The organism is Pseudomonas retamae (assembly GCF_043496865.1).
Lineage (GTDB): Bacteria > Pseudomonadota > Gammaproteobacteria > Pseudomonadales > Pseudomonadaceae > Aquipseudomonas > Aquipseudomonas retamae.
The window spans coordinates 230687-286161 of the sequence record NZ_JBIEIL010000010.1 but is presented as its reverse complement, the minus strand read 5'-3'; the positions used below and the strand labels follow the sequence as shown (position 1 = coordinate 286161).

General features: G+C 59.2%; 57 protein-coding genes and 5 tRNA genes (2 of these 62 running past the window's edge). 14 read left to right on the top strand and 48 right to left on the bottom strand.

Annotated features, from left to right (window positions below):
- Together ACGSLL_RS20560 and ACGSLL_RS20555 are read right to left on the bottom strand one after the other, a co-directional pair.
- Positions 1-393, bottom strand: partial view of an ATP-binding protein gene (locus ACGSLL_RS20560; RefSeq protein ID WP_394507730.1) — the beginning only. 1059 nt of this gene lie to the left of the window's left edge; only the first 393 of its 1452 coding nucleotides appear in the window; it begins with the start codon at positions 391-393; its stop codon lies beyond the left edge, outside the window.
- Positions 394-483: 90 nt separating this feature from the next.
- Positions 484-1434: a GlxA family transcriptional regulator gene (locus ACGSLL_RS20555; protein WP_394507729.1), complete on the bottom strand. Its 951-nt coding sequence runs from the start codon at positions 1432-1434 to the stop codon at positions 484-486.
- Positions 1435-1648: 214 nt separating this feature from the next.
- Here ACGSLL_RS20555 and ACGSLL_RS20550 point away from each other — a divergent pair, with 214 nt between their 5' ends.
- Positions 1649-2371, top strand: a complete 723-nt coding sequence (locus tag ACGSLL_RS20550) for a pirin family protein (RefSeq protein WP_394507728.1) — start codon at positions 1649-1651, stop codon at positions 2369-2371.
- Positions 2372-2419: 48 nt separating this feature from the next.
- Here the strand turns inward: ACGSLL_RS20550 and ACGSLL_RS20545 are convergent, their stop codons facing one another.
- Positions 2420-2890 (bottom strand): hypothetical protein, encoded by a 471-nt coding sequence (locus ACGSLL_RS20545; RefSeq protein WP_090282692.1) that lies wholly within the window; start codon positions 2888-2890, stop codon positions 2420-2422.
- Between the two features lie 250 nt (positions 2891-3140).
- On the bottom strand, positions 3141-4016 hold the full coding sequence (locus ACGSLL_RS20540) for a LysR family transcriptional regulator (protein WP_394507727.1): 876 nt from the start codon (positions 4014-4016) through the stop codon (positions 3141-3143).
- 110 nt (positions 4017-4126) lie between these two features.
- On the opposite strand from ACGSLL_RS20540, the gene ACGSLL_RS20535 reads away from it, so the two are divergent.
- The 3 genes from ACGSLL_RS20535 (at position 4127) to ACGSLL_RS20525 (ending at position 7440) form a co-directional block, all read left to right on the top strand.
- Positions 4127-5326, top strand: coding sequence for a YbfB/YjiJ family MFS transporter (locus ACGSLL_RS20535; protein ID WP_394507726.1), 1200 nt, complete (start codon positions 4127-4129; stop codon positions 5324-5326).
- A 60-nt stretch (positions 5327-5386) separates the two neighbouring features.
- The gene (locus tag ACGSLL_RS20530) at positions 5387-6385 is read left to right on the top strand and encodes an NAD(P)H-quinone oxidoreductase (RefSeq protein WP_394507725.1); all 999 of its coding nucleotides are present in this window, start codon (positions 5387-5389) and stop codon (positions 6383-6385) included.
- A gap of 110 nt (positions 6386-6495) precedes the next feature.
- On the top strand, positions 6496-7440 hold the full coding sequence (locus tag ACGSLL_RS20525) for an alpha/beta hydrolase (RefSeq protein ID WP_394507724.1): 945 nt from the start codon (positions 6496-6498) through the stop codon (positions 7438-7440).
- 29 nt (positions 7441-7469) lie between these two features.
- On the opposite strand, the gene ACGSLL_RS20520 is transcribed toward ACGSLL_RS20525, so the two are convergent.
- Positions 7470-7799 carry a hypothetical protein gene (locus tag ACGSLL_RS20520; protein WP_394507723.1) on the bottom strand — a complete coding sequence of 110 codons (330 nt, stop codon included), beginning with the start codon at positions 7797-7799 and terminating at the stop codon, positions 7470-7472.
- 196 nt (positions 7800-7995) lie between these two features.
- Here ACGSLL_RS20520 and ACGSLL_RS20515 point away from each other — a divergent pair, with 196 nt between their 5' ends.
- On the top strand, positions 7996-8271 hold the full coding sequence (locus ACGSLL_RS20515; RefSeq protein ID WP_394507722.1) for a hypothetical protein: 276 nt from the start codon (positions 7996-7998) through the stop codon (positions 8269-8271).
- Between the two features lie 113 nt (positions 8272-8384).
- Here the strand turns inward: ACGSLL_RS20515 and ACGSLL_RS20510 are convergent, their stop codons facing one another.
- From ACGSLL_RS20510 to thrS, 11 genes are all read right to left on the bottom strand, one after another.
- Positions 8385-8672 carry a hypothetical protein gene (locus ACGSLL_RS20510; protein ID WP_090282685.1) on the bottom strand — a complete coding sequence of 96 codons (288 nt, stop codon included), beginning with the start codon at positions 8670-8672 and terminating at the stop codon, positions 8385-8387.
- Between the two features lie 922 nt (positions 8673-9594).
- A complete protein-coding gene (locus ACGSLL_RS20505; RefSeq protein WP_394507721.1) occupies positions 9595-9771 on the bottom strand; it encodes a hypothetical protein in 177 nt (58 codons plus the stop codon).
- Positions 9772-9996: 225 nt separating this feature from the next.
- Positions 9997-10073, bottom strand: a tRNA-Pro gene (locus ACGSLL_RS20500).
- An 89-nt stretch (positions 10074-10162) separates the two neighbouring features.
- On the bottom strand, positions 10163-10519 hold the full coding sequence (locus tag ACGSLL_RS20495; protein WP_003179985.1) for a MerR family transcriptional regulator: 357 nt from the start codon (positions 10517-10519) through the stop codon (positions 10163-10165).
- Positions 10500-10802, bottom strand: a complete 303-nt coding sequence (gene ihfA, locus ACGSLL_RS20490; protein WP_002553164.1) for an integration host factor subunit alpha — start codon at positions 10800-10802, stop codon at positions 10500-10502. Before ihfA ends, ACGSLL_RS20495 begins: the two co-directional genes overlap by 20 nt.
- 3 nt (positions 10803-10805) lie before the next feature.
- On the bottom strand, positions 10806-13184 hold the full coding sequence (pheT, locus tag ACGSLL_RS20485; protein WP_394507720.1) for a phenylalanine--tRNA ligase subunit beta: 2379 nt from the start codon (positions 13182-13184) through the stop codon (positions 10806-10808).
- A gap of 26 nt (positions 13185-13210) precedes the next feature.
- Positions 13211-14227: a phenylalanine--tRNA ligase subunit alpha gene (pheS, locus tag ACGSLL_RS20480; protein WP_090282682.1), complete on the bottom strand. Its 1017-nt coding sequence runs from the start codon at positions 14225-14227 to the stop codon at positions 13211-13213.
- Positions 14228-14336: 109 nt separating this feature from the next.
- Positions 14337-14693, bottom strand: coding sequence for a 50S ribosomal protein L20 (gene rplT, locus ACGSLL_RS20475; protein ID WP_002553161.1), 357 nt, complete (start codon positions 14691-14693; stop codon positions 14337-14339).
- Positions 14694-14720: 27 nt separating this feature from the next.
- Positions 14721-14915: a 50S ribosomal protein L35 gene (gene rpmI, locus ACGSLL_RS20470; protein WP_002553160.1), complete on the bottom strand. Its 195-nt coding sequence runs from the start codon at positions 14913-14915 to the stop codon at positions 14721-14723.
- Between the two features lie 60 nt (positions 14916-14975).
- Complete coding sequence (infC, locus tag ACGSLL_RS20465; RefSeq protein ID WP_169432615.1) at positions 14976-15527, bottom strand: translation initiation factor IF-3; 552 nt, start codon at positions 15525-15527, stop codon at positions 14976-14978.
- Complete coding sequence (thrS, locus tag ACGSLL_RS20460; protein ID WP_090282681.1) at positions 15527-17449, bottom strand: threonine--tRNA ligase; 1923 nt, start codon at positions 17447-17449, stop codon at positions 15527-15529. The genes infC and thrS overlap by 1 nt, the downstream gene beginning before the upstream one ends.
- 369 nt (positions 17450-17818) lie before the next feature.
- Between thrS and ACGSLL_RS20455 the strand changes: the two genes are divergently transcribed.
- Both ACGSLL_RS20455 and ACGSLL_RS20450 read left to right on the top strand, forming a co-directional pair.
- The gene (locus ACGSLL_RS20455) at positions 17819-18121 is read left to right on the top strand and encodes a hypothetical protein (RefSeq protein WP_394507719.1); all 303 of its coding nucleotides are present in this window, start codon (positions 17819-17821) and stop codon (positions 18119-18121) included.
- Positions 18122-18411: 290 nt separating this feature from the next.
- Positions 18412-18624 carry a cold-shock protein gene (locus ACGSLL_RS20450; RefSeq protein ID WP_003179963.1) on the top strand — a complete coding sequence of 71 codons (213 nt, stop codon included), beginning with the start codon at positions 18412-18414 and terminating at the stop codon, positions 18622-18624.
- A gap of 71 nt (positions 18625-18695) precedes the next feature.
- On the opposite strand, the gene ACGSLL_RS20445 is transcribed toward ACGSLL_RS20450, so the two are convergent.
- Both ACGSLL_RS20445 and ACGSLL_RS20440 read right to left on the bottom strand, forming a co-directional pair.
- The gene (locus ACGSLL_RS20445; RefSeq protein ID WP_394507718.1) at positions 18696-19013 is read right to left on the bottom strand and encodes an I78 family peptidase inhibitor; all 318 of its coding nucleotides are present in this window, start codon (positions 19011-19013) and stop codon (positions 18696-18698) included.
- Between the two features lie 167 nt (positions 19014-19180).
- Positions 19181-19483 carry a hypothetical protein gene (locus tag ACGSLL_RS20440; RefSeq protein WP_394507717.1) on the bottom strand — a complete coding sequence of 101 codons (303 nt, stop codon included), beginning with the start codon at positions 19481-19483 and terminating at the stop codon, positions 19181-19183.
- 129 nt (positions 19484-19612) lie between these two features.
- Between ACGSLL_RS20440 and ACGSLL_RS20435 the strand changes: the two genes are divergently transcribed.
- Positions 19613-19825, top strand: coding sequence for a hypothetical protein (locus tag ACGSLL_RS20435; RefSeq protein WP_394507716.1), 213 nt, complete (start codon positions 19613-19615; stop codon positions 19823-19825).
- Between the two features lie 35 nt (positions 19826-19860).
- On the opposite strand, the gene ACGSLL_RS20430 is transcribed toward ACGSLL_RS20435, so the two are convergent.
- From ACGSLL_RS20430 to ACGSLL_RS20395, 8 genes are all read right to left on the bottom strand, one after another.
- Entirely contained in the window at positions 19861-20889 is a 1029-nt protein-coding gene (locus tag ACGSLL_RS20430) for a nucleoside hydrolase (RefSeq protein ID WP_394507715.1), read from the bottom strand.
- A gap of 32 nt (positions 20890-20921) precedes the next feature.
- Complete coding sequence (gene rbsD, locus ACGSLL_RS20425) at positions 20922-21326, bottom strand: D-ribose pyranase (protein WP_394507714.1); 405 nt, start codon at positions 21324-21326, stop codon at positions 20922-20924.
- Positions 21323-22240, bottom strand: a complete 918-nt coding sequence (gene rbsK / locus ACGSLL_RS20420) for a ribokinase (protein WP_394507713.1) — start codon at positions 22238-22240, stop codon at positions 21323-21325. The genes rbsD and rbsK overlap by 4 nt, the downstream gene beginning before the upstream one ends.
- Positions 22241-22264: 24 nt before the next feature.
- Positions 22265-23284: a LacI family DNA-binding transcriptional regulator gene (locus tag ACGSLL_RS20415; protein WP_394507712.1), complete on the bottom strand. Its 1020-nt coding sequence runs from the start codon at positions 23282-23284 to the stop codon at positions 22265-22267.
- A gap of 3 nt (positions 23285-23287) precedes the next feature.
- Complete coding sequence (locus tag ACGSLL_RS20410; protein WP_394507711.1) at positions 23288-24265, bottom strand: ABC transporter permease; 978 nt, start codon at positions 24263-24265, stop codon at positions 23288-23290.
- Positions 24262-25815, bottom strand: a complete 1554-nt coding sequence (locus ACGSLL_RS20405) for a sugar ABC transporter ATP-binding protein (RefSeq protein ID WP_394507710.1) — start codon at positions 25813-25815, stop codon at positions 24262-24264. Before ACGSLL_RS20405 ends, ACGSLL_RS20410 begins: the two co-directional genes overlap by 4 nt.
- 56 nt (positions 25816-25871) lie before the next feature.
- The gene (locus tag ACGSLL_RS20400; protein ID WP_394507709.1) at positions 25872-26828 is read right to left on the bottom strand and encodes a sugar ABC transporter substrate-binding protein; all 957 of its coding nucleotides are present in this window, start codon (positions 26826-26828) and stop codon (positions 25872-25874) included.
- 200 nt (positions 26829-27028) lie between these two features.
- Complete coding sequence (locus tag ACGSLL_RS20395) at positions 27029-27475, bottom strand: hypothetical protein (RefSeq protein ID WP_090282669.1); 447 nt, start codon at positions 27473-27475, stop codon at positions 27029-27031.
- 348 nt (positions 27476-27823) lie between these two features.
- Here ACGSLL_RS20395 and ACGSLL_RS20390 point away from each other — a divergent pair, with 348 nt between their 5' ends.
- The 3 genes from ACGSLL_RS20390 (at position 27824) to ACGSLL_RS20380 (ending at position 30075) form a co-directional block, all read left to right on the top strand.
- Complete coding sequence (locus ACGSLL_RS20390; RefSeq protein ID WP_093102799.1) at positions 27824-28912, top strand: asparaginase; 1089 nt, start codon at positions 27824-27826, stop codon at positions 28910-28912.
- 199 nt (positions 28913-29111) lie between these two features.
- Positions 29112-29381, top strand: a complete 270-nt coding sequence (locus ACGSLL_RS20385; RefSeq protein ID WP_394507737.1) for a DUF1654 domain-containing protein — start codon at positions 29112-29114, stop codon at positions 29379-29381.
- Positions 29382-29385: 4 nt separating this feature from the next.
- The gene (locus tag ACGSLL_RS20380) at positions 29386-30075 is read left to right on the top strand and encodes an endonuclease (protein ID WP_394507708.1); all 690 of its coding nucleotides are present in this window, start codon (positions 29386-29388) and stop codon (positions 30073-30075) included.
- Positions 30076-30127: 52 nt separating this feature from the next.
- On the opposite strand, the gene ACGSLL_RS20375 is transcribed toward ACGSLL_RS20380, so the two are convergent.
- On the bottom strand, positions 30128-31039 hold the full coding sequence (locus ACGSLL_RS20375; RefSeq protein WP_394507707.1) for a siderophore-interacting protein: 912 nt from the start codon (positions 31037-31039) through the stop codon (positions 30128-30130).
- A gap of 86 nt (positions 31040-31125) precedes the next feature.
- A complete protein-coding gene (locus ACGSLL_RS20370; protein WP_394507706.1) occupies positions 31126-31491 on the bottom strand; it encodes an SPOR domain-containing protein in 366 nt (121 codons plus the stop codon).
- A gap of 249 nt (positions 31492-31740) precedes the next feature.
- Here ACGSLL_RS20370 and csrA point away from each other — a divergent pair, with 249 nt between their 5' ends.
- Complete coding sequence (gene csrA / locus ACGSLL_RS20365; protein WP_003179932.1) at positions 31741-31935, top strand: carbon storage regulator CsrA; 195 nt, start codon at positions 31741-31743, stop codon at positions 31933-31935.
- A gap of 711 nt (positions 31936-32646) precedes the next feature.
- Positions 32647-33177 (top strand): GAF domain-containing protein, encoded by a 531-nt coding sequence (locus ACGSLL_RS20360; protein WP_394507705.1) that lies wholly within the window; start codon positions 32647-32649, stop codon positions 33175-33177.
- A 125-nt stretch (positions 33178-33302) separates the two neighbouring features.
- Here ACGSLL_RS20360 and ACGSLL_RS20355 read toward each other — a convergent pair.
- A tRNA-Val gene (locus ACGSLL_RS20355) sits at positions 33303-33379 on the bottom strand.
- 184 nt (positions 33380-33563) lie between these two features.
- Here ACGSLL_RS20355 and ACGSLL_RS20350 point away from each other — a divergent pair.
- Complete coding sequence (locus tag ACGSLL_RS20350; protein ID WP_394507704.1) at positions 33564-34847, top strand: NAD(P)/FAD-dependent oxidoreductase; 1284 nt, start codon at positions 33564-33566, stop codon at positions 34845-34847.
- 43 nt (positions 34848-34890) lie between these two features.
- On the opposite strand, the gene ACGSLL_RS20345 is transcribed toward ACGSLL_RS20350, so the two are convergent.
- The 19 genes from ACGSLL_RS20345 to asd form a co-directional block, all read right to left on the bottom strand.
- Positions 34891-35862, bottom strand: coding sequence for an XdhC family protein (locus ACGSLL_RS20345; protein WP_394507703.1), 972 nt, complete (start codon positions 35860-35862; stop codon positions 34891-34893).
- A gap of 1 nt (position 35863) precedes the next feature.
- On the bottom strand, positions 35864-37099 hold the full coding sequence (locus ACGSLL_RS20340) for a c-type cytochrome (protein ID WP_394507702.1): 1236 nt from the start codon (positions 37097-37099) through the stop codon (positions 35864-35866).
- Between the two features lie 2 nt (positions 37100-37101).
- The gene (locus ACGSLL_RS20335; protein WP_258449783.1) at positions 37102-37641 is read right to left on the bottom strand and encodes a (2Fe-2S)-binding protein; all 540 of its coding nucleotides are present in this window, start codon (positions 37639-37641) and stop codon (positions 37102-37104) included.
- On the bottom strand, positions 37634-40465 hold the full coding sequence (locus tag ACGSLL_RS20330; protein WP_394507701.1) for a xanthine dehydrogenase family protein molybdopterin-binding subunit: 2832 nt from the start codon (positions 40463-40465) through the stop codon (positions 37634-37636). Before ACGSLL_RS20330 ends, ACGSLL_RS20335 begins: the two co-directional genes overlap by 8 nt.
- Positions 40466-40861: 396 nt before the next feature.
- A tRNA-Asp gene (locus ACGSLL_RS20325) sits at positions 40862-40938 on the bottom strand.
- Between the two features lie 93 nt (positions 40939-41031).
- Positions 41032-41108, bottom strand: a tRNA-Asp gene (locus ACGSLL_RS20320).
- A gap of 55 nt (positions 41109-41163) precedes the next feature.
- Positions 41164-41239: transfer RNA gene (locus tag ACGSLL_RS20315), tRNA-Val, on the bottom strand.
- 183 nt (positions 41240-41422) lie between these two features.
- Entirely contained in the window at positions 41423-42196 is a 774-nt protein-coding gene (locus ACGSLL_RS20310) for an SDR family oxidoreductase (protein ID WP_394507700.1), read from the bottom strand.
- Entirely contained in the window at positions 42193-43404 is a 1212-nt protein-coding gene (locus ACGSLL_RS20305) for an O-succinylhomoserine sulfhydrylase (RefSeq protein WP_394507699.1), read from the bottom strand. The genes ACGSLL_RS20310 and ACGSLL_RS20305 overlap by 4 nt, the downstream gene beginning before the upstream one ends.
- A 73-nt stretch (positions 43405-43477) precedes the next feature.
- Entirely contained in the window at positions 43478-44983 is a 1506-nt protein-coding gene (gene purF, locus ACGSLL_RS20300; RefSeq protein WP_090282656.1) for an amidophosphoribosyltransferase, read from the bottom strand.
- Between the two features lie 41 nt (positions 44984-45024).
- Positions 45025-45585, bottom strand: a complete 561-nt coding sequence (locus tag ACGSLL_RS20295; RefSeq protein WP_090282655.1) for a CvpA family protein — start codon at positions 45583-45585, stop codon at positions 45025-45027.
- 98 nt (positions 45586-45683) lie between these two features.
- The gene (locus tag ACGSLL_RS20290; RefSeq protein WP_394507698.1) at positions 45684-46349 is read right to left on the bottom strand and encodes an SPOR domain-containing protein; all 666 of its coding nucleotides are present in this window, start codon (positions 46347-46349) and stop codon (positions 45684-45686) included.
- Complete coding sequence (gene folC, locus ACGSLL_RS20285) at positions 46333-47640, bottom strand: bifunctional tetrahydrofolate synthase/dihydrofolate synthase (RefSeq protein WP_394507697.1); 1308 nt, start codon at positions 47638-47640, stop codon at positions 46333-46335. The genes ACGSLL_RS20290 and folC overlap by 17 nt, the downstream gene beginning before the upstream one ends.
- Positions 47637-48557 (bottom strand): acetyl-CoA carboxylase, carboxyltransferase subunit beta, encoded by a 921-nt coding sequence (gene accD, locus ACGSLL_RS20280; RefSeq protein WP_090282652.1) that lies wholly within the window; start codon positions 48555-48557, stop codon positions 47637-47639. Before accD ends, folC begins: the two co-directional genes overlap by 4 nt.
- Positions 48558-48763: 206 nt before the next feature.
- Positions 48764-49387 carry a phosphoribosylanthranilate isomerase gene (locus ACGSLL_RS20275; RefSeq protein ID WP_394507696.1) on the bottom strand — a complete coding sequence of 208 codons (624 nt, stop codon included), beginning with the start codon at positions 49385-49387 and terminating at the stop codon, positions 48764-48766.
- 63 nt (positions 49388-49450) lie between these two features.
- Positions 49451-50275: a tRNA pseudouridine(38-40) synthase TruA gene (gene truA, locus ACGSLL_RS20270; RefSeq protein ID WP_047600206.1), complete on the bottom strand. Its 825-nt coding sequence runs from the start codon at positions 50273-50275 to the stop codon at positions 49451-49453.
- Positions 50276-50538: 263 nt separating this feature from the next.
- The gene (locus tag ACGSLL_RS20265; protein WP_394507695.1) at positions 50539-53196 is read right to left on the bottom strand and encodes a FimV/HubP family polar landmark protein; all 2658 of its coding nucleotides are present in this window, start codon (positions 53194-53196) and stop codon (positions 50539-50541) included.
- 209 nt (positions 53197-53405) lie between these two features.
- Entirely contained in the window at positions 53406-54416 is a 1011-nt protein-coding gene (locus ACGSLL_RS20260; RefSeq protein ID WP_208938058.1) for an aspartate-semialdehyde dehydrogenase, read from the bottom strand.
- A 747-nt stretch (positions 54417-55163) separates the two neighbouring features.
- Positions 55164-55475: the 3' portion of an aspartate-semialdehyde dehydrogenase gene (gene asd / locus ACGSLL_RS20255; RefSeq protein ID WP_039762046.1), read on the bottom strand. Its footprint extends 801 nt past the window's final position; only the last 312 of its 1113 coding nucleotides appear in the window; its start codon lies beyond the right edge, outside the window; its stop codon occupies positions 55164-55166.

The following is a 55475-nucleotide window of genomic DNA, read 5'->3' as shown; positions in this document are numbered from 1 at the left end:
CCGCGCGGGCAGGTTGTGCGGTGGCGGATCGGCAGGCGTCTTCGGCGCAGCACTGTCGCGATGCACCGGGGCGATGAAACTGTAGCCACATTGCGGCACATTAACGATATAACGCTGACCGTTGCCACCGTCCCCCAGTGCGCGCCGCAATGCCGCAATGTGCACCCGCAGGTTGATTTCCTCGACCACCGATGTCGGCCACACCTGTGCGATCAATTGCTCTTTGGTGACCACCCGACCGGCGCGTTCAACCAGCACCTGCAAAATGTCCAGCGCACGACTGCCCACGCGCACTGGCCGATCCCCATTGAGGATCAGTCTTTGTCGCACATGAAAGGTATAAGGGCCGAAACGCAGCACTGACACCGGGTTGAAATCATCGAGGCTGTTCATGCCAACCATCTTGGCAGCGTTCGATGACGCGACAATGGCGACACGGGGCGCAACACGGACATACCGAGGCGCCAGACGGACAGAAACGCTCTAGCTGAACTGTTCGCGGTACTGCGCCGGGGTCAGGCCGAGCTTTTCAGCGAACAGCGAGCGCATGTGTCGGACACTGCCGAAACCGCTCTTGTAGGCCACGGTCTTGAGCGGTAACTCACTGGTTTCCAGAAGATTTCGTGCACAGTCGACGCGGGCGCTTTGCAGAAACTCCATCGGCGTCATGTTGATTTCCCGGGCGAACACCCGCGCGAAGTGCCGCGCACTCATATTGGCGATGGCGGCCATGCGCTCGACCGTAAACGCTTCGTCGAGATGCTCCAGTACGTAGCTCTGCGCGCGGGTAATCGGGGTTTCCTGCGGCGCCACGGCCGCCATCAATGGGCTGAACTGTGCCTGCCCGCCCTGCCGCTTCATCACCACCAGCAGGACTTTGGCGACATCCTGGGCAAGTTTCTTGCCGTGATCGCGCGCCACCACGGCCAACGCCATATCGATGCCTGCGGTGACACCGCCAGACGTAATCAGGTTGCGATCTTCGATATAGATCTGATCGGTGGCGACATCGGCCTTGGGAAACGCCCTGATCAGTCGCTCGGTGTAATTCCAGTGGGTGGTCACCTTATAGCCGTCAAGCAGACCGGCATGTCCCAATACAAAAGCGCCAGTGCAGATCGAACCGTAATACTCGGCACGCTGCACGGCGCCTTTGAGCCAGGCGAACAAAGCAGGGAACTGCTGGTTATAGGCACCGGGGCCGCCGGGCACGAGCAACAGGTCATAGCGCTCGGTGGCTTCTTCGATTGTCCGGTCGGCCTGCACCATTACGCCGTTGGATGCCCGCAGCGTGCCGGACTCAGTACCCAGAGTGACCAATTGATAGTGCGCGTCGGGCTTGAGGTAGCGGTTGGCAACCGCAAACACCTCCAGCGGCCCGGCCATGTCGAGCAGGAGAAAGTCGGGGAACAGCACCATTGCCACGGTTTTCATGGGAGCACGTCACTTCAATCGGAGAACATGAGACAGGCCGGACATTATGACCAAGCGAGGCATTCCAGGCGCGAAAAATTGTGTGAGCAGCCTCGCACAACTGTCAACCTGATCAGGACAGTCTTTCAGTTTCCACCTACTTATTGGTTTTCACGGTTAACAGTAACCTTCTCCTCACTCGGACGAATTCACGTCCCGCCAGGAGATTTTAATCATGCTGACTCTTCGCAAAGCCTCCGACCGTGGCCTCGCCAATCATGGCTGGTTGAAGTCGTTTCACACCTTTTCCTTCGCCAGCTATCGCAACCCTCGCGAACAGGGTTTCTCCGACCTGCTGGTGATCAATGATGACCGCGTTGCCGCCGGCAAAGGTTTCGGCCAGCACCCGCACCGCGACATGGAGATCTTTTCCTACGTGCTGGAAGGTGCGCTGGAACACAAGGACACGCTGGGCACCGGCTCGGTCATCCGCCCCGGGGACGTGCAACTGATGAGCGCCGGCAGCGGCGTGGCGCACAGCGAGTTCAACCATTCGGCCACCAAGCCTGTGCATTTCCTGCAGATCTGGATCGTGCCGGAAGTCAGCGGTGCCAAACCTCGCTATCAGCAGGAGCATTTCACCGCGCAGAAAAAACGCGGTCGCCTGCAATTGATCATCTCGCCTGACGGCAAGGACGGCTCGCTGAAAGTACGCCAGGACGCACGTGTGTTCGCCGGGCTGTTCGACGGCGAAGAAAGCGCCACGCTGAAACTGCCGGCCGACCGTTACGCGTATGTGCATGTGGCACGCGGTAGTGTTGAACTCAATGGCCAGCCATTGCAGGAAGGCGATGGTGTGCGGGTTCGCGAAGAACAGTTGCTGACCTTGAGCAACGGCGTCGATGCCGAGGTGCTGGTATTTGACTTGCGGCCGCAGGAGTTGCCGCAGATGCCATGACGCAGTGTTCCTACACTCATGAGAACGGCCTTCCGATGAAGGCCGTTTTTATTCGGGTGATTTGCTCCACGGCAGCATCGGCGGTATGGGCACGGTGAACTCCTTGCCCGCCTGAATCGCCGCCAACGTCGTCTGGACCGCTGCGTAGGTGTTGGCCTGATTGGCATAACAGGCACCGACGACGATGGCGACCAGCCCCACCAACTGCACGGCGGCCGCTGCCCAGACATTGGCTTTCGTCGTGCTTGCCTGCCTGATGGCTTCTTTCGATTCCTGTGCAATGTTCTGGATTGCCGAAGACATTAATTCGAAGCGTTTATCTCGTTCTGACTGGGCTCTGTCTCGCTCCGACTGCGCCCTGTCCATCTCTGACCGAATCCGGGAGTCTGCCTTGTCCCGCTCGGCCTGAGCCGCCAGGAATGCATCAATACGCATCGATACGCCTTCCATCCGCGCATCCATCCTTGCTTCTATGGTCTCGATCCTGGCATCGAATTCTTCGCGGCTTATGCTGCTCATGGTGTGCGTGTTCCGGCTGTCGTTGAATGGATCACTGTCTGAATGTTGCCTCAATTCCCTGGCTTTCAATTCGTCACCTTTGGCGGTTACCGAGACCTTCCGTGGTCGATCGTTTCAATGCGAGCCCTGTGACTCTCACCGGACTGTGGAAACGATAGAGCTGTTAGCCGATGCTCACAAGCCGGCCGATTCGGCCTGGTTTGTAGGCGTTTTCGTCAGCCAACGTAGCCTCCTCAAAGCAGCCTTGAGGTCATTGATTTTCCGGCGCAAACGCTTCGACTATCTGCTCGATTACCGCCCTCACCCGCGCCGTGTGGCGCAAATCCGCATGAGTCACCAGCCACACGTCGTACGGCAGCGGTCGCGTGCGTTGTGGCCACAACCTGATCAGGCCATCGCGTTCGCCCATGTATACCGGGATTTCTCCTACACCCAGACCCGCCGCAATCGAGCGGCGCACCAGCAGACTGGAGCTGAGACTGGCGACGATTCGCCCGCGACCCAACGGTTCGGAGACCAGCGTCAGGTCTTTCTTGCTTTGCAGATAGGGTTGATAGACCACCAGATCATGGCCTTCAAACGCCGTGTCTGTTTGCGGTGAGCCATTGGCGTCGATGTAAGCCTGCGAAGCGAACAGGCCCACCGGCCAGCGGGCAATGCGTCGGGCGATCAGGTCGGGATTGTCCGGCCGGGTGTTGCGCACGGCGATATCGGCTTCGCGTTTGGCCAGGCTGAGAATCTGCGTGGACGCATCCAGTTGCACGCGCACGTCCGGGTGCCGGGCATGCAAGCGCGCCATGGCCGGGATCAGGAAATCAATGGCCAGCGAATCGGTGGTGCTGACTCGCACGGTGCCGGTCAGGCGATCGTCCAGGCCCTCGATCTGCCGCTGCAGATCGAGCGCCGACTGCTCCATTTTCTCCACGCTCTTGAGCGCCGCTTCGCCGACCGCAGTCAATGCGTAACCGTCGGAAGTACGCAGGAACAGCGTTGCACTGAGGGTCTTTTCCAGCGCCGTGATACGCCGTCCGACAGTCGCCTGATCCACACCCAGCACCCGCGCCGCGCCCCGCAGCGTCGACTCACGGCAAACCGCCAGAAACACTCGTGCGTCATCCCAATTCATGTTTTCCCCTGAAATGCAAAAATGCATCAGCGAGCTGCTTAATCACTGCACTAATGCAGCGACGATAGCGGATATGCTCGATGGCATAAACCTTTCTTGAGATCGCTGTCATGCGTACTTCAACCTCCTCCGGCATCTGGATGCCGATCTTCGCCGGGCTCTGTGCCAGCCTGGTCAGCATTGGCCTGGCGCGCTTCGCTTACACCCCGTTGATCCCTTCGCTGATTGAGGCCCGCTGGTTCAGCGCCAATGATGTGGTCTACCTCGGCGCGGCCAATCTGGTCGGCTACCTGATCGGCGCGCTACTCGGTCGGCCGACGGCGCGCCAGCTCGGTAATAAAAATGCCTTGCGGCTGATGATGCTGTTGGTCACGGCAGCGTTTTTCGCCTGTGCATTCCCGTTGTCGGTGAGCTGGTTCTTCGGTTGGCGGCTGCTGTCGGGCATTGCCGGTGGCGCCATCATGGTGCTGGTGGCTGCAACCGTTCTGCCGCATGTGCCGACAGCGCGCAAAGGATTGGCCAGTGGTGCGATCTTCCTCGGCATCGGCCTTGGCATCGCTGGCTCCGGGACGTTGGTGCCGCCGCTGTTGAGCTTGGGCTTGCAGGCAACGTGGCTGGGCCTTGGGGCTTTGGCGCTGATGCTGACCGCACTGAGCTGGTTCGGCTGGCCGGACGACTTTGCCCATCCGTCGGTGACACATGAAGTGACGGGCGCAGAGCCAACACCGCGCGCGGTGTATCTGTTGTTCGCCCAGTACGCGTTCATGGCCGCAGGGCTGGTGCCGGCGATGGTGTTTCTGGTGGACTACGTCGCACGTGGTCTTGGCGCTGGCGCGCATACCGGTGCACTGATCTGGGTGATGTACGGTCTGGGCGCGATTGTCGGGCCGGTGAGTTATGGTTTTCTTGCCGATCACCTGGGCGCTCGCTCCGGCATTCGTTTGGTGCTGGCGGTGCAAGCGGTTGCCCTCGGCCTGCTGGCGGTCTCTCACGCGTTTCTGGCACTGGCGTTGCTGGCGGTGATTCTCGGTTCCTTCCCGCCGGGGATCGTGCCGCTGGCCCTGGCGCGGGTGCATGAGCTGGTGCCGGAGCATCATCGTCAGCAGATTGCCTGGAGCCGCGCGACCGTGTCGTTCGCCACGTTTCAAGCCTTGGCCGGGTTTGCCTATTCGGCACTGTTCAATGCCAGTGGAGGTCATCACACACTGTTGTTCGTGATCGCCGCAGGCGCAATCGTCTTTGCGCTATTGCTGGAATATGCCGTGAAGTGGCTGCCCGTCGCGGCTGGACCACGCCGTTGCACAAATTGAGGGGAATCATTGCCCACCCGGCAAGCTCCCATTACAGAACGTACGCCTACAGGAGTCGACATGTCCCTGCCCAATGAAATGACCCGCATCGAAATCACCGAGCCCGGTGGGCCCGAAGTTTTGCAGCCCAAGCGCGTGCCGCTGCCGGTCGCCGCCGCCGGCGAAGTGCTGATTCGCGTGCATGCCGCCGGTATCAATCGCCCGGACGCCCTGCAGCGTGCCGGTAAATACCCAATGAAACCCGGTATGAACCCGATTCCAGGGCTGGAAGTCTCCGGTGAAGTCGTCGCGCTTGGCGAGGGTGTCAAGCAGTTCGCCATCGGTGACCGCGTCTGCGCGCTGACCAATGGTGGCGGCTATGCCGAATACTGTGCGGTTCCAGCCGGCCAGACGCTGCCGATCCCTGACGGCCTCGACTGGGTGCATGCTGCGGCCATTCCGGAAACCTTCTTCACTGTCTGGGCCAACCTGTTCGGTCTTGGCGGCGCGAGCCGCGGCCAGCGTGTGCTGATTCACGGCGGCACGAGCGGCATCGGCACTACCGCGCTGATGCTGTGCCGCGAGTTCGGTATTGAAGCATTTGCCACCGCCGGCAGCGCCGATAAATGCGCAGCGATCCGTGAGCTTGGTGGCGAGGCGATCAACTATCGCGATGAGGACTTCGCCGCGGTGATCGCTGAGAAGACCAGCAATCAGGGGGTCAACGTCATTCTCGACATTATGGGCGGCTCGTACTTCAACAGTAATGTCAGCGCACTGGCAATGGACGGCCGACTGGTCATGCTCGGCTTCCTTGGCGGCGCCCGGGCCAACGACATCGACCTGCTGGCCATTCTCGGCAAACGCGCGGTGGTCACCGGTTCGCTGCTGCGCGCTCGCACCGCTGCAGAAAAAGCCGAGATCGCTGCGCAACTGCGCGAACATGTCTGGCCAGCGCTGGCTGCCGGGCACTGTCTGCCGATGATCCATAAGGTCTACCCGCTCTCCGATGCGGCAAAGGCCCACGCTCATATGGAGTCGGGTGACCATATCGGCAAAATCGTACTGCAGGTGAGTTGAGCCGCAGCATCTTGTAATCAATGCAGCCGGACAGCGGTCGAAAAAATCACGCGCAGACCTGAGCATCTGGTAAAAGGCGTTCTTTGTCTGCGCTTGGGTGAAACGTTTAAATGTTCCGGTCCTTCATGACGCGTCTGCGCCGTCGCCGTCTGGCGTTCGCCTGCATGGCCGCGTTGATCATCGGCGTGCCGATCAGTTGTGCTGTGCTCGAACACACAGAGCGCACCCTGCTGTTTCGCATCGAACCGGGCAATGCCGGCTGGTATCGCGGTTTGCCCGGCAGCGTGCAGGAACTCGACCTGCAACCGAAAAGCTTCAAGGCCGGAGAAAACATTCATGCCTGGTGGTGGCCGGCGGAGAAAGCCGATGCGCCGGCGATTCTTTATCTGCACGGGGTCCGCTGGAACCTCACCGGGCAGCTGTTCCGCATCGAACAACTGCGTGCGGCGGGCTATTCGGTGCTGGCCATCGACTACCGTGGCTTTGGTCAGAGCAAGGGTGATCTACCCTCGGAAAGCAGTGTTTATGAAGACGCTCGCGTTGCGTGGGAGCGCTTCCAACAGCTGCAACCGAACCCGAACAAACGCCTGATCTATGGTCACTCTCTGGGCGGCGCGGTAGCGATTGATCTGGCCGCTGAACTCGGACAGCAGGCTGCTCGCAGCCACTCGCCCTTACCCGTGCGCGGTCTCGTCATTGAGTCGACCTTCACGTCGCTGGCCGACGTGGCTGCCGCCGTCGCCAATACCTCGCTACCCGTGCGCTGGCTGTTGTCACAGAAATTCGATTCCATCGACAAGATAGCCGACATTCACATGCCACTGCTGGTGGTGCATGGCCAGGCGGACGCCTTCGTACCGCCGCGCTTCAGTGAACAATTGTTCAATGCCGCTGAGCAGCCCAAACGCCTGCTGCTGGTGCCCGGAGCGACACACAACAACAGCATGGCGCTAGGCGGCCGGGACTATCGCAAGGCACTGGATGCGTTGATGCAGACCCAACCATCGCCGCGGGTTGCCGGGCCGGCAGTGGCCAAGGGCTCCGGCGACTCCTGAGCTGTCCGGTCAACCTACGCACATCGGCATCAGCGCCGTGCCAGCTCGTGGCGTACGCACTGTTCGTAATAGGTCTGCTTGACCGCCGCGGGCTTTAGCTTGGAACTGCTGTTATAGGTTTGCTCGGTAATGCCCATCGCGGTCATGCGCATCCAGGGCTGCTGGAACCGCCGAACCTGCAATTGTTTTCGCGCGCCATACAACGAGACTCCAGAGAGTTTTGACCGCTGCGCGCCGGCAGCAATGTCCGAGCCCCAAGTGCAGGCAAAGCGATGGCTCTTGCTTAGCTCTTTTGCCTGCACGCCCGAGACGATCAAAGTCAGCGTAATCATCGCAACAGTGATAACAATCGTCCGCATATAGCCGACCTAACCTTCTGAAAAAAGGCGATTTTGCCGGGACAGATCAAGTCCGGGGGCCAGCAATTTGCCTTCCTGCGAGGACTCCCCTTTGAAACGAATGCATTCCGAGTCCTGCCGCTCGTCCAGTCCCTAGCACCTTTGGCGGGCTGGCTTATCCATAACAGTACATTCCGCCCTGCAGAAGGTTCATGCAATGAACAGGAAAATCGCCGCCTTATCGTTCGCCAGTCTGTTTCTGATCGGCCCGCTTCACGCATCGGCAGCCGAAACGACAGCGGGCTCCGCGACCCCGGCCACCGCCCTGCCGGGTGTCAATCATGCACAAAGCTCCCGCGACCATGATGAGAAGGCTAACAAGAAAGGCGAAGAGTCATCGGGTGCCAACGCGGGGTCACAGCCTCATGAGACGGAGAAGGATGCCGCCACGTCCAGTGACTCTAAAGATCTCGAGAAAAAGCCCACCCAGTGATATCCAATGGACAACTCGAAGACCATCCGGTCTGTAGCTCGGGCATCCAGAAATGCAAAGGCCAATGTCATCGACATTGGCCTTTGCATTTCAGTCTCGAAGAAACCGGTTCGTCATTGCTTGGTGCACTGAGCACCCAGTCCCATTCCCATCGACCCCAGCGCAACCATCGGGCCGCTCGGCAGTTCGCACTTGTATTCACCGCCATCGGTTTGAGCGGTGTAGTAGGTGGTATTGAAGTCGTTGCGGATGTTGGAAACCTTGATAACGGGTTTGCCAATGGTGGTCTGCGCTCGATCCTTCAGATCACTTTCTCCCGGTTTGACGGTCTGGCATCCAGAGACCGCGAGCGCGAATGTTGCGAGTAAAACCAGAACCGGGACAGTCCTTGATGAGTTCATTGCAGATCGACCTTTTTGATTTTTTATGCCGGAAAATTTTGACAGCAAGCTGTCAGGCGATAGGACTTTAAAGTCGAGCCGGGACAGGGGCAATTAGGTCGGATGTGCTAGTGGCTGAAAGCTACCGTCGCTCCCGACGAGGTTTTGCAACTGCTTTCGGGTGACGCACGGATATTTGCGCGACCTCAATTACCAAATTAGAAAAAATGAATTAGCCACTTGATCCTTCGGTCAAGAATTATGAATGCAGTAAATCTGACGAGGTGACAGCAATGACTATCCAGGCAGAGACACTCGCAAAATTGACTGAAGCGCTTAAAGAGCGAGGCATGAACAGGGTTTCAGACATCCATTTCACCCGCGCGCCTTACCGATACAACCATCGCTGGATTTGTATTGTAGAGTGAATGTGCTGACTGCCTGCGGCTGGATCGAAGTGTCTAGCGTGGGCGCCTCGGCCCAGCTCTTTTTGCGCCACGATAGCGAGGTCGTCGACTGTTGAGAATTTATCCATAATTCGACGGCAACAAAAAACCCGGCACGGTGGCCGGGTCTTGTGACTGGTCCAGGATCATGGCGCCTTTTTCGCACCGCCGTTATCCCGGCCTGTCTGAGCATCCTGGTCAGAACCGGGATTCCCGGGTGGCGGGTTCCAGTCCTCTGGTCGCTCCTCGGCCCCCTGTTTTGGTTCAGAGACAGCCTGTTCCAGGCCAGAATCATGGCCCTTGCCAGAGTCCGGCGTTTGCTCGCCAGGTCCCGGATAAGGAGCATCAGGACCGTTGTTGTCGTCAATCATCATTCTCTCCCGTCAGTGAGCGCAGGACTGCGCTTACTACTGAGAGACGATCCGACGCCAGGGAGTGCAATTCGCTCGACGAGTGGAAATTAAAAAGCCCGTATAACAAGGAGGCCCGCGAGGCCATCACTTATTACGCTGCAGCCAACCTGTCAGCATGAACACCAGACCAGGTATCAACAGGCCCGGCGCGACATAGGCTAAGGTTCCGCTGGCGAGAAGACCAGTGAGACCGAAAACGAAGCCGCAAATCGTCAGCGGCAGTCCCACGATAAACATTGGCTGCTTGAACGCCTTATCCATTACGAGATTCCATTCTGAGATTTTTCTCAAACGACGGGAGCCCGCAAATGATGGCGGGCGAGAAATTCCATCAACCGTGCGCAAGATTCCGATTCATGGCTGAAGTAGTGCCCGCGGTCGTCCAGAAGCAGCGTAGACGAGAAGATCCCATTCGAGAAGCCCCCGCAAATCTACCGCCCATGAAAAAGCCCAACTGGTGAAGTTGGGCTAAGTCATTGAAAAATATGGTCGGGACGGAGTGATTCGAACACTCGACCCCTAGCACCCCATGCTAGTGCGCTACCGGACTGCGCTACGCCCCGACTGATGTTGCATCTCGTTCTTCACCTCGAAGAACGCTCAAGAATATAGCGCAAGCATTTGAAAACTGGAAGTATTCAAACGCTGCTTTTTATTTCTTGAGTACTACCAGCACGTCTTCGAGTTCGGCAATCATCTGCCGAATCATCTGCTTGTACTGGGTGGTGTCGTCTTTGGCCTCATCGCCGGACAGGCGCAGGCGTGCGCCACCGATGGTGAAACCCTGATCGTAAAGGAGCGCGCGGATCTGCCGGATCATCAGCACGTCCTGGCGCTGATAATACCGGCGGTTTCCGCGGCGTTTGACGGGGTTGAGCTGAGGAAACTCCTGCTCCCAGTAGCGCAGCACGTGTGGTTTTACGGCACACAGCTCGCTCACTTCACCAATGGTGAAGTAGCGTTTGCCCGGGATGACGGGTAGTTCGTCGTTATGACTTGGTTCCAGCATAAGCCTCAACTCGGGCCTTCAACTTCTGCCCTGGACGAAAGGTGACCACACGGCGAGCCGTGATCGGGATTTCTTCCCCCGTTTTCGGGTTGCGGCCAGGCCGCTGGCGTTTGTCCCGAAGGTCGAAATTGCCGAAACCGGACAATTTGACCTGCTCGTTGTCTTCGAGAGCGTGCCTGATTTCCTCGAAAAACAGTTCTACCAATTCCTTGGCTTCCCGCTTGTTCAGGCCCAGCTCTTCATACAGACGTTCCGCCATCTCAGCTTTCGTCAAAGCCCCCATACGTCACTTCCTTAACGTGGCGTTCAACCTTTGTTCGAGCGAGGTGAGGATATTTTGCGTCGTCGAATTCACCTCATCGTCATTAAGAGTGCGCGATGGATGCTGCCAGGTCAAGCCAACGGCGAGGCTTTTTCTATCAGGATCAATGCCTTTACCCTGATACACGTCAAACAGCCTGAGATCTGTGAGCCATTCGCCTGCATTTTCACGGATTACGTCCAGTACAGCCGAGGCTGCGACGTCTTTATGCGCGATCAGTGCAAGGTCACGACGCACTTCAGGAAAGCGCGACAACTCGTGGAATTTCGGCATTTTACCGAGTGCCACTTCTGCCAGAACCAGCTCGAAAACGAAGACCGGACGATCCAGGCCCAACGCTTTCGACAATTCCGGGTGAATGGCGCCGATGAAACCGACCTCACGGCCTTCGCGTTCAATGCGCGCGGTTTGGCCCGGGTGCAGCGCCGGGTGTTTGCCCGGTGCAAAGGTGAACGAATCCAGCGCGCCAGCGAAGCCCAGCACCGCTTCCACATCAGCCTTGACGTCGAAGAAGTCCACCGTATCGCGACCCTGCGCCCAGCCTTCCGGCAGACGGCTGCCGCAAACCACACCCGACAACATCGGTTCTTGCTTCAGGCCGTCGAGCTGACCGACAAAACGCAGGCCGCTTTCGAAAAGACGCACGCGATCCTGTTGACGATTGAGGTTGTGCTGCAGCGCTTTGACCAGGCCCGGCCACAGCGACGAACGCATGGCAGCCATGTCATTGGAAATCGGGTTGGCCAGCAACAGAGGTTCAACGCCCGGATTGAACAGTTCGAACTGACGCGGATCGATGAAGCTGTAAGTGATCGCTTCCTGATAGCCGCGAGCGACCAGCAGACGACGCAGCTCCAGCAGATCGCTACGCGCTTCTGCCTTGGCTTGTGGTGCCAGACGTGCTTGCGGGTAACGAACCGGCAGACGGTTGTAGCCGTAGAGACGGGCCAGCTCTTCGATCAGATCGACTTCCAGGCTGATATCGAAGCGATGGCTTGGCACTTCAACGCGCCATTGCCCTGCCCCATCGGCGGTAATCTTCAGACCCAGCCCGCCGAGCAGGCTTTCGACCTGAGCCGAATCCATTTCCATGCCCAGCATTTGCGTGATGCGCTGGGAACGCAGGGTGATCGGCGCGATCGACGGCAGGTGCTGCTCGCTGACCGTCTCGATGATCGGGCCGGCTTCGCCACCGGTGATGTCCAGCAGCAGGCCAGTGGCGCGCTCCATGGCTTCACGGGCCAGTTGCCAGTCAACGCCACGCTCGTAGCGGTGCGAGGCGTCAGTGTGCAGGCCGTAGGAACGGGCTTTGCCAGCTACAGCGATCTGGTCGAAGAACGCACTTTCCAGGAACACGTCGCGCGTGGTTGCGGAGACACCGCTGTGCTCACCGCCCATCACACCGGCAATTGCCAGCGCACGGGTGTGGTCAGCGATCACCAGCGTATCGCTACGCAGGCTGACTTCCTGACCATCGAGCAGTACCAGCTTCTCGCCCTCTTCGGCCATGCGCACACGGATACCGCCATTGATTTCGGCGAGATCGAACGCGTGCAGCGGCTGACCCAGTTCGAGCATCACGTAGTTGGTGATGTCGACGGCAGCGTCGATGCTGCGCACGTCGGCGCGACGCAGACGCTCAACCATCCACAAAGGTGTCGGCTTGGACAAATCAACGTTACGGATCACGCGGCCCAGATAACGCGGGCATGCGGCGGGCGCCAGTACTTCGACCGAGCGTACCTCGTCGTGCGCAGCGGCAACAGCGGCCACGACAGGACGCGTTACTGGCGCTGCGTACAGCGCACCGACTTCACGGGCCAGACCGGCCAGCGAGAGGCAGTCGCCACGGTTCGGGGTCAGGTCGACCTCAATGCTTGCGTCTTCCAGATCCAGATAAACCCGGAAATCTTCGCCCACCGGCGCATCGGCCGGCAGCTCCATCAGACCGTCGTTGCCTTCGCCAATCTGCAACTCGGCTTGCGAGCACAGCATGCCGTTGGACTCGACGCCGCGCAGCTTGGCCTTTTTGATCTTGAAATCACCCGGCAGCTCGGCGCCGATCATGGCGAACGGGATCTTCAGGCCCGGACGCACGTTCGGCGCACCGCACACGACCTGGAAGGTTTCCGCGCCATTGCTGACCTGGCACACGCGCAATTTATCGGCGTCAGGGTGCTGCTCGGTGCTCAGCACCTCACCCACCACCACACCGCTGAATACACCGGCAGCCGGGGTCACGCTGTCGACCTCCAGACCGGCCATCGACAGACGGGCAACCAGCTCGTCACGGTCTACCTGCGGGCTAACCCAGCCACGCAGCCATTGTTCACTGAATTTCATCCTGCTCTCCTAAGAATTCGTTACGACTAGCGAAATTGCGCGAGGAACCGCAAGTCGTTGTCGAAGAACAGACGCAAGTCGTTCACGCCGTAACGGAGCATGGCCAGACGTTCGACGCCCATGCCGAAAGCAAAGCCGGAGAACTCTTCCGGATCGATGCCGGACATGCGCAGCACGTTCGGGTGAACCATGCCGCAGCCCATCACTTCCAGCCAGCCGGTCTGCTTGCAGACGCGGCAGCCTTTACCGCTGCACATCACGCATTCCATGTCGACTTCAGCGGATGGCTCGGTGAACGGGAAGTACGAAGGACGGAAACGTACGGCCAGTTCCTTCTCGAAGAACACCCGCAGGAATTCTTCGATGGTGCCTTTGAGATCGGCAAAATTGATGTCGCGATCGACCAGCAGGCCTTCGACCTGGTGGAACATCGGCGAGTGGGTGATATCGGAGTCGCTGCGATACACACGGCCCGGACAGACGATGCGGATCGGCGGCTGCTTCGATTCCATGGTGCGGACCTGTACCGGCGAGGTATGGGTGCGCAACAGCATGTTGGCATTGAAATAGAAGGTGTCATGCATCGACCGGGCCGGGTGGTGGCCTGGGATGTTGAGCGCTTCGAAGTTGTGATAATCGTCTTCCACCTCGGGGCCTTCGGCGATGCCGTAGCCAATGCGGGTGAAGAACTGCTCGACACGCTCCAGCGTGCGGGTCACCGGATGCAGACCACCGGAGGTCTGGCCACGGCCCGGCAATGTCACGTCGATGGATTCGGCGGACAGTTTGGCAGCCAGTTCGGCTTCTTCAAACAGAGCCATGCGCGCATTGAGAACGCCTGTGACACGCTCCTTGGCAACGTTGATCAGGGCGCCGACTTGCGGACGCTCTTCTGCTGGCAGATTGCCCAGGGTCTTCATCACCTGAGTCAATTCGCCCTTTTTGCCAAGGTATTGAACCCGGATTTGCTCCAGGGCATTGATATCTTCAGCGCTTTGCACAGCCTCTAGTGCTTGAGCGACCAGCGCATCCAGGTTTTCCATGTACAGACTCCAGATACAAAATAGGGGAAGAGCTTGAAGGCTCTTCCCCTATTTATGACGTTTAACACCTGACCCCACAAAGGTGAGGCCGGGTGACTGTCGGGGGTACTTAAGCCAAGGTGGCTTTAGCTTTCTCGACAATCGCAGCAAACGCCGCTTTTTCGTTCACTGCCAGATCAGCCAGAACCTTACGGTCGATCTCGATGGACGCTTTTTTCAGGCCAGCGATGAAACGGCTGTAGGACAGACCGTTAACACGAGCACCAGCGTTGATACGAGCGATCCACAGAGCGCGGAACTGACGTTTTTTCTGACGACGGTCACGGTAGGCGTACTGGCCTGCCTTGATTACCGCTTGCTTGGCAACACGGAATACGCGGGAGCGTGCGCCGTAGTAGCCTTTAGCAAGTTTCAGAATTTTTTTGTGACGCTTACGGGCAATGACGCCACGCTTTACACGAGCCATGAGTTACTTCCTCTATTCTTGACTAAATTAACGAAGGCGCAGCATGCGCTCGACTTTTGCCACGTCAGACGGATGCAGCAAGCTGCTACCGCGCAATTGACGCTTACGCTTGGTCGACATTTTAGTCAGGATGTGGCTCTTGAAAGCGTGCTTGTGCTTGATGCCGTTAGCAGTTTTCAGAAACCGCTTGGCAGCACCACTTTTGGTTTTCATTTTTGGCATGTTCGGATACTCCGCATTCAGTTGATAAACATAATCAGAAGGCCTGCCGTGCCCTGTTGATTACTTCTTCTTTTTCGGGGCGATGACCATGATCAGCTGGCGTCCTTCCATCTTAGGATGCTGTTCGACCGAACCGTACTCGAGCAGGTCTTGTTCAACCCGCTTGAGGAGTTCCATCCCCAGCTCCTGGTGGGCCATCTCACGGCCGCGGAATCGCAAGGATACCTTGGCCCTGTCCCCGTCACTCAGGAAACGTACCAGGTTGCGCAGTTTTACCTGGTAATCCCCTTCCTCCGTCCCTGGACGAAACTTGATTTCTTTAACCTGAATCTGCTTCTGGTTCTTCTTCGCCGCGGCAATCTGCTTCTTCTTTTCGAAGATCGACTTGCCGTAGTCCATCACCCGGCAAACCGGCGGGACTGCGTCCGCGGAGATTTCCACCAGATCAAGCTTTGCTTCTTCAGCGATACGAAGCGCTTCATCAATCGAGACGATGCCAATCTGCTCGCCATCAGCGCCAATTAACCGAACCTCGCGTGCCGAGATATTCTCGTTGATCGGGGCTTTCGGTGCAGCTCGTTTATCTTGTCTCATTTCACGCTTAATAATAATTACTCCGAATCTGGGCGACCACGCCGGGAAACCGCTTGCGCGAGAAACTCAGCGAACCGGGCGACGGGCATCGAGCCCAGGTCAGCACCTTCACGAGTACGCACAGCGACAGTCTGCATCTCGACTTCCTTATCTCCGATAACCAAAAGATAGGGAACCTTGAGCAAAGTATGCTCGCGGATTTTAAAGCCGATCTTTTCATTTCTCAAGTCGGACTTGGCACGAAATCCGCTTTCGTTGAGAGTTTTTTCAACCTCTGCAACAAAATCTGCCTGTTTATCAGTGATATTCATGATCACCGCCTGCGTTGGCGCCAGCCAGGCAGGGAACGCACCCTCGTAGTGCTCGATCAGAATCCCGACGAATCGCTCGAAGGAACCGAGGATCGCACGGTGCAGCATCACCGGGTGTTTGCGGCTGTTGTCTTCGGAGACGTATTCAGCGCCCAAACGGACAGGCAGGTTAAAATCGAGCTGCAAGGTACCACATTGCCAGACGCGACCGAGGCAATCTTTTAGCGAGAACTCGATCTTCGGACCGTAGAACGCACCCTCGCCCGGCTGCAGATCGTACGGCAGGCCCGCAGAATCAAGGGCTGCAGCCAATGCGGCTTCAGCGCGATCCCACAGCTCGTCGGAACCGACACGTTTTTCCGGACGAGTGGACAGCTTCATCTCGACATCGGTGAAGCCGAAGTCGCGATAAACGTCCATGGTCAGCTTGATGAACGCGGCGGACTCAGCCTGCATCTGCTCTTCGGTGCAGAAAATGTGGGCGTCATCCTGAGTGAACGCTCGCACACGCATGATGCCGTGCAGCGCGCCCGACGGCTCGTTGCGGTGGCAGGCACCGAATTCGGCCAGACGCATCGGCAGTTCGCGGTAACTTTTCAGGCCCTGATTGAACACCTGCACGTGGCAAGGGCAGTTCATCGGCTTGATCGCGTAGTCGCGACTTTCCGACTCAGTGGTGAACATGTTGTCGGCGTAGTTGGCCCAGTGCCCGGATTTCTCCCACAGGCTGCGGTCAACGACTTGCGGCGTTTTGATCTCGAGGTAGCCGTTGTCGCGTTGCACCTTGCGCATGTACTGCTCGAGCACCTGATACAAGGTCCAGCCGTTCGGGTGCCAGAAGACCATGCCCGGCGCTTCTTCCTGGGTGTGGAACAGGCCCAGACGTTTGCCGATCTTGCGGTGATCGCGCTTTTCAGCTTCTTCGATGCGCTGAATGTAGGCCGCCAATTGCTTCTTGTCGGCCCAGGCAGTGCCGTAAACGCGCTGCAATTGCTCGTTTTTGGCGTCGCCGCGCCAGTAGGCGCCGGACAGCTTGGTCAGCTTGAAGGATTTCAGAAAACGCGTGTTCGGCACATGCGGACCGCGGCACATGTCGACGTATTCTTCGTGATAGTACAGGCCCATGGCCTGTTCGTTCGGCATGTCCTCGACCAGGCGCAGCTTGTAGTCTTCGCCGCGGGCCTTGAACACTTCGATCACTTCAGCGCGCGGAGTGACTTTCTTGATCACGTCGTAATCTTTTTCGATCAGCTGCTGCATGCGCTGTTCGATGGCGGCCATGTCGTCCGGAGTAAAAGGACGCTCGAAGGCGATGTCGTAATAGAAGCCTTCGTCGATGACCGGCCCGATGACCATTTTTGCAGTCGGGTACAGCTGCTTCACCGCATGGCCGACCAGGTGCGCGCAAGAGTGGCGAATGATCTCCAGCCCCTCTTCATCCTTTGGCGTGATGATTTGCAGGGTCGCGTCGCTGCTGATGATGTCGCTGGCGTCGACCAGTTGCCCATTGACCTTGCCGGCCAGGGTGGCCTTGGCCAGACCCGCACCAATGGATGCGGCGACCTCGGCTACGGAAACCGGGTGATCGAATGAACGTTGACTGCCGTCGGGAAGAGTAATAGTTGGCATGGCGCCTCCTCTCCTAGTGGTGACCCCTACCAAAGGTCACGTGGGTTGGGATGAGCCAGTACAAGATCCGGTCCAGGCCATTCAACGATGAACGCCTGCCTTACAGCGGCAGGAGCCTTGCGGCCAACCGGAAAACCGAACCAGAGTGACTGGGATTCAAATCAGAATTTTCGCACGCTGACCGCGGCCGGGACTGAAGGTCATCGGCGCCTGAAAACGCATGAGATCAGCATCCTAGCACAGATGAGCGGTCGCTTACGTGCTGATTTGGCAGAAGGCAAACCGTCCGTTTTTATGCCAGAGTGCTGAACTAGATCGGCTCTTGAGCCCTCAGATAACAAGACATTGACCCACAAGGAGCATCCTCGCATGCGTCTGAACACCTTATTCGCCGTCGTCGCCCCTCTTGCTCTGTTGCTGCCGCTGAGCGCTCATGCCGACTGGCCGAAGGGCGAGCGTGAGAAATACATGGCGCAGTGCACCCAGGCTGCAACGCAACAAATTGGCGCCGCCGCAGCCAAATCTCATTGTGCCTGTGGTGCCGATGCCATCAAGTCTTATCCGGCCAGCGATATTCAGGCATTGATGGACAACAAGGCGACCCCGGAACTGCAACAGAAAGCCCTGGGTCAGATCGCCAAATGCAAGGCAAATACCGCTCCGAAAAAATGAGAAAACCGCGCTTTCTGATCGGCTGAAAGCTGATAAAAAGTGCTGGAAATGAAGCTTTTCAGACGATTTATGCAGGTTTTACAGGTTTTTTTATCGTCTTTACGTTTCGCTGCAAGCCTTTCAAACCGGGGCTTTCAGCAGAAACGGGTGGTAAAGAAAACACGACTGATTGGCAAACAGCACGTCCGGGGGGCTCCCAAAGCGAACATTTCGACTATGATACCCGGGTGTGCCCAGTTGGCCTGAGCAGCACAGTACTACTGAAAATATATGTTTCTTGGAGATACACCATGTCTAATCGCCAAACCGGCACCGTTAAATGGTTCAACGATGAAAAAGGCTTCGGCTTCATCACTCCTCAAGGTGGCGGTGACGACCTGTTCGTACACTTCAAAGCTATCGAATCCGACGGTTTCAAAAGCCTGAAAGAAGGCCAGACCGTCTCTTTCGTGGCTGAGAAAGGCCAAAAGGGTATGCAAGCTGCACAAGTTCGCCCAGAGTAATTTCCTGGCGCACTAAAAAAACCCCGTCCATGTGACGGGGTTTTTTGTGGCCGCAACAAAGTGGTTTGCGATCAGCCGCAGTTGACGCGGGTGACCACCAGATTGTTGTCAGTGTTCAGATTCAAACGATCGGAACGGTATTCCAGGGTGATCATGTCGGTCGGCTTGAGGAACCGCGCATTTTGCGCACCGGCCTTGACGCGCGCCTGCTCCAGGAGTTCCGGCGAAGCCTTTTTGCCGACGGTGAACTGCGCCGCCGATGCTTCACAGCGGCTGTGACCGGCGTCAGTCGCCACACTATCCTTTGCCGACTCGCTGGAGCTCGTGCTGCAACCGGCCAACAGCGCAGCGGCGATGAGTGCACCCAGTGTCGCGAACTTCAAAGGCATGAAGCCTCCTTGATTTCAAAATGGTTAAGCTGAGATCGTGCGACCGCCAATCCGGCGTTTGGTTTCGCAAGCAAAGCCATCACCCGGCGCACAATCGGAAAAATGCCGAGTGTGCCTGAGCGCAACAGCGTTCTCAGCCTGCAATCGTGACTGAATATTAACGGCGCTCAGTAAACGTCGATGTAGTCGTAAGGCGGATTCGGCCAGTTGTCCTTGAGCGCGTTGTAGATCTGCATGACCCAGACCTCATCACTCGCCGCCACATTACCCACATAACCAGAACCTTTCGCCCACGTCTCGAGGCGAAACAGCAGACCATCGATATCCTGCCCACCCGTGACCGTCGACAGATAGGCGATGCCGCCCTTGGTCACGCGCAATTGGGTGTGCACGTCATCGCTGGCCGAGGCCAATAACTGGCGCACAGCCTCGAGGGTGAGGCCGTCGGGAGTGTTCAAATCGATTTGCACAGCACAGCCTCTGGATCGCTGGAAAAGACCAAGTGTCGCATAGCACCCCGCTCATGCCTAAGTCGCAGTGCCAAGCGCACGACAAAATGGTTAACTCGACGTTCGGACTATCCACTCTTCGAGCGCCCCATGAACACCATCAGCATCGACGCCGACATCAAAGCCAAATGGGCAGACGGACACAGCTCTTACAGCCCGGGCACCGCCGAGGAGCTTGCGTTGATTGGCATCGATCTGCTGGTCAAGGCGCTGGGCACCGAAGCGGCCCAGCAATTCATAAAGCAGGTTTTCGAGCGCTACCCGGTCGAGGTAACCGCGCAGGAAATGACCGAGAAGGGATAAAAAAACCCGCAGGCTGGCACCTGCGGGCGGGTCGTTTATTTCAAGCGCTTGAGACGCTCGGTCAGCAAATCAAAGAAGCCCTGAGCATCGCCATTCTCCACCCAGAAAGCATTCTTGGGCGCCTTCAGGCCATCGTACCAATCGACAATGGTCTGACCAAACGTCGGGCCTTCGCGACTGTCGACCACCACGTTGACCGCGCGACCAGTGAACAGCTCAGGCTTGAGCAGATACGCGACGACGGTGGCGTCATGCACAGGGCCACCCGGAATGCCGTAGTGTTCCATATCGCCTTTGATGTATTCGTTGAGGATGTCGCCGACAATTTTGCTCGCATTGTTATTGAGCGCGGCAATCTGCTTCAGGCGGGCATCGCTGGTGAGGATCTTGTGCGTCACGTCCAGCGGCAGATAAGTCAGCTTCACCCCACTTTTCAGCACCACTTCCGCCGCCTGCGGGTCGGCGAACAGGTTGAATTCGGCGACTGGCGTGATGTTGCCGCCGTTGAAATGTGCGCCGCCCATGATCACCACTTCCTTGATGCCCTGAACGATCTCCGGCTCCTGAATCAACGCCAGCGCCAGATTGGTCTGCGGCCCCAGCATGGCGATGGTGATGCTGTGTGGCTTGGCCTTTTTCAGGGTGTCGATCAGGTAATTGACCGCACTGCCCTCAGCCAGGCCTTTTTTCGGCTCATGCACGGTGACACCCGACAGGCCTTCCTTGCCATGAATGTTTTCGGCGTAGATCGGCGTGCGCATCAGCGGTTTAGGCGCGCCGGCGTATACCGGTACATCTTCGCGCCCTGCCCATTCGCGAGCCAGTCGAGCGTTACGCGAGGTTTTGTCCAGACGCACGTTGCCGGCCACGGTGGTCAGCGCGCGGATATTCAGCTCGTCCGGCGAAGCCAGGGCGAACAGCAAGGCGACGACATCGTCAGCACCCGGATCGGTGTCGATGATCAGGTCGATCTTCTCCGCCGCCTGAGCGCCGGTGGCAGTGATTAAGGACAAAAGCAGCAGACTCCGGAGCAGTTGGTGCAGTTTCTGAGCATAGCGTTGCATGGCGCATTCCTTGTGCAGATGAAATCGAAAAATCAGAACGTAACTCCCGCGACCAGCACGATGTTGCAGTAAGGCTGGCATTCGCCTGTACGAACAATCGCCCGCGCCTGTCGGCTGAGCACCTTGAATTGCTCGTGGCCGAGCAGATCGCGACGGCCCAGAGCCCCCTCCCCGTTCAACGCCTCGAGTACACTCAAGGCGCTCGGTTGTTTATCGAAGATTTCCTTGGCGATTGCGTGGCTTTCCACCTGCATCTCGCTGAGCACGACGTTGAGGGTGCTGATGAAATCCGGGACGCCGTGAGTCAGTGCCAGGTCGATCAGCTCGACACCCGGCGGCACGGGCAAACCGGCGTCGCCAATCACTACCATGTCGCCATGACCTAGCGAGGCGATCAGTCGCGACAACGCGACGTTGAGCAGAGGAGTCTTTTTCATGCGGGTTCAAAAGCCTGTACGTCGAACATAGTAGGAATGGACGGCTGCGCGCCCGCGCGGGTGACTGACAGCGCGGCGGCGATCTGCCCGTAGCGAATGGCTGAAGCTTCGGATTGGCCATTGGCCAGGGCCGCGGCGAAACCACCGACAAACGTGTCCCCCGCCGCCGTGGTATCGACAGCCTGTACTTTCGGCGCGGGGAAATGCTCGAAGCCCTGGCCATTGGCAAACAGCGAACCTTGCGCCCCCAGGGTCACGATGACTTTGCCGGCGCCCATGGCAATCAACCGAGTGGCCGCGCTTTCTGCGCTCTGCAGCGAATCCACTGGCATGCCGCTCAAGGCAGCCGCCTCGCTTTCGTTCGGAATCAGGTAATCAATCGCTGCAAACCAGTCCGCCGGCAGCGGGCGACTGGCTGGGGCCGGGTTGAGAATGACAACCTTGCCGAGGGCGCGCGCACGCTTGAGCGCATGCCCTACCGTGGCATCAGGAATCTCCAACTGACAGATGATCACGTCTGCCGCTTGCAGCACTGCGTCAAACCGATCGATGACGGCTGGCGTCATGGCACCGTTGGCACCGGCGACGATCACAATGGCGTTCTGGCTGTTGTCATCGACCACGATCAGCGCCACGCCACTGGAACCGTCAACGGTACTCACGGCCTGGCAGTCGATCTGCTCGGCCAGCAGCGCATCGCGCAACTGCACACCGTAATCGTCGTCACCGACACAGCCGACCATTGCCACCTGCGCGCCGAGCCGTGCAGCAGCCACCGCCTGATTGGCGCCCTTGCCACCGGACACCGTGGCAAACGAATGGCCGATCAGGGTTTCACCGCCGACCGGCAGCCGAGGCGCGCGGGTCACCAGATCCATGTTCAGGCTGCCTATTACCACTACATTTGCGGGCATACATCATTACTCATCAATTCGGTTTCAGCGGTATTCGGTGAACACGCCGGACAGCGGTGCGGTCGACTCGCGCAAGACAATACTCGGGGTGACGATGCGTTGATCGGTGACCAGATTCGGCGTGGCGATCCTGCGCAGCAACACTTCGGCCGCCATTTCACCGAGTTGCAGGATCGATTGCCCCACCGTGGTCAACGCCGGATACACGTAACGGCTCATCTGAATGTCATCGAAGCCGATGACCGACAGCTCGCCAGGCACCCGCACGTTGCGTTCTGCTGCCGCGCGCAACACACCGATGCCGATCATGTCGTTACCGGCGAAAATCGCGCTCGGCGGATTGTTTTGCAGCAGCTTCGCCGCGGCGTTGTAACCGCCCGTGCTGGTGAAGTCACTTTCCAGCATGCGCTCCTGCCGCACCGCGATACCTGCCTCATTCAACGCCCGGCAATAACCGGCCTGACGCATCTGCGCAACACTGGTGCTCGCCGGGCCGCCGATGGTGGCGATGTCACGATGCCCCAATTCCAGCAAATGGCGGGTTGCGAGGTACGCGCCGTATTCATGGTCGATACGCACCAGATCGGCGTCGACGCCTTCAAGACCCCGGTCGACGATGACCATGGGCGTTTTCACCCCGGCCAGCCCCTGCGCCAGGGCGCTGTCACCGCCGGCAGACGCGAAGATCAGACCGTCGATGCGTTTCTCGAGCAATACACGCAGATAGCTGCGCTGCTTGTCGGGATTGTCGTCGGAGTTGCAAAGAATCACGCAATAGCCGTTACGCTCGCAGTAATCCTCGATCCCGCGCGCCAGTTCGGCGAAGTACGGGTTGAGACTGTTCGGCACCAGCAGGCCGATGGTCGCCGTGGTCTTGGCTTTCAGCGAGCGCGCCACTGCGCTCGGTACGTAGTCGAGGCTCTTGATTGCCGCTTCGACTTTCAACCGTACTTCCTTGCTGACCGGCCGGGTGTTGTTCACCACATGCGATACGGTCGTGTAGGAAATGCCTGCCAGCGCTGCCACATCCTTGATCGTTGCCATGTCTTAGCCCCGCCGACTGGCGCGCTGACTGCGGTAAGTGTCGAGCACCACCGCGATCACGATGACGGCGCCGGTGATAATGCGTTTGGTCGGTTCGGTCGCGCCAATCTGCGCCAGACCCGCCGCCAGTACCGAGATGATCAACACGCCGAAGAACGTACTGATCACCGAACCGCGCCCGCCCATCAGACTGGTGCCGCCAATCACCACCGCAGCGATAACTTGCAGCTCCAGACCGGAGCCGGCATTCGGGTCGGCAGCTTCCAGACGGGAAATCTGAAACAGCGCCGCGATGCCGGCCAGCAGGCCCATCAGGCTGAATACCAGAATCTTGTAAGGCTTCGGATTGATCCCGGCGAGCCGTACCGCCTCTTCGTTGGTGCCGATGCCGATCAGGTAGCGACCGAATACGGTGCGCGTCAGCACGGCCTGTGCGATGAAAATCACCAGCAAGGCAATGATGAACGACGGCGAGATACCGAACGCGATCGGGTTCGAGAGCCAGGCGAACGAATCCCCGATGTAGGCCGTGCGCGAGCCGGTCATCTGGTACGCCAGGCCACGGGCCATTTCCAGCACACCGAGCGATACGATAAAAGAAGGAATCCGCCAGGCCACCGTGATGGAACCGGTGACGGTGCCGGCGACGGCCGCTACCGCCATCCCGAGCAACGCCGACGGCAACACGCCCCAGCCCCAGCCGAGAATCGCCACGCTGACGGTCGAAGCCGCCAATGCCAGCACCGAACCGACCGAAAGGTCGATGCCGCCGATGATCAACACGAACGTCATGCCGACCGCCAGCACCATCAGATCCGGGATCTGGTTGGCCAGCGTACTGAAGGTGTTATAGGACAGAAAGTGGCTGCTCAAGACCGAGAACAGCGCAATCATCGCCAGCAAGGCACCGGCCAGGCCCAGATAGGTGCCCAGGCCATAGAAGTTGCCACTACGTTTGCCGGCAGGAGATGCAGTTTTCATGGGAGATCCCTAGGCGCCGCTTCATTGAGCAACGCATCACGTTTTTGGTAGCCGGCAAATGCGGCGGCAAGCAAGTCATCCTGGGTCCAGCTGTCGCGCTCGAAGGTATCGATCAGACGCCCCGCGGACAGCACGCCGATGCGGTCGCAGATCAGCATCAATTCGCGCAGATCACTGGACACCACCACCAGCGCTTTGCCCTGCCTCGTCAGCTCGCCGAGCAAGGCATAAATGTCGAACTTGGCGCCGACGTCGATGCCACGGGTCGGCTCGTCGAACAGCAGCACCGAACAATCACGCTCCAGCCAGCGGCCGATGACAACCTTTTGCTGATTGCCCCCGGAGAGCTCGGAAACCAATTGCGTCGGGCTAGAACTGCGGATGCGCATGGCGTCGATCTGGCGCTGCGCCAGAGAGATTTCATCGCCATTGTTGACGAAACCGCCACTGGAGATTTCCGGCATATTGCCTAGCGCGATGTTGGCGCTGATCGACTGACTGAGCAGCAACCCCTCGCCTTTACGATCCTCGGTAATCAATGCAATGCCATGACGCACGGCATCCACGGGCGAGCGCACACTGACTGACTTGGCCGGCGAGCCGAGGGCGATAGTGCCGCTGTCGGCCGTATCCGCGCCGAAGATCAGCCGTAGCAGTTCCGTGCGCCCTGCCCCGATCAGTCCGGAAATCCCGAAGATTTCCCCGGCACGCACTTCGAACGAGACATCGCGGACTTTGTCACCGCGAGTCAAGCCGTTGATCGTCAGGGCCGGGGCGCCGATCTTGCGCGGCCCCATGTCGATGTGTTCGCCCAATTCGCGACCGACCATCAGCGTGACCAATTGCTCACTGTTGTAATTGGCCATTGGCTCGACGCAGACCAGATTGCCGTCACGCAACACGGCTATGCGCTGCGCGACGCGGGCGAGTTCTTCGAGACGGTGGGAAATGTAGATGATCGAGACGCCGCGCGCCTGCAATCGGGTGATCTGCTCAAAAAGCATCTCGACTTCACGCGCCGTGAGCATCGCGGTCGGCTCGTCGAGAATCAGCACATGGCAATCGCCGATCAGGTTGCGGGCGATTTCGACCATTTGCTGATGGCCGATACCCAGCTCGCCGACCAGGGTGTCCGGATCGATCGCATCAAGACCGACCTGCGCCATGGCCTCAATAGCCGCTTTGCGCAGTTGCTTGCGGCTGATCCAGCCGCCGTTGCTGGGCAAATTGTCGAGAAACAGATTTTCCGCCACCGACAGGGTCGGCAACAGATTGAGTTCTTGCATGACCATGCGCACACCGAGCTCTTCGGCCTGCGTGCGACTGCCCGGACGATACTCCTTGCCGTGGAATTGCATCTGGCCGGTGGTCGGCGTAACGAGCCCGCCGATGATCTTCGACAGCGTGCTTTTGCCGGCGCCATTCTCACCGGTCAACGCCAGCACTTCACCGCGCATCAGCGTCAGATCGATGCCGGTCAGCACCGGTTGCGCATAGGTCTTACCGATACCGCTGACCGAGAGGACAGCGTTCGGGGCGGAAACTGACATAGAAAACTCTCCGTACGCTCGCCCCGACGGACGAGCGCCATTGTGTCGCCAGAAGCTTACTGAGTGACCAGCTCGACCGGTGTTTCGATCACGCCGTTGGCACCGCTGTCGACTTTCTCGCCTTTGATGATTTTCAACGCGGTCTCGATGCCGAATACCGCCTGTTTGGCGGCGAACTGGTCAGCCGTGGCCAGTACGCGACCGTCCTTGAGCATCGGCTTGATCGCATTGATGTTGTCGTAACCGACGATCTTCACCTGACCTGCCTTGCCGGCAGCACGGACGGCAGAAACGGCGCCGACGGCCATGCTGTCATTGCCGGTCAGCAGTGCTTTGACGTCCGGGTACTCGCTGAGAATCGACGCGGCAACCTTGTTGCCCTTGTCGATTTCCCAGTCACCGGATTGCAGGGAAACGATCTTGATCTGTGCAGCCTCCATCGCATCCTTGAAGCCAGCAGTACGTTGCTGGGCATTGGTGGTCGTGGACACACCTTCAATGATGCCGACTTCGTCACCGGCCTTGAGTTGCTTGGCCAGGTACTCACCGACCAGCCGCGCACCCTTACGGTTGTCGGGCCCTACGAAGGGGACGCTGATGTTTTTGCTTTTGACGATTGCCGGATCAAGCTGATTGTCGATGTTGATCACGGTGATGCCCGCGTCGACGGCCTTCTTGATCACCGGCACCATCGCTTTGGAGTCCGAGGGTGCGATAACCAATGCGTCGACTTTGGCGAGGATCATCTGCTCGACAATTTTGGTCTGGCCTGCGGTATCGGTCTCGTCCTTGATGCCGTTGGAGATCAGGTCGAAATCAGCGGAGTGTTCTTTCTGGTAGGCCTTGGCGCCGTCTTCCATGGTCAGGAAGAATTCGTTGGCCAGGGATTTCATGACCAAGGCGACTTTGGGCTTTGCAGTGGATTCGGCGAACGCCGAGGAGACAGGTAGCGCGGCGGCTGTGGCAGCCAGCATAGCGACAGCAAGAAGACGTCCAGCGAATGGCAGCTTCATGGGTTCACTCCGATCTTATGATTATTGTGAGCAACGCTTGCGCTGGCGTAAGCTACATCGCTCGCGAACGATGCGACAGCACCGCACGCAAGCGACGCAAACGTTTGCGTAGACCGAACTATGCGAATCCCGCCGACATTTGTCAACAATCAGAAATCGTCATTTTTTGTAGGGCGAATCCCCGATGCGCCCCTTCTGCGTCAAACCGTGGTGTTCACCACATTGCCGCTGGTTGAACCCTGGGACATTTCCTTGACCAGTGCAGCGGCGACTTCCGTCATCGCGGCGCTGGTTTGCGCGATCTGCCCTTGAATCGACATGACCGCCTGGGACTTGGCTTCGGGTGTCGGGTAGCTCTTGGCCTGGGCGGCGGCCAACTGCTGTTGTTGCTCTTGAAGCTGCTTTTGCAATTCCTGCATGCGCTTGAGGAGCATTTTCACGGTGGTATTGAGATTGCTGCTGCCTTCGGTTTTGCTCTCTTCTGGCGCAGCGCCACCGGTCCTGACCTGATTGCTTTTGTCTTTTTCAACGCCAAGGGCCTCCGCAGAAGCGTCCTTGCCCGCGTCGTTCAACGTGTTGATCGTTGCTGCGGTTTTACCGCCGATGGTGACAGCACCCGGATTTGCAAAGCCGACCGTCAGTGACATGTGTATCCCCAGATTTCAGATTCCTTGAACACCCATCGGCGCTTGCCCGAATTTCTTTAGCAGAAAATCGAAAATCGGCCAGCCGACGGGCTCGACAGTGGTCGTAGTCTTTTTCGGAGAGCCGAACACGAAAGCGCGCTTTGTTCGGGAAACCGGATAAACCCTTGCGTCCAACTTTTACTTACACCTGAAATCTTGATGTAAATCATCAGTTTAAGCATTTTGGCGAGGCACAGTACGGCTGGTACAGATCCTGCTCCTTTCATCGCACCCCGGGCATCCAGATCGGCCTGGGGCGCATCTAGATGAACCTGCATCAGCACCGTCTCACTACTAGAGAGAAAAATAATGAAATCTGCTTTCAACACTTTGGTTCCGGGCGCTTTGGCCCTCCTCCTGCTCCTGCCCACCGCCCTTCAGGCAAAAGAAGCCGAAACCCAGACCAAGCTCGCTAACGTCGTGGTACTCGCCACCGGCGGCACGATTGCCGGTGCCGGCGCCAGCGCCGCCAACAGCGCCACCTATCAGGCCGCGAAGGTCGGTGTCGAGCAACTGATTGCCGGCATTCCCGAACTGAGCAAGCTGGCCAACGTGCGTGGCGAACAAGTCATGCAGATCGCTTCAGAAAGCATCACCAACGAAAACCTTTTGCAATTGGGCCGCCGCGTCGCCGAGCTGGCCGACAGCAAGGATGTCGACGGCATCGTCATCACTCACGGTACCGACACCCTGGAAGAAACCGCCTACTTCCTGAACCTGGTGGAAAAAACCGACAAGCCAATCATCGTGGTCGGCTCGATGCGTCCGGGCACCGCCATGTCCGCTGACGGCATGCTCAACCTGTACAACGCCGTGGCCGTGGCCAGCAGCAAAGAAGCACACGGCAAAGGCGTACTGGTGACCATGAACGATGAAATCCAGTCCGGTCGCGACGTCAGCAAGATGATCAACATCAAGACCGAGGCGTTCAAGAGTGCCTGGGGCCCGTTGGGCATGGTCGTTGAAGGCAAATCCTACTGGTTCCGCTTGCCGGCCAAGCGTCACACCATGGATTCGGAATTCGACATCAAGAACATCAAGAGCCTGCCTGACGTAGAAATCGCCTATTCCTACGGCAACGTCAGCGATACGGCCTACAAGGCTCTCGCGCAGTCCGGCGCCAAGGCGATCATTCACGCCGGCACCGGCAACGGCTCGGTGTCCTCCCGCGTCGTCCCGGCCCTGCAAGCGCTGCGCAAGGATGGCGTACAGATCATTCGCTCATCCCACGTCAACGCTGGCGGCTTCGTTCTGCGCAACGCCGAACAACCTGACGACAAGTACGACTGGGTCGTCGCGCATGACCTGAACCCGCAGAAAGCGCGCATTCTGGCGATGGTCGCGCTGACCAAGACCAACGACAGCAAAGAGCTGCAACGGATGTTCTGGGAATACTGATTGAGCTTCGCCCGGTTCATTCCTGATCGGGCAATTCACGCATCATCCGTTTGCCAAAGCGGGTGATGCGCTACTTACCGCCCTCGCGCACTTTTCCTACAAAAAATTCGATACCTCCCACACCAAAATCAGAAAACCACTGTCAGAGGATTTTCTTGAATTTTAAGCAGTTGCGAAAATGCTTACAGTTAAATACTGTATGCACGTACAGCTTGATAAGGATAACCTCGTGGCCACTTCCCCTGATGCTCCTGACGCTTACGAACGCATGGGTATGCGCGTTCAGAAAATCATCAACTCTCCCTCCGCCCAAAAAGCCAAAGCCGCGCTGATTTTCCGTCTTCCAGACGAGCCGATGGACGACTGGGAACGCCTGCTCGAGGAAATCGACGAGAACGACAATGTCACCCTCGCTTATCGCGACGACGGTGGCGTGCAGATTTTTTGGGTTGTGCCGAAGGAAGATTGATTCAATGAGTGTCCGCTGTGTTGCGTTGCTGCTGTTATTTGTCGCCATGGGTGCTCAGGCCGGCGCGCCCCGCACCTTTTCCGAAGCCAAAAAGGCTGCCTGGAAACTCTATGCACCCCAGTCCACCGAATTTTATTGCGGATGCAAATACACCGGGAACCGGGTTGATCTGAAAGCCTGCGGTTACGTACCGCGCAAGAATGCCAAGCGCGCCTCGCGCATCGAATGGGAACACATTGTGCCGGCCTGGCAAATTGGCCATCAGCGCCAATGCTGGCAGAGCGGTGGACGCAAGAATTGCACACGCTACGACCCGGTCTATCAGAAAGCCGAGGCCGATTTGCACAACCTGGTGCCGAGCATTGGCGAGGTAAATGGCGACCGCAGCAACTTCAGCTTCGGCTGGCTGCCGGTCCAATCCGGCCAATATGGCTCGTGCCTGACCCAAGTCGATTTCAAGGCAAAGAAGGTCATGCCCCGCCCCTCGATCCGCGGAATGATTGCCCGAACGTACTTCTATATGAGCAAGCAGTACGGCTTGCGCCTGTCGAAACAGGATCGAAAACTGTATGAGGCGTGGGACAAGACCTATCCGGTGCAAGACTGGGAGCTTCAGCGCAATCAGAGCGTGGCGTGTGTGATGGGACGCGGCAATGAGTTCGTCGGCCCAGTGAACATGAAAGCCTGCGGCTGAATCGGCAGGCAAAAGAAAGCCTCGAACGTGATGTTCGAGGCTTTTTTATGGGTTAGTTGGCGGCCTTGTTGTGCCGCCAGTAACCCATCAGATTAAGCGATTCACGCGGCAGGCCGCACTCCTTGATCAAGTATCTGCGCAAGCTCATCACCGCCGCAGACTCTCCGGCGATCCAGCCGTAAAATCCATCCGGGGCGCTATCGGCGATCTCCCAGAGAATGTCTTTTTCGATATCGACTTCAGCCAGTTCAGGTGATTGGACGACCGAGGCCGCATGGACTGGCAAAACAGCTGCCCGCACGGCTTGCATCATCAAAACTCCAGCGACCGACTCGCTCACCTGGTCGCGAATCAGCCACTGCACCGACAACCCCGGCCAATCTGGAACGGCAAGCATGTCCTGCGGGCTGTCCACTTCGAAAAACGCCTGGACATGCGGCGGCGCCGAAGACCTCGCCAACTGATCCAGTATGCCCATCGCGGCCGGCAAGGCCGTCGCATCGGCAACCAGCAGAACCTGCTTGAGGGTTTGCGGTGGCTTCCACTCGAAACCGCCCGTCTCCTTCGCCGAGAATTGCCGGTCAGGTGCAAGGATCTGCATCGCATCGCCTGGCTGCGAATGCAGTGCCCAGCGCGACGCCGGACCTGTCTCGCCGTGCAGGACAAAATCGATATCGACTTCGCCCTGCTCGGCGCGCAAGTTACGGATGGTGTAGGTCCGCATCGCCGGGCGTCGATCCGCCAGCATCGCGCGAAACCGAGCGTACCAGCCATCCTCCTGCGCAAGCTTCGCGTGCGATCCATTGGCCGCAGGGAAAAACAGTTTCACCCGCTGATCCGGGGCCCACGCAACCATCCGTGCAACTGACGGGCCCGCTAAAGTGATGCGCATCAGGTGCGGACTCAACCGGGTCTTGCGATGCAGGGTGGTATCGAACAGCTTGTACGGGTTGGCGGAGGCCATGGGAGCTCCTTTTGGAAATCATCAGCGACTGCAAGTAGAACGAGTCGTGTCTGAGAACCTTTAGGTGATTCCGCCGGGTGGCTCGCTTAAGGCGTGAGCGGATGCTCGACCAGCACCGATTCGATGTTCTGTTTTTTCGCCTTGACCAGCGCCGCATCAACCTGCACTTTCCGTGCTTCGGCCTCTGCCTTGGAGTTGAACGGGCCAATCAGAATCCGCGTTTTGCCGCTGCTGTCCTTGATGACGGTCGGTACGAACGCATGCTCGATCAACCAGCCGCTCAGATCACTGACCGCTTGTGGTGTTTCTCCGCGCACTTCCAGATCCCACTGCGGAGCAGCCGCGACTGCCGACGCTGCGACAGCTGTTTTCGGCGTCGGCACATCACCCTGCTTGCCCTCTCCACAGCCCGCCAATACCAGTGCTGCGATTACCCAGACCAATTTGCGCACAACGCTTCCCTCGAAAATCTCAAAGCCGCGATCTTATCACTCATAAATCTTCGCGAGCCCCGCAAAATGGGCACAAAACAACGAGATTGATGCTTGCAGCCTCTGTATAGTTACGCCCTGGGAATTAATGCCGCTTCTGCGCGTCAGAAAGAGGCACCCAAACCGTGAGACTTCGCACTAATCTATACGTACCACCGACCTCTGCACTGTCTGAATCAGGTGCCCTACAAAGCAATCAAGGAGAAGACCATGCTGATACTCACCCGCAAAGTCGGTGAAAGCATAAACATTGGCGACGACATCACCATCACCATTCTGGGCGTTAGCGGCCAACAGGTCCGCATTGGCATCAACGCACCGAAAAACGTGGCCGTGCACCGTGAAGAGATTTACCAGCGCATTCAGGCTGGCCTGACCGCTCCGGACAAACCACAAACGCCTTGAGTCGCATCGCAGTCAGTAGCCAGTCCGTTTACCTCGTGGAATGACTGGCTAGAGCTTCACGCGCCGTTTTGCCATCCGCTTCCCACTCCGCTGGGCACGGCGCCTGACACGCAAGTCCCGCCTTCACTTCCGCACGCCATTCCTCCCGTTGCCCGCCAGATACTACCTGCCATCCCAGCGACTGGCTGTCGGACGTTTCCGATAGAGCGCAGGGAATTCGCACCGCTAAACAAATGACACGCCTCGCGCCATGCCTGTCGCCGCCATCGCCATCAAACCCGCAAAAGCGCGCAATGAAGGGCAGTGAGAAATCCTTGGGCGAAAAAGCCAAATCGCAGGCAAAAAAAATCCCAAGCAGCTGATGGAAGCTTGGGATTTAAAAATGCATAAACCGTGGTGGTGAACGCGGGGCGGATACTACTCAATCCCACCTGCCGTCACAACAATTTTCTGATAACCGGCTGGTTCAATAAGACCGTAACCCCTTCAATATCCACATTATTTTAGTGGGTGCTGGACTAACGTACCTGGAAGCGAACGGCCGACGCAGGAAATGGTCCTGTGACAAAGGCCGGTGAGGAAGGCTACGCTAACGACGCTGGCAAGAACCCTGGTTGATACGACTCCCCTTCTCCAGCGGTATCGCCTTTCAGACGCATCGACACAAGCGGCAGCCTCGGCAACGCGTAAGCAATTCGGAGATTTGAACGTATGGAAATGAGTGAGACCGTTCTTAAGGCATCCCTGAGTGCAGAAGAACGCTCGGCGATTGCCGAAATCGAAGCAACAACCAATATCCTGCAGCTCGTAACGCGCCTGACCGGCACACGCTTCGCCGGGATCGCAAAATTTACCGAAACCGAATGGATAGTTTGCTCGGCGTACGATCCGATCGAACTCGGCATCAACGTCGGCGACACGCTGGATCTGGAGACCACGCTGTGCAGCGAGTTTCGGCGAGACCCCAAGGTGCTTTTCCTGCCCAAAATCAGTGAAGACGGCCGTCTGTGCTCACGCCCAGTCGTGAAGCAGTTTGCGATCGAGAGCTATGCAGGGGCGCCTGTTTTTCTGCCGGATGGAAGGTTGTGGGGTGCCTTGTGCGCGCTGGATTCAAGGGCAGTACTGTTCGACAACCCGGACCTCGCGGAAACGCTGACGCTGTTCGCAAGGCTCATAGGCTGCATTTTCTTCACAAATCTGGCGGGAGAAGAAAACGGACGCAGCAATAAGCACAGCGCCTGACCTTATCCACTTGAAAGCCCTAAAGTTACGCCGTTACCAAGCGAGGCGTTGCAAATCCAGGACAACAAAAAAGGGCCCACCTTTCGGTGAGCCCTTCCAGACCGCCCAGCAGAGCGGATTTTGTTTGGTAGGCGCGATTGGACTCGAACCAACGACCCCCACCATGTCAAGGTGGTGCTCTAACCAACTGAGCTACGTGCCTGCTGTGAGGCGGCATTCTACGGAATTCCGAAGGGGTGTCAACACCTTTTTTTCACCTAACCCTATGAATATGCAAAATATTTAATGTGCCCCCCGGTAACGCGGTTTTTCCGGTGGCTGGCGGAGGTTTTTCAACTCGGGTAGGATCAGCGCACTCGTAAAATATATTAAACAGAGGCGGCAGGATGGCGAACACCCCTTACCCAGAATCTTATTACGCTGCGTCGGCCAACGCCGCGCCGTCCCGTCCGGCGCTGCAGGATGATGTGGAGACGGATGTCTGTGTGATTGGCGCCGGGTACACCGGGCTGTCCTCGGCGCTGTTTCTGCTGGAGAACGGTTTTCGCGTGACCGTGCTGGAAGCGGCCAAGGTCGGCTTCGGCGCTTCGGGGCGCAATGGCGGCCAGATCGTCAACAGTTACAGCCGCGACATTGACGTGATCGAACGCAGCGTCGGCCCGAAGCAGGCGCAACTGCTTGGGCAGATGGCCTTCGAGGGCGGCCGGATCATTCGCGAGCGCGTGGCCAAATACAATATTCAATGCGATTTGAAGGACGGTGGCGTGTTCGCCGCGCTCACGCCCAAACAGATGGGCCATCTGGAATCGCAGAAGCACCTCTGGGAGCGTTTCGGTCACGGCCAATTGGAACTGCTCGATCAACGCCGTATTCGCGAAGTCGTCGGCTGTGAGCAATACGTCGGCGGCATGCTCGACATGAGCGGCGGGCATATTCATCCGCTAAACCTGGCGCTCGGCGAAGCGGCGGCGGTTGAATCTCTCGGCGGCACTGTCTATGAACAGTCGCCGGCCGTACGCATTGAGCGCGGTGCCAATCCGGTGGTGCATACGCCGCAGGGCAAGGTCAGGGCCAAATTCATCATCGTGGCGGGCAACGCTTACCTCGGCAATCTGGTGCCGGAACTGGCGGCCAAATCGATGCCATGCGGCACTCAGGTGATCACCACCGAGCCGTTGGGCGATGAGTTGGCCAAGGCGCTGCTGCCGCAGGATTATTGCGTTGAAGACTGCAACTACTTGCTCGACTACTACCGCCTGACGAGCGACAAGCGCCTGATCTTCGGCGGCGGTGTGGTGTATGGTGCGCGCGACCCGGCCAATATCGAGGCGATCATCCGCCCGAAAATGCTCAAGGCTTTTCCGCAGCTCAAGGATGTGAAGATTGACTACGCCTGGACCGGAAACTTCCTACTGACGCTGTCGCGTTTGCCGCAGGTCGGGCGTCTTGGCGACAACATCTATTACTCGCAAGGTTGCAGCGGCCATGGCGTTACGTACACGCACCTGGCGGGCAAGGTGTTGGCCGAAGCGTTGCGCGGTCAGGCGGAGCGTTTCGATGCATTCGCCGATCTGCCGCACTACCCCTTCCCCGGCGGGCAGCTGTTGCGTACACCGTTCGCTGCGCTGGGCGCGTGGTATTACGGCCTGCGCGATAAATTCGGGATGTAAAAAAGGGCCGCTGAACAGCGGCCCTTTTTCGTGGAACGTAAACTCAGAGCTGATCCCGAGCGATCCCGCTTCGAATCCGCACGATATCCGCCAGCACCGCCAAGGCGATTTCCGCCGGTGTCTTGCTGCCGAGATTGAGACCGATCGGCGCATGAATCCGCGCCAGCTCGCCTTCCCCCAGACCGCCAATCCGACGCAAACGCTCGAAGCGCTTTTGCGATGTCTGCAGTGAACCCATCACGCCGATGTAGAACGCTTCGGTGCGCACCGCTTCCATCATCGCCAGATCGTCGATGCGTGGATCGTGCGTCAGCGCCACCACCGCGGTGTCGCGATGGCAGCCGCCGTCAGCAATGAATATCGACGGCAACTGCCGACGAATTTCCACCCCGTTCAGCACAACCCCCTCGAGCACTTCATCGCGCGGGTCGCAGAGAATAACCTCGAAACCAAGGCCCACGGCGAACTCGGCACATGCCTGCGCGACGCTGGAATAACCGGCAAGCAACAAACGCTGCGCCGCGCCGATACGAATGCGCACCCGATCAAGCTCGCGCTCGATCCGCGCACCCTGCTCGCAATCAGCGAACAGACTGCGCGCACCATCAGCCAGATCGACCTCGCGAATCAGACGACGCTGACCGAGCAGCGCCGATTGCAACTCGCGCAGATGCGCCTGCACCTCGCAGTCAGCATCGAGTTTTTCCACCAGCACATCAAGAATGCCACCACAGGGCAGACTGACCCGCGAGCGCGGATCGTCCCCCTCGCCGTAGCGCACGACGTCGACGGCATTCAAAAAGGCTCCTTCGGCGACGCGCTGGAGAAAATCCTCCTCGACGCAGCCACCGGACAGCGACCCGATCCACTGCCCGCCCTCGTTCACCGCCAACAGCGAACCCGGCGCGCGCGGCGCCGAGCCATAGGTCGCCAGCACCGTGCACAGCCAGATGCGCTGCCCGGCCTGTGACCACTCCAGCGCCCGGCGCACCACTTGCAGATCGAGATGCTGCATGTCAGTGCGCCTTGTGCTCGATCGACGGAGCGTCCGCTTGCAGCTTCTGCACCTCGCTCACCGCCAGCTCTGCCGATTGCCCACCCCAGCCTTGACGCAGGTAGTTGAGCAGATCGGTCAGTTGCTCAGGACTGAGCTTGTCGGCAAATCCCGGCATCGGCTGCATGTGTTCGAACCCGGAAAACTTCTGTTCGCCGATGCCGTCCTCGATGACGCGCAGCAGGTTACGCGGATCTTCCAGACGCAACGTGGTGTTGCCGCGCATGGCCACCGCGATGTGCGGTTTGCCTTCGCCACCCGCCGCGTGGCAGCCGGCGCAGACATTGAGGTATTCCTGACGACCGCGTTGGGCACTGGCACCGAGCTGCTCGACTGGCACTTCAACCAACGCCTTGGCTGCCGGCGGTTGCTCACCCAGCAGGAAGCTCGCCATGGCTGCAAGATCCGCATCCTTGAGACCCTGAGTGCTGTTGTGAAACACCGGGAACATCTCGTTGAACATCGTGCCCTGTGCACTCATGCCGTGTTTAAGAAATGTCGCCAGATCCTGCTGATTCCAGCCGCGCGCAGCCAGATCGGTGGCGAGCAGACTCGGCGCCAGGTAGCCGTTGAGAATCCCACCAGTCAGACGCTTGTCCAGCTGCATTGCGCCCGGCAGGCCGCGCGGGGTATGGCATTCGCCGCAGTGGCCGAGCACTTCGACCATGTACTGGCCGCGCTTCCACACTTCGCTTTTGCCTTCGGCCGGTTCCAGCTTCAAGTCTTTACCGTACAGCATGTTCCAGCCCATCAGGCCCGGGCGCACGTTAAACGGAAAGCTCAGGCTGGTGACCGGCGCGGCACGCTCGATCGGCTCGATGGTTTTCAGATACGCATGAATCGCATCGGAGTCTGCGCGCGGCATCAGGTGATACGAGGTATACGGCATCGCTGGATACAGGTTTGCCCCGTCGCGCCGCTTGCCTTCGGTCAGCGCAGCAAAGAACTCGTCATCGTCGTACAAACCGATGCCGTATTTCTTGCTTGGGGTGATGTTGGTGCCGTAGATCGTGCCGAACGGCGAAACGATCGGCAGCCCGCCGGCAAACGGCGCACCACCCGCTGCGGTGTGGCAAGCCATGCAATCAGCGGCGCGGGCAAGGTATTCGCCGCGTTTGACTTGCTCATCGGCATGGGCGAACAACACTGGCGCGACAAGGCCGACCGCAAGCGTCAGGCGGGTCAGTAAACGCTTCATGTTCAACCCTCCTTGACCAGGCCGAGATCGGTCAGCACGTTGCGGGTGGCGTTGTAATAACGCACGTACCCGGTGCAACGGCAGACGTGATGGCCAAGGCTGTCCTCGATGACCTGTTCCAGCTGGCTTTTGACGATCGGCTGACGCTGCAGCTTCTCCACCAGCACTGTCGCGGCGTTGACGAAGCCTGGCGCGCAGTAGCTGCACTGGAAGGCGAACTCATCGACGAAACGTTGCTGGATTGGATTCAGCTCAGTGACCTGCCCGTGCTCGTCACGCTTGGCATGGGACTCGATGGTGCGGACCTTTTTGCCCTCGAAATAATGCGCGCCAGTGATGCAGGTACGCACTTCTTCGCTGGTGCCGTCCGGGTTGTCGACGATCACCACGCAGGCGTGGCAGATACCCTGGCCGCAGCCGAGACGCGAACCAGTGAGATTTTTGTATTCGTGCAGATAGTCGATCATCGGCAGGTCATCAGGGATGTCCACCGGGCCGACGGATTGACCGTTGAGGGTCAGTTGAAGCGGACGGTTAGCCATTGAGGGCCTCCTTGATGCGCGCAGCAGTGATGGGCAGGTCGCGAACACGTTTACCGATGGCGTGGGCCACGGCGTTACCGATGGCACCGACAATCGGGATCATCACCACTTCGGCGATGCCTTTGGACGGATCGCTCGGCGACAGCGGCGGCAGAATTTCCGCAGTCTGCTTCCACACCGCCACATGACGCGCCATCGGCAAGCGATAGCGGTTGAAGTTCCAGTCACCCTCCCCCGGCCCGCCTTCGTACAGCGGCATTTCTTCCATTAGAGCGTGGCCGATACCCATGGCGATGCCGCCCTCGAGCTGGCCCTTTACCAGTTCTTCAACCAGCACACGACCGCACTCGACCCAAGAATGGTGGTTGAGCACTTCAACTTCTGCCGAGCCTTTATTGACCTTCAGCTCGACCAGCGTGGCGACCGGGCTGTAGTAAGTCACTGCAGCGTTGTTCAGTTGCACCACCGGGTAGTTGATGTTCTGGCGATCGAGCAAGTGGAAACCGGCGCTGTTCATCTGCGCCTTTTTTGCCTGCGGCGCGCCATCACCGTACTTCACCGCCAAACCGTCGAGCGGCAAGCGCTCGCGAACGCCGTCGATGCTGTACTCCGCCTCGGCCCAGCTCCAGCGGTTGAAACCGTGCACCGTGGCCGCGGTGACCAGACCGCGTTCGTGAGCACGCTTGGCCAGCTCTTCAAAGCTCAGCGGCTGCATGCCGTTGGCGGTCAGTTTGCCGTCAACCCAATGCGCATCTTCGCGTCGCACCACGTACGGGTTGGCCTGGCCGCCATACGGGCCCTGACGCCAGATCTCCAGCGCCGCCGGCCACAGCCCATGATTGAACAGCACACGCGCCGCTTCCCGGGTGGCGTGGCTGAAGTAGTAAGCCGAGTTGGTCGCCGACGAGGCCGAAGCCAATTTGCCGACCCAACGCGGGTTGCGCAGCAGGCTGTCCTGCTCGGCCTGGCTCATGATGTAAGGGTTGCCGCTGGTGATCAGCTGCATTTCCTTCCATTCGGTTTCGCCGGTCTTCACTTCATGAGCCGGGCTGCCGAGGAAATCGGCCACCATCAGCGCCTGCGAGGTGGACATGCCAGTGCCGATTTCGATGCCGATGTGACGCAGACTGATGCGCCCGTCAGCGCTGAACTCGATGCTGGCCATCGGCGCTTCGGAACCGGTTCCGAAGTCTTTCTGGCAGATGGCGAAACCAACGCCGTACCAGTTGTCCGGGTCTGCCGCTTCGCGTTGCTGCTTGATCGCGTTGCGGTTTTTCCAGACTTCGTGCACTGCGGCTTTGTCGAGAATTTCATGCAGGCGCAGCGCACCGGCAGGAATCGCGCCCTGAGTGTTTTTCATGCCCGAACGCAGGGCATTCTTGCGGCGCAGATCGATCGCGTCGACACCCAGGCGATCGGCGATTTCATCGACCATCATTTCGGTCGACGCCATGCTCTGCAATGTGCCGTATCCGCGCATCGAACCCGCTTCCACCGCCCGTGAGTGATACGCGGTGACCTGCAGATCGTTCTGCGGCATGTAGTAGATCGACTGCGCCGCTGTCGCACCGACCGCCGCCACGGATGGGCTGTAGTTGACCCGACCGCCACCGTCGACGCTCATTTCAGCGCGGAAAATCTTGAAGGTGTAGTCGTTCTTGTCTACGGCCAATTGGTAACGGATGTCGAACGGGTGACGCTTGATGCCGCTCTGGAACTGCTCGTAGCGATCATTGGCCAGACGCACCGGCACACCGGCGCCATACAGCGCAGCCAGAGCTGCGTAGTAGACGAAAATATTGTGGTCCTTGGAGCCATAACCAACGGTGTAACCGGGGTGCATATTCAGATTGGCGAGACCAAAACGCGACGGCGCGATCATTTTTGCGGTATCGGTCGCTACTTCCAGTGGACACTGGGTGGCCACGACGAAGTGCAAAGTCTTGGTCTGCGGATCGTACCAGCCGTTGCCGTTATCCGGCTCCAGCGCGGCTGGCTCGATCGATGGGGTCTTGTAGCGCTCGTCGAACACCAGCCAGTTGTCCGGCGGGGTATCGATTTCTTTCTTCATGCGCTCGGCGTAGAACAGGCCGCGCTCGGTCAGGTTGCCGTGCAGGTTGGGCTGGGAATTCCACACCGGGCGGCGGTTTTTCAGCATCGGAAACAGGATCGAGTCCTTGAGGCTGGCAAACTCGTCTTCATCCGCCGAGGTCGCGCCGCCGACACGTACATAGCGGAAGCTGCCGTAGGGTTCGCCTTCGTAGAACGGCACTTTGTCGCCGTAACGAATCGCCTTGTCGTTGAATTTGAGCTGGTTCTTGGCCTGACGGAAACGCTCGAAATCGTTCCAGATCAGGATCGCCACCGGGTGGCCGATGAACATCGGTACCTTGCCTTGCGGCAGTAATGGATCAGGGGCGTGCTCTTCCGGGAAGACAATGCCGTCCTTGTCGAGATCAGCGGCGGTGACGATGCGATCCGGCTGCAATTCAGCGCCGAGCCAGGACAGGTCTAAGCCGTTGTAGATTCGGTCAGCCTTGATGGTTTTCAGCAACATGGCGTGGCCTTGCTGCTGCGGCCAGCCGGGCATGTCTCTGGAACGTATGTCGCGGGCAAACACTTTGCTGCCGCAGACCTTGGACAAGGCATCGTTACGCTGACGCGCCTTGCCATTGTTGCCGAGCCACTGCTCGGACGGCACGGTGACGCTGTTTTCCATCAAGGCAGCCAGCGCCTGACTGCTGAGCGGTGTGAGCGTGACGCTCACACCCGCCACCAGCCCGCCCTGGAGGAACGAGCGCCGGGATATTTCACGGTTGGACATGGATGATCCTCTGGGCGGTTATATATCCGCCCTTGTGGTTATCTACTGGGAATCTCGAGTCGTGCAGAAGCCCTTTCTGGCGAAGCAAAGAGCTGTGTTGACAGTGCAAAGCTGACCGAAAGGTTAACTTTAAAGGTTTCCGAGGCCGCAGCAAACAACCAGACACAAAAAAGCTGACTAAATAATCAAAAAATCAATGCGACGTGGTACCACACCAAATGCCCCACATAGGAATTTGTGTTGGATTCAGAATCAGGAGGAAGGAGCAGAGAGGAAAAGCCAAATTTCAGACACAAAAAACCCCGGCCTCTCGACCAGGGTCTTTGCTATCGATTCCGAATCCGCCAATGGCTTACTTCGGTGCTTCAAGGCGTTCAGTGGTCCTTGGAGCAGATATGGCGCAGCGGACGGGACTCGAACCCGCGACCCCCGGCGTGACAGGCCGGTATTCTAACCGACTGAACTACCGCTGCGTATCGCTTTGAGCTTGCGCTCAAGTAACTCGTTTTGATCGCAGGCTTCGGTGCCTGACAATCGCGAACCAGATTGATCTGACTCGTAAAATATGGCGCAGCGGACGGGACTCGAACCCGCGACCCCCGGCGTGACAGGCCGGTATTCTAACCGACTGAACTACCGCTGCGCGTCGGTGCAGGCACTTTCAGCCTACGCTCTTGCTTACGCAAGTTTCTCTGGAGTGGTGGGTGATGACGGGATCGAACCGCCGACATTCTGCTTGTAAGGCAGACGCTCTCCCAGCTGAGCTAATCACCCGTTTGCATCTCCGAGGCCGCGAAATTTACGCAGGTAGCGAACCTAAGTCAATAGCAGGATTGGAGTTTTTTTCAAAAACAGCTTTTAGCTGCAAGCTATCAGCCGCAAGAAAAAGCATGAACACCCACAGCAGGTACACCACCATGCTTCAACTTGCAGCTTGAAGCTAGAAGCTGCCTCTCGCTACGTGTAGACCATTTTCTTGGTCATGCCGCCATCGACGACGAATTCCTGCCCGGTAACAAACCCGGCATTTCTGGAGAGCAGCCACGCCACCATCGCCGCGACGTCTTCGACCGTGCCTACCCTGCCCGCCGGATGCTGGGCATGATCAGCATCTGCCAAGGGTTCGGCGCGCCGCGCAGAGGCGTCGCGTGCATCGATCCAACCGGGGCTGACGGCATTGACGCGAATCTCCGGGCCGAGGCTGATTGCAAGCGCGTGAGTCAGCGCCAGCAGCCCGCCCTTGCTCGCCGCGTACGCCTCGCTATCGGCCTCGGACTGGCGGGCGCGGGTCGAGGCCAGATTGACGATCGAACCGTTGTGCGCGCGCAGGTACGGCGCACAGTGCTTGGCCAGCAGCATCGGCCCGCTGAGGTTCACCGCGAGCACGCGATTCCAGTACGCCAGATCAAGGCTTTCCAGGGTGATATTGTGCGGGTCAGCCACAGCAGCATTGCAGACCAGCGCATCGAGCCGGCCAAACTGCCCCAGCACCTCAGCGACACCCAAGGCGACCTGACTTTCATCGGCGACATCCATGGCGATGAACCAGGCATTCTCACCCAGCACCTTCGCTACTTTCGAGCCGCGCGTGCGATCAAGATCGGTCAGCACCACTTGCCAGCCTTCGCTGATCAGCCAGGCCGAGATCCCCAGACCGATGCCCCGCGCGGCCCCCGTGACCAGCGCAACGCGGCCATGGGTGCCTGCGGTCGGCGTAGACAACTCGATCACAACGCAGCCAGACCGCGCGCCAGATCGGCCTGCAGGTCAACGACATCTTCCAGACCGACCGCAATGCGGATCAGACTGTCACGAATACCAGCCGCTTCGCGCTCTTGCGGCGCCAGACGGCCATGGGAGGTGGTGCTCGGATGGGTAATGGTGGTCTTGCTGTCGCCGAGGTTGGCAGTGATCGAAATCAGTCGAGTGGCGTCGATGAAGCGCCAGGCGCCCTCCTTGCCCCCCTTGACCTCGAAACTGACCACAGCGCCGAAGGCCTTCTGCTGACGCTGCGCCAGTTCGTGCTGGGGATGGCTCTTGAGGCCGGCGTAATGGACCTTCTCGATGCCTTCCTGCTGCTCCAGCCATTCAGCCAACTCTTGCGCATTGGCGCAATGCGCCTTCATGCGCAGGTTGAGAGTTTCCAGCCCCTTGAGGAACACCCACGCATTGAACGGGCTCAGTGTCGGCCCGGCGGTACGCAGGAAGCCCACCACTTCTTTCATCTGCTCGCTGCGCCCGGCGACCACACCGCCCATGCAACGGCCTTGGCCGTCGATGAACTTGGTCGCCGAATGCACGACGATGTCTGCGCCCATTTTCAGCGGTTGCTGCAACGCCGGGGTGCAGAAGCAGTTATCGACAACCAGCATCGCGCCTTTGCCGTGAGCGATCTGCGCCAGCGCAGCGATATCGACCAGCTCGGCCAGCGGATTGGACGGCGACTCGACAAACAGTAGTTTGGTGTTGGATTTGATCGCCGCATCCCACGCCGACAGATCGGCCAGGGGAACGTAATCGACTTGCACACCGAAGCGCTTGAAGTACTTCTCGAACAGGCTGATGGTCGAACCGAAGACGCTGCGTGAGACCAGCACGTGATCGCCGGCGCTGCACAGGCTCATTACCACCGCCATGATTGCGGCCATGCCGGTGGCGGTCGCAACGGCCTGCTCGGCACCTTCCAGCGCAGCAATGCGCTCCTCGAATGCACGCACGGTCGGGTTGGTGTAACGCGAGTAGACGTTGCCCGGCACTTCCCCGGCAAACCGTGCGGCCGCATCGGCAGCGGTACGGAACACGTAGCTGGAGGTGAAGAACATCGGATCGCCGTGCTCGCCTTCCGGCGTACGGTGCTGACCGGCGCGTACGGCCAGAGTATCGAACGCTACGCCTTCGAGGTCGCTGTCCAGCCGACCGGCATCCCATTCCTGACTCATGCTGTCACTCCTTGCCCTGTTCTCGAAAATTGACTGTCAGATACAAAACCGGCCCCTCAGGGCCGGTAGAAACTCAGTTGTTGTACAGATCGATGATCGCACTGACCGCCTGGGTCTTGACCTTCGAGGCATCATTGCGTGCCTGCTCGATCTTGTTCAGGTAAGCCTCGTCGACGTCGCCGGTGACGTACTTGCCGTCAAACACCGCACAATCGAACTGCTCGATCTTGATCTTGCCGCCACCGACTGCTTCGATCAAGTCCGGCAGGTCCTGGTAGATCAGCCAGTCAGCACCGATCAGATCGGCCACGTCCTGGGTCGAACGGTTATGCGCGATCAGTTCGTGGGCGCTCGGCATGTCGATGCCGTACACGTTCGGGAAGCGTACCGCCGGGGCCGCCGAGCAGAAGTAGACGTTTTTCGCGCCGGCTTCGCGGGCCATCTGGATGATCTGCTTGCAGGTGGTGCCACGCACGATCGAGTCGTCGACCAGCATCACGTTCTTGCCGCGGAATTCCAGCTCGATTGCGTTGAGCTTCTGGCGCACCGACTTCTTGCGTGCCGCCTGGCCCGGCATGATGAAGGTCCGGCCGATGTAGCGGTTCTTGACGAAACCTTCGCGAAATTTCACGCCCAGGTGGTTGGCCAGTTCCAGTGCCGCGGTGCGGCTGGTGTCCGGAATCGGGATGACCACATCGATATCGTGCTCCGGACGCTCGCGCTGGATCTTCTCGGCGAGCTTCTCACCCATGCGCAGACGGGCCTTGTAGACCGACACGCCATCAATGATCGAATCAGGACGCGCCAGATAGACGTGTTCAAAGATGCACGGAGTCAGCGACGGGTTGGTTGCGCACTGACGGGTGTGCAGCTTGCCGTCTTCGGTGATGTACACCGCTTCGCCCGGCGCGAGGTCGCGGATCAGGGTAAAACCCAGCACATCCAGCGAAACGCTTTCCGAGGCGATCATGTACTCGACGCCTTCGTCGGTGTGACGCTGACCGAAGACGATCGGACGGATGCCGTGCGGATCGCGGAAACCGACGATGCCATAACCGGTGACCATCGCCACGACCGCGTAACCGCCAACGCAACGGTTGTGCACGTCAGTCACGGCGGCAAACACGTCTTCTTCGGTCGGTTGCAGCTTGCCGCGCTGGGCCAGCTCGTGGGCGAACACGTTGAGCAGCACTTCCGAATCGGAACTGGTGTTGACGTGACGCAGATCGGATTCGTAGATTTCCTTGGCCAACTGTTCAACGTTGGTCAGGTTGCCGTTGTGCGCCAGAGTGATGCCGTAAGGCGAGTTGACGTAGAACGGCTGGGCTTCGGCCGAAGTCGAACTGCCCGCCGTCGGGTAACGGACGTGGCCGATACCCATGTGGCCGACCAGGCGCTGCATGTGACGCTGCTGAAACACGTCACGCACCAAGCCATTGTCCTTGCGCAGGAACAACCGGCCATCATGGCTGGTCACGATACCGGCAGCGTCCTGGCCGCGGTGCTGGAGCACGGTTAGCGCGTCATACAGCGCCTGATTGACGTTCGACTTACCGACGATACCGACGATGCCACACATGCGACGCAACCCCTACTTAATGGATCTGAACTGAACAACACTCACTGAGGCGTTTTCGCCGCCGGCAAGAGTTGTTCCTTGAACGGAATATCAGCGGGTACGCTGATTCCGCTGGCAAGCCACTGACTGCTCCACCCGAGAATCAGGTTTTTGGACCAGTCGGCGACCAATAGAAACTTTGGTACGAGCTGTGATTCTTTCCACCACCCGTCCTGCTGTACCGGCCCCAGGCTCAACAGCCCGACCGCCACGACCACCAGCAACACGCCACGCGCCGCGCCGAAGGCCATGCCGAGGAATCGATCGGTCCCGGACAACCCGGTGACGCGAACCAACTCGCCGATAAGATAATTGATCATTGCGCCCACGATCAGTGTGGCGACAAACATGATGGCACAGCCCGCGATCACGCGAGCCGATGGGGTTTCGATGTATCCGGCGAGGTACTCGGACAATGAGCCACCGAACATCCAGGCGACGGCTCCTGCGATGATCCAGGTCACCAGCGATAATGCTTCCTTGACGAAGCCGCGGCTCAGACTGATCAAAGCGGAGATGGCGATGATTGCAACGATCGCCCAGTCAACCCAAGTAAATGGCACAGTGCAGCCTACAGACGGATAAGGCGGCGCATTTTAGCAGAGCGCATGCCTCTCGGTAAGCTGCGATTTCCTGTGCTTTTCAATCGAGGCGATAGTTTTTAACCGCGCTCGGGCTGGAAACGCACAACAAAGCCCTTGAGGTTCTGCTGACGGCTGAGCAGATCGCGCAGACGATCGGCTTCGGCGCGCTCGATCAGCGGTCCGACGAACACCCGATTTTTGCCGTCGGCAGAACGGATGTAGGCGTTATAGCCTTGGCTGCGCAGGTTTTTCTGCAGGCTCTCGGCGCTGGCGCGGCTCGACAGACTGGCCAGTTGCACCGACCAGCTCACCGACAGACCGTTGGCATCGACGCGACTTTGCGCCGGATCAGGCTTGGTCGACGATGAAGTGATCGGCTGTGCCGGTGCCGGAATCGGCTTGGACACCGCAGGCGGCGCTGCCGGTTTGGCGATGGCGATAGGCGCAGTAGGGGCTGGCGCTGGCGCGGCTGGCGCCACTGGAGCTGCAGGCGCCGTGTCTGCGGCGACCTCTTCGTCAGTTGGCACGGGTTCTTGCGGCAAGGCTTGCGGCTCCGGCACGGCTACAGGCTCCATTTGCACCTGCGGCACGACCGGCGCTTGCGGCGCGGCGGGCGCATCGACAGTCACCTGCCGCTGCTCGTCCTGGCGAGAAAACAGCATCGGCAGGAAAATCACCGCCAGCGCCACCAGCACCAGCGCGCCAACCATGCGCTGCTTGTACGCTTTATCCAGCAAAGCCATTTGCCGCTTCCTCCGTGGAGCGCCGAGACAGCCATTCAAGGGCCTCGGCGACACAATAAAATGAGCCGAACAACAGAATCTCGTCGTCAGCGGTCGCCAGCGCGCACTGCCCTTGCAAAGCGGCGGCGACACTGGCGTAAGACGTGACAGAGGCGCCAAGCCCCTGCAACGCTGCGTGCAATTCGGCAACCGGGCGCGCGCGTGGCGAATCCAGCGGCGCCACCGCCCAGTGCTGGACACTAGCATTCAATTCGCCGACAACACCATCCAGATCCTTGTCGGCCAGCAGGCCGAACACCGCCAGACGCTTACCGCGCGGCGGATGCGCAGCCAAGCGACGCGCCAGGTATTCAGCGGCATGCGGATTGTGACCGACATCCAGCAACAGATTCAGACGCTTGCCGTTCCACTCGAAGGTGCGCCGATCAAGGCGCCCGACTACGCGCGTGGCCTGCAATGAAGCCACGATCTGCTGCGCATCCCAAGGCAACCCGAGCAACAGGTACGCCTGCAAGGCCAGCGCGGCGTTCTCCATCGGCAGATCCAGCAGCGGCAAATCGTGCAGTTCAACCACTCGGCCCTGCGCATCGGTACCGCGCCACTGCCAGTGTTGATCAGTGATACCGAGGTCGAAATCGCGCCCACGCAAGAAGAACGGGCACGCCAGTTCTCGCGCCTTGTCGAGCAACGGTTGCGGAGGATTGAGATCGCCACACAAGGCAGGCTTGCCCTGACGGAAGATACCGGCCTTCTCGAAGGCCACGGATTCACGGGTGTCACCCAGATAATCAGCGTGATCGACGCCAATACTGGTCACCAGCGCGATGTCCGCATCGACGACGTTGACCGTATCCAGCCGCCCGCCCAAGCCGACTTCCAGCACCACTGCATCGAGCCCGGCCTGTTGAAACAGCCAGAACGCCGCCAGCGTGCCCATTTCGAAGTAGGTCAGCGAAGTGTCGCCACGCCCAACCTCGACGGCCGCGAAGGCTTCGCAGAGCTGGACGTCAGAGGCTTCGACACCATTGAGCTGCACCCGCTCGTTGTAACGCAGCAGGTGCGGAGAATTGTAGACACCAACGCTCAGGCCCTGCGCACGCAACAATGAAGCCACGAATGCGCAGGTAGAACCCTTGCCGTTGGTGCCGGTGACCGTGATCACCCGAGGCGCCGGCTGGCCTAGCCCCATGCGGGACGCTACCTGTTGCGAACGCTCCAGCCCCATGTCGATGGCCGATGGATGCAACTGCTCAAGGTAGGCGAGCCATTCGCCAAGGGTGCGCTCGGTCATAGGCCGGCAGGGACCGGCGGCACAACAATCGGCTCGACCGGCGCCGCGACGAATTTCGGCGTCGGCTTGCCAGTCATTTGCGCCAGCAGGTTACCCAGACGCGGGCGCAGTTCCTGACGATGGATGATCATGTCGATCGCGCCGTGCTCCAGCAGGAACTCGCTGCGCTGGAAGCCTTCCGGCAGTTTTTCACGCACGGTCTGCTCGATCACGCGCGGACCAGCGAAACCGATCAGCGCTTTCGGCTCACCGACAATGACGTCGCCGAGCATCGCCAGACTGGCCGAAACACCGCCGTAGACCGGGTCGGTCAGGACCGAGATGAACGGAATGCCTTCTTCGCGCAGACGCGCCAGCACCGCCGAAGTCTTGGCCATCTGCATCAGCGAGATCAGTGCTTCCTGCATGCGCGCACCACCGGAAGCGGCGAAGCAGATCATCGGGCAACGGTTTTCCAGCGCGTAGTTGGCAGCACGGACAAAGCGCTCACCGACGATGGCGCCCATCGAGCCGCCCATGAAATTGAATTCGAAAGCCGAAACCACCACCGGCATGCCTAACAGCGTACCGCTGACCGAGATCAGCGCGTCTTTCTCGCCGGTCTGCTTCTGCGCCGCGGTCAGGCGGTCCTTGTATTTCTTGCCGTCGCGAAACTTCAGACGGTCAACCGGCTCCAGATCGGCGCCCAGTTCGTTGCGACCTTCGGCATCGAGGAAAATGTCGATGCGCGCGCGTGCGCCGATGCGCATGTGGTGGTTGCACTTGGGGCAAACATCCAGGGTCTTTTCCAGCTCCGGGCGGTACAACACAGCCTCGCACGAAGGGCATTTGTGCCACAGACCTTCAGGCACCGAGCTCTTCTTGACCTCCGAGCGCATGATCGAAGGGATCAGTTTGTCTACTAACCAGTTGCTCATGCTTTCTTTCTCCAGTACCGGCGGCCCGAACGCTCTGGTTCGCAGCCCCGCGTATGCCCTTGAGCTAAATTCATGTGTGTGGCGATGATTGCCGCCAGCCACGGTCAGCGCGAAACATGACCTGCGTGCAAATCGACAACCCTCAGCCGCGCCCGCTGTGTGCAGGTGCATTGATGGACGGCGGCAGACTGCCAGCCGTCACATCCTTATGGTGCTTTGCGTACCGCCTCGATGAAGGCTCGAATCTTCTGGTGATCCTTGATGCCCTTGCTCAGCTCCACCCCGCCGCTGACGTCCACCGCGTAAGGTCTTACCCGTGCGACCGCGTCGGCAATGTTCTCGGGAGTCAACCCACCCGCGAGAATCAACGGCTTGCTCAGATGCTGCGGAATCAGTGACCAGTCGAATGCCTCCCCGGTTCCGCCGGGCACGCCTTCAACGTAAGTGTCGAGCAGTACGCCGCTGGCGCCCGGATAAGCGTCACAAGCCGCCGCGATGTCGTCACCGGCCTTGACCCGCAACGCCTTGATGTACGGCCGATGCCAGCCTTCACAGTCTTCCGCGACTTCGTCACCATGGAACTGCAACAGGTCCAGCGGCACCGCATCGAGGATTTCCCCCAATTCGCAGCGGCTGGCGTTGACGAACAGGCCGACCGTGGTAACGAAGGGAGGCAGCGCCTGAATGATCGCCCGGGCCTGCTGCACGCTGACCGCCCGCGGACTCTTGGCGTAGAACACCAGGCCGATGGCGTCGGCCCCGGCTTCAACCGCGGCGAGCGCATCTTCGATGCGGGTAATACCGCAAATCTTGCTGCGAACGGCTGACATGTGGAAAAACTCCGAGGCTAAATCCGGGAAAGTCCCGGATGGTAACAAAAGCGCTCGAGGGCGTCAGCCGTCAAGTTCGGAGAAACCCGTAAGGAAATGTGGCCCGATGAAACGTTCTGGCAGCGGGAATTCATCGTGGTATTCGACTTGCACCAGGTACAAGCCGTAAGGATGCGCGGTTACTCCGCCGGAGCGGCGTTCGCGGCTTTCCAGTACTTCTTTCATCCATTCCACCGGGCGCTCACCCGCACCGATGGTCATCAGCACACCGGCAATATTGCGCACCATATGATGCAAAAAGGCATTGGCGCGGATATCCAGCACGATCATTTTGCCGTGCCGGGTTACGCGCAAATGATGCATCTTCTTGATCGGTGACTTGGCCTGGCACTGACCGGCACGAAACGCACTGAAATCATGAGTGCCGATCAGATATTGCGCGGCCTCGGCCATGCGCTCGACGTCCAGCGGACGGTGATTCCAGGTGATTTCTTCGTTGAGATGCGCCGGGCGGATCTGATCGTTGTAGATCACATACCGATAACGCCGGGCAATCGCCTTGAACCGCGCGTGAAAATGCGCTGGCATCACCCGCGCCCAACTGACGCTGATGTCGTGGGGCAGATTGATGTTGGCCCCCATGACCCAGGCCTTCAGCGAGCGATCGACCTGAGTGTCGAAATGCACCACTTGCCCGCAGGCGTGCACGCCGGCGTCGGTACGCCCGGCACATTGCAGGGAAACCGGCGAGTTGGCAACTTTTGACAAAGCCTTTTCAAGCTCTTCCTGCACCGTAGCGACACCCGTCAACTGCCGCTGCCAGCCGCTGTAGCGCGAGCCTTTGTACTCGACGCCCAGCGCGACGCGGTAAAAGCCGTCGGGGGCCATTTCGGCGACCGGGTTATCTATGTTTGCCAAGGTGGGACAGCCTGCTGTGTTTGAAGGCGGGCATTATAAGGCGGTGGTTCAGGGATGCCAGAGTTCTCTATCGGTAGTTCCGGCTTCTTCGCGAGCAGGCTCGCTCCCACTTTTGTAATGCGCTCCCCGCAGGAGCGAGCCTGCTCGCGAAAGCAATTGCTCAGACGCCATCGAATCCGGCACAAACAAAAACGGCAGCCTCAATGGCTGCCGCTTTTGCTTAAACGCAGAACCTACGCCAGGTGGGAAAGCATTTCCTTGGCCTCGCCCCGCTGCGTTTCATTACCTTCGGTCAGCACTTCATTGAGGATGTCGCGCGCGCCGTCAGCGTCGCCCATGTCGATATAGGCCTGAGCCAGATCGAGTTTGGTTGCCGCCTCGTCAGTACCGGCGAGGAAGTCAAAATCGTCCTCACCCAGATCATCACCCAGCGCCGCGTCGGCCTCGGTGAAGGTCGGTTCGGCGATGCTTTGCGACAGACGATCGAGCTCGGCGTTGACATCATCCAGTTCGTTCGTGAACGCGTTCGACTCGGTGGCCGGGTTGCTGTCCATTTCGTCGGCCAGCGACAGATCGAAATCCGCCGGCAGTTCCAGATCATCCTGCGGCACGTCGGCAACGACTGGCGCCTCGACCGGCGGCAGATCCTTCACGCCCTCGTCCAGATCAAGCAGAAAGTCGTCTTCTGCCAGGGTCGCCGGGGACGGCTCGGCCCCCAGGTCCATGTCGAGATCGAAGTCCGACAGGTCGTCGAGATTCTCTTTCGCTTCGGTCTGCTGTTGCAGCACCGACTCGAAACTCAGGTCGTCGTCGGCCGGAAACGCGTCCAGCTCGACCGGCGCTTCAGGCTCGACCGCTGGCGCCGGCTCTACCGGGGTGATGTTGTCGAGATCGTCCAGGCTCAGGTCGAATGCGCTGTCCAGGTCATCTTCAGCCGGCGCAGGCGCCTCAGGCTCGTCGAGCAGCAAGTCTTTGACGTATTGCGCATCGAGCTCGGCGGCGACCGCCGCAGCGGCCAGACCGCCCGCAGCCACCAACGCCATCGCCGGAAAGCGGCTTTTCAGCGCTTCGACCTTGGCGAAATTGTCGCCGTTGGCCACCAGTTGCCGCTCCTGGGCGACGAAGGCGTCGCGATCACCCTGCTGACCGTAGACTTCCATCAGCTTCAGACGTAGGTCACTGCGCTCCGGCTCGAGGCTGACACCCTCTTCCAGCAACGCGGCCGCCTGATTCAGGCGCCCGGCATTGATATGCGACTGAGCCTTGTCGAGCACATCATCGGAGCGATCCGCAGCTGGCGCCACCAGCGGCGCGGCAATCGGCTCAGCCATGACCACTGGCGCCACGATCGGTGCAGGAGTCGGTGCAGGCGCAGGTGCCGGGGTATTGAGCTTGACGCTCGCCGCTGGGGTTTCGAGGCCTTCGAAGCTGCTCTCCGGCAGATCCTGTTCGGCAGAGAATTCTTGCTCTTCAGCCAGCGCACGGGCCATGCGCACATGTTTCTCGGCCTCCTGCTGGGCTTTGCGGCGACGGGCCAGCAGCAACAGCAGAAGCAGCAGCACCACCGCACCGCCGCCGATCAGCCCCAGCAGGATCGGATTGGTCAGCAGTTCATTGAAAGTCTTGTCGTCATCAGCGGTCGGCGTGGTTTCGACAACCGGCTCGACCACTGGCTCCACTGGCGTTTCGGCTGGCGGCGCGATGGCCGATTCTGGAGTTGGCGCAGCGTCAGCCGGAGTGGCCGGCGGTGTCGCCGCCAATTCAGCGGTGATTGCCGGTACCGGCGGCACCGCGCCATTAACCCCAGGCGCAGCGCCAGGAGCAGCAACAGCGCCGTCGGCCTGCATCTTCGCCAGTTGATTGTTCTTCAGCTCGATCAGCTTTTGCAGCTTGTCCAACTGGCTTTGCAGATCGGCCATGCGGCTTTTCAGTTCCTCGTTGTCACGACGGGTCGTGTCGAGGTTTTCCTGAGTGATCGCCAGTTTGTTGCTCAGTGCCTGTGCGTCGCCCGCCCGGCCCTTGCCGCCAGCCTTGGCGCTTTCGGCGGAGACCAGGCTCAGGTTGTCCTGAGCGTTGGCCGCAGCACCGGTATTGCCGCGACCGCGGTTGGTCGCATCGAGCTGCTGCTGACCGCTACCCGGCTTGGCCACATAACGCCGGCCCTGACGCCAGGCTTCGTTCTGCGCCGCGACTTCAGCGATCGCTGCCGACTGCGGCAACGCCGTGCTTTGCACAGGATCGGGCAGGCGCAGCACCTGACCGGTTTTCAGGCGGTTGATGTTGCCGCCGATAAACGCATCCGGGTTAAGAGCTTGAATGGCCAGCATGGTCTGCTGCACCGAACCGCCGTTGCGCGCCTTCGCGGCGATTTCCCACAGGGTATCGCGCGGCGTGGTGGTGTATTGCCCGCGGTGCGTGGCGCCCGTGGTCGGTGCCGCGATGGTTGGCGACGGCGCCGGTTGCGCGGCGGCGTCAGCGGTTTGCGGCGAGAACTTCGATGGATCCAGCAGTACGCTGTAATCGCGCAGCAAGCGGCCGTTCGGCCACATTACCTGCACGAGGAATTTCACCATCGGTTCCGACAGCGGCTTGCTCGAAGTCACGCGCAGAACGCTTTTGCCACCGGCGTTGAGCACCGGAGTGAACGTCAGATCATTGAGGAAAGCCTGGCGATCTACACCGGCCTTGGCGAAATCTTCAGGTGACGCCAGGCTCGGCACCACTTCAGCTGCGGTGAGATCCTTGACATCGAGCAGCTCGATTTCAGCCACCAGCGGCTGGTTCAGGGTCGACTTCAGGGTCAGCTCCCCGAGCCCGAGGGCATGCGCCATACCGGAGGACAGCGCCGAGGCGGCCGCTATTGCTAACACCAGTTTGCGAACTTGAACCATAGCCTCATCCTTTGTTTGAACGTTCCTCGGCCAGCGAGAAGCTTTTGAATAGCGCTGCCGTAAGGCATTGCGCGCGACGACGACAGATGTCGCGCGCGATCATTTCTTTGATGCCCCGGAAAGTCCCGGAGGGCTGACACGTCATCGACGTTTCGGATCAAGCATAGCGCTGACCTAGAATCAGTCGACAAATTGTTGCCAAGTATCTTTTACAGCAGGTCTTTTATCAACAATTCAGCCACCTGCACAGCATTGAGCGCTGCACCTTTGCGTACGTTATCTGACGTCAGCCACAGATTTAGTTCCGCCGGATCGTCGACACCGAGGCGCACGCGACCGACATACACCACATCCTGCCCCACCGCGTCGCCGACGGCGGTCGGGTAATCGCCGGCCTCGACCAACTCGATGCCCGGCGCCGCTTCCAGCGCAGCGTTGACCTTTTCCAGGTCGACAGCCCGTGCCGATTGCAAGGTCACGCTAAAGCTATCGCCAAAAAACACCGGGGCTTGAACGCAAGTTGCGGAAATCTTTAGCGAAGGCTGCGCGAGCACCTGACGCAATTCGCGCACCAGACGCTTTTCCAGCAGCGTATGGCCCTGCGCATCAGGCGTGCCGACCTGAGCCAGCAGGTTGAACGCCATCTGCCGATCGAAAAAGGTCGGCTCAAGCGGACGCATGTTCAGCAGCTCGGCGGTCTGCCGCGCCAGCTCGGCCACCGCTTCGCGACCTTGCGCGGAAACCGCCAGATTGGCGGTGACGTTGACGTATTGCAGATCAAGCAGATCAAGCAATGGCGCCAACACCACGGCAAGCGACGTCGCCGAAGGGCTTGGGCTGCTGACCTGGAACGGCGCGCTCAGCGTCGCGAGCAGCTCGGCATTGGCTTCCGGCACCACTTGCGGCGCCTGATCGGCCGGCAAGGCGCCGGACAGGTCGATCAACGAACAACCGGCAGCATGCGCGCGGGCGGCGAAGCTCAGCGAGACCGCTGCGCCAGCGGCGAAAAACACCAGTTTGACCTTGCTGAAATCGAACTCGTCGACTTCACGCACGCGGACGTTCTTATTGCGAAACAGCACCGAGCTGCCAGCCGATTCGCTGCTGGCCAGCAGGTGCAGATTGCCAACGGGAAAGTCGCGCTCTTCAAGGATTTGCACGAGGGTTTCGCCGACAGTACCGGTGGCGCCGATCACGGCAATATCTAGGGTCTGGGTCATGCTGCGAGCCTCTGGTGAAACGGGGGGAGCGGCACTTTACCGGGTGACTGGCGTGCAGGCAATTTCTGCCAGGATTTGCAGCGCCTGTACCGCCCCCGTTGCGAGGAACCTTGGGAGCCAGCCTGATGGCTATGGCTTAGGCCAATGCTTAACTCAGTCCGAAAATCAAAAGCCCCTCACCCTAGCCCTCTCCCGGAGGGAGAGGGAACTGACCGTGGGGGATGCAAGAGCAACGCCGACCTGAATACCGAGTCGAATACAAATTCTGAAAAGCCCAAAGATCGGCTCCCTCTCCCTCGGGAGAGGGCTGGGGTGAGGGGCAGCCCCACCACAAATCCAAAGCCAACCACCCGCTTCTAACCACTCAACAATGAGCGTTAGCTCGCGTGCTCTTGATCTTGCGTCACCGGCGACATCGGAAGGCTGAGTGGAGGGATTGATCCGGGCGTGGGAGCGCAGCGACCGTCTGGCGCAGCCAGACACAGCGGAAGGAGGTGCAGCGAAGCAAACCGTAGCCGCTGCGCCCGGATCAGTCCCGGAGCGAAGGAACCCGAGCCTGCGAGGGCCGTACGTAGGAGCAAGCGTTTTTTGCTTACTTTTTTTGGCGTTTGAAAAAAAGTGAGTCGCCGTAAGGGCGAAACCATAAGCAGCCGTTACCGCAGCAACGGATATGTACTCCTCCAACCACCCGACGAAAAAAAACCCGCACCTCAAAAAAGGCGCGGGCTTCTTCATCTCATCAACCTATCAACGCTCAAGCAAAATCCGCAGCATGCGACGCAGCGGTTCAGCCGCACCCCACAGCAACTGATCGCCCACGGTAAACGCACCGACAAACTGCGAACCCATGTTCAGCTTGCGCAGACGCCCAACCGGTACATTCAGGGTGCCGGTGACCTTGGTCGGACTCAGCTCCTGCATGCTGATCTCACGGTTGTTCGGCACCAGCTTGACCCAAGGGTTGTGCTGGCTGATCAGCCCTTCGATATCAGCGATCGGCACGTCCTTGTTGAGCTTGATGGTCAGCGCCTGGCTGTGGCAACGCATGGCGCCGATGCG

What these genes read in the sequence shown, in the direction of transcription:
- ACGSLL_RS20555 (WP_394507729.1), bottom strand. Translation starts at nt 1,434, where the DNA reads ATGAAAACCGTGGCAATGGTGCTGTTCCCCGACTTTCTCCTGCTCGAC.
- ACGSLL_RS20550 (WP_394507728.1), top strand. Translation starts at nt 1,649, where the DNA reads ATGCTGACTCTTCGCAAAGCCTCCGACCGTGGCCTCGCCAATCATGGC.
- ACGSLL_RS20545 (WP_090282692.1), bottom strand. Translation starts at nt 2,890, where the DNA reads ATGAGCAGCATAAGCCGCGAAGAATTCGATGCCAGGATCGAGACCATA.
- ACGSLL_RS20540 (WP_394507727.1), bottom strand. Translation starts at nt 4,016, where the DNA reads ATGAATTGGGATGACGCACGAGTGTTTCTGGCGGTTTGCCGTGAGTCG.
- ACGSLL_RS20535 (WP_394507726.1), top strand. Translation starts at nt 4,127, where the DNA reads ATGCGTACTTCAACCTCCTCCGGCATCTGGATGCCGATCTTCGCCGGG.
- ACGSLL_RS20530 (WP_394507725.1), top strand. Translation starts at nt 5,387, where the DNA reads ATGTCCCTGCCCAATGAAATGACCCGCATCGAAATCACCGAGCCCGGT.
- ACGSLL_RS20525 (WP_394507724.1), top strand. Translation starts at nt 6,496, where the DNA reads ATGTTCCGGTCCTTCATGACGCGTCTGCGCCGTCGCCGTCTGGCGTTC.
- ACGSLL_RS20520 (WP_394507723.1), bottom strand. Translation starts at nt 7,799, where the DNA reads ATGCGGACGATTGTTATCACTGTTGCGATGATTACGCTGACTTTGATC.
- ACGSLL_RS20515 (WP_394507722.1), top strand. Translation starts at nt 7,996, where the DNA reads ATGAACAGGAAAATCGCCGCCTTATCGTTCGCCAGTCTGTTTCTGATC.
- ACGSLL_RS20510 (WP_090282685.1), bottom strand. Translation starts at nt 8,672, where the DNA reads ATGAACTCATCAAGGACTGTCCCGGTTCTGGTTTTACTCGCAACATTC.
- ACGSLL_RS20505 (WP_394507721.1), bottom strand. Translation starts at nt 9,771, where the DNA reads ATGGATAAGGCGTTCAAGCAGCCAATGTTTATCGTGGGACTGCCGCTG.
- ACGSLL_RS20495 (WP_003179985.1), bottom strand. Translation starts at nt 10,519, where the DNA reads ATGCTGGAACCAAGTCATAACGACGAACTACCCGTCATCCCGGGCAAA.
- ihfA (WP_002553164.1), bottom strand. Translation starts at nt 10,802, where the DNA reads ATGGGGGCTTTGACGAAAGCTGAGATGGCGGAACGTCTGTATGAAGAG.
- pheT (WP_394507720.1), bottom strand. Translation starts at nt 13,184, where the DNA reads ATGAAATTCAGTGAACAATGGCTGCGTGGCTGGGTTAGCCCGCAGGTA.
- pheS (WP_090282682.1), bottom strand. Translation starts at nt 14,227, where the DNA reads ATGGAAAACCTGGATGCGCTGGTCGCTCAAGCACTAGAGGCTGTGCAA.
- rplT (WP_002553161.1), bottom strand. Translation starts at nt 14,693, where the DNA reads ATGGCTCGTGTAAAGCGTGGCGTCATTGCCCGTAAGCGTCACAAAAAA.
- rpmI (WP_002553160.1), bottom strand. Translation starts at nt 14,915, where the DNA reads ATGCCAAAAATGAAAACCAAAAGTGGTGCTGCCAAGCGGTTTCTGAAA.
- thrS (WP_090282681.1), bottom strand. Translation starts at nt 17,449, where the DNA reads ATGCCAACTATTACTCTTCCCGACGGCAGTCAACGTTCATTCGATCAC.
- ACGSLL_RS20455 (WP_394507719.1), top strand. Translation starts at nt 17,819, where the DNA reads ATGCGTCTGAACACCTTATTCGCCGTCGTCGCCCCTCTTGCTCTGTTG.
- ACGSLL_RS20450 (WP_003179963.1), top strand. Translation starts at nt 18,412, where the DNA reads ATGTCTAATCGCCAAACCGGCACCGTTAAATGGTTCAACGATGAAAAA.
- ACGSLL_RS20445 (WP_394507718.1), bottom strand. Translation starts at nt 19,013, where the DNA reads ATGCCTTTGAAGTTCGCGACACTGGGTGCACTCATCGCCGCTGCGCTG.
- ACGSLL_RS20435 (WP_394507716.1), top strand. Translation starts at nt 19,613, where the DNA reads ATGAACACCATCAGCATCGACGCCGACATCAAAGCCAAATGGGCAGAC.
- ACGSLL_RS20430 (WP_394507715.1), bottom strand. Translation starts at nt 20,889, where the DNA reads ATGCAACGCTATGCTCAGAAACTGCACCAACTGCTCCGGAGTCTGCTG.
- rbsD (WP_394507714.1), bottom strand. Translation starts at nt 21,326, where the DNA reads ATGAAAAAGACTCCTCTGCTCAACGTCGCGTTGTCGCGACTGATCGCC.
- rbsK (WP_394507713.1), bottom strand. Translation starts at nt 22,240, where the DNA reads ATGCCCGCAAATGTAGTGGTAATAGGCAGCCTGAACATGGATCTGGTG.
- ACGSLL_RS20415 (WP_394507712.1), bottom strand. Translation starts at nt 23,284, where the DNA reads ATGGCAACGATCAAGGATGTGGCAGCGCTGGCAGGCATTTCCTACACG.
- ACGSLL_RS20410 (WP_394507711.1), bottom strand. Translation starts at nt 24,265, where the DNA reads ATGAAAACTGCATCTCCTGCCGGCAAACGTAGTGGCAACTTCTATGGC.
- ACGSLL_RS20405 (WP_394507710.1), bottom strand. Translation starts at nt 25,815, where the DNA reads ATGTCAGTTTCCGCCCCGAACGCTGTCCTCTCGGTCAGCGGTATCGGT.
- ACGSLL_RS20400 (WP_394507709.1), bottom strand. Translation starts at nt 26,828, where the DNA reads ATGAAGCTGCCATTCGCTGGACGTCTTCTTGCTGTCGCTATGCTGGCT.
- ACGSLL_RS20395 (WP_090282669.1), bottom strand. Translation starts at nt 27,475, where the DNA reads ATGTCACTGACGGTCGGCTTTGCAAATCCGGGTGCTGTCACCATCGGC.
- ACGSLL_RS20390 (WP_093102799.1), top strand. Translation starts at nt 27,824, where the DNA reads ATGAAATCTGCTTTCAACACTTTGGTTCCGGGCGCTTTGGCCCTCCTC.
- ACGSLL_RS20385 (WP_394507737.1), top strand. Translation starts at nt 29,112, where the DNA reads ATGCACGTACAGCTTGATAAGGATAACCTCGTGGCCACTTCCCCTGAT.
- ACGSLL_RS20380 (WP_394507708.1), top strand. Translation starts at nt 29,386, where the DNA reads ATGAGTGTCCGCTGTGTTGCGTTGCTGCTGTTATTTGTCGCCATGGGT.
- ACGSLL_RS20375 (WP_394507707.1), bottom strand. Translation starts at nt 31,039, where the DNA reads ATGGCCTCCGCCAACCCGTACAAGCTGTTCGATACCACCCTGCATCGC.
- csrA (WP_003179932.1), top strand. Translation starts at nt 31,741, where the DNA reads ATGCTGATACTCACCCGCAAAGTCGGTGAAAGCATAAACATTGGCGAC.
- ACGSLL_RS20360 (WP_394507705.1), top strand. Translation starts at nt 32,647, where the DNA reads ATGGAAATGAGTGAGACCGTTCTTAAGGCATCCCTGAGTGCAGAAGAA.
- ACGSLL_RS20350 (WP_394507704.1), top strand. Translation starts at nt 33,564, where the DNA reads ATGGCGAACACCCCTTACCCAGAATCTTATTACGCTGCGTCGGCCAAC.
- ACGSLL_RS20345 (WP_394507703.1), bottom strand. Translation starts at nt 35,862, where the DNA reads ATGCAGCATCTCGATCTGCAAGTGGTGCGCCGGGCGCTGGAGTGGTCA.
- ACGSLL_RS20340 (WP_394507702.1), bottom strand. Translation starts at nt 37,099, where the DNA reads ATGAAGCGTTTACTGACCCGCCTGACGCTTGCGGTCGGCCTTGTCGCG.
- ACGSLL_RS20335 (WP_258449783.1), bottom strand. Translation starts at nt 37,641, where the DNA reads ATGGCTAACCGTCCGCTTCAACTGACCCTCAACGGTCAATCCGTCGGC.
- ACGSLL_RS20330 (WP_394507701.1), bottom strand. Translation starts at nt 40,465, where the DNA reads ATGTCCAACCGTGAAATATCCCGGCGCTCGTTCCTCCAGGGCGGGCTG.
- ACGSLL_RS20305 (WP_394507699.1), bottom strand. Translation starts at nt 43,404, where the DNA reads ATGAGTCAGGAATGGGATGCCGGTCGGCTGGACAGCGACCTCGAAGGC.
- purF (WP_090282656.1), bottom strand. Translation starts at nt 44,983, where the DNA reads ATGTGTGGCATCGTCGGTATCGTCGGTAAGTCGAACGTCAATCAGGCG.
- ACGSLL_RS20290 (WP_394507698.1), bottom strand. Translation starts at nt 46,349, where the DNA reads ATGGCTTTGCTGGATAAAGCGTACAAGCAGCGCATGGTTGGCGCGCTG.
- folC (WP_394507697.1), bottom strand. Translation starts at nt 47,640, where the DNA reads ATGACCGAGCGCACCCTTGGCGAATGGCTCGCCTACCTTGAGCAGTTG.
- accD (WP_090282652.1), bottom strand. Translation starts at nt 48,557, where the DNA reads ATGAGCAACTGGTTAGTAGACAAACTGATCCCTTCGATCATGCGCTCG.
- ACGSLL_RS20275 (WP_394507696.1), bottom strand. Translation starts at nt 49,387, where the DNA reads ATGTCAGCCGTTCGCAGCAAGATTTGCGGTATTACCCGCATCGAAGAT.
- truA (WP_047600206.1), bottom strand. Translation starts at nt 50,275, where the DNA reads ATGGCCCCCGACGGCTTTTACCGCGTCGCGCTGGGCGTCGAGTACAAA.
- ACGSLL_RS20265 (WP_394507695.1), bottom strand. Translation starts at nt 53,196, where the DNA reads ATGGTTCAAGTTCGCAAACTGGTGTTAGCAATAGCGGCCGCCTCGGCG.
- ACGSLL_RS20260 (WP_208938058.1), bottom strand. Translation starts at nt 54,416, where the DNA reads ATGACCCAGACCCTAGATATTGCCGTGATCGGCGCCACCGGTACTGTC.